Below are 57671 nucleotides of genomic sequence, written 5' to 3'. Positions count from 1 at the left end.
GGATGGCGCTGTCCGGGCTGGTGATCCGGCGGCAACAGCAGCTGGCCATGAATTTCGGTATCGCCGCTCATGAACGAAACGTCCTGCGTCGCGGAAAGGCGGCGACCGGCCACCCACGCATTTTGCGGGCTGAGCGTGCGCGGGCGCTGCTCCACGCTCATCAGGGCGGTGGGCGTGTTGCTGTCCCCATCCAGCACGGCGATGCGGCCATTTGGCGATGCTGCGAAGCCATACGCGAAGCGGCTGCCGCTGGTCAGATAGGTGATCCGGTCACTGGCAGGATCGATCCGGGCCAGCCAGGTATCGCGGTCCTGCTCCACCAGAGCCAGAATGGTCTTTCCGTCAGCCGACCAGCGCGGGAAATAAACCCAGCGGTCAATCCACGCCACGTTGCGCTCGGTCCCCGTCGCCAGATCGGCGGTGACGAGCTGGTAGGGGGTGTACCAGTTGAAGCTTTCATCCCCTGCCCGCGTCCACACCAGCTGGCTGGAATCGGGCGACCATTGCGGCCTGCCAAATTCGCCCGACATATCCGAATCGGCATCCTTGAAGGTGCTGATCCGGCGCGGCTCTCCGCCTTGCGGGGACATCACATAGATATCGGTGCAGTAATGGCGGTCCGCATCCTCGCAGCGCTTGGAAACAAAGGCGATCCACTGGCCATCGGGTGACCAGGCGGGAGAGGCGTTGTCATAATCGCCGCTGGTGATCTGCACGGCGTCTCCGCTGGCCAGGTCGACCCGGAACATCTGTGCGCGCCGATCATCCAGCCAGCCACGTCCGTCCTGCCGGATGATGAAACGGTCAATCACCACCGGCGGCGGAACATCGGGGTTCTGGCCCACGTGCACGCCCACTTCGGATACCACCACGGCACTGCGCCCATCGGGAGACAGCGTGTAGCTGTCCACGCCGCCCGGCAGGGTGGTTACCTTGCGTGCAGCCGCGCCTGCTTCACTGATCCACAGCTGGGTCGGCTCATCGTCCTTGCCGCTGCGCAGGAAAGCCAGCACGGTGCCATCGGCGTTATAGGTCGGCGCGCTTTCATCACGGTCCAGCGTGGCCTGCACCGCATGGGCATCCCCGCCCTGCCAGCTGACGGTCCACAGATCGCTCTGCGTGGTCTCGCCGTCACCCGGACTGGTGACGACATAGGTGATGTGGTTGCCATCGGGGGTGAACGCGGGCTCACTGACCCACTCGACCTGTAGCATGTCATCGGTGGTGAAGGCCTGCGACTGTGCCAGCAGCGGTGAAGCGGGAGCCACAACCAGCGCTGCAATCAAGATTCCGAAACGACCGACCTGCATGGCTGCTGTCCTTGCAATTGAAACTTTCGCCATTGCTGCGCCATTCCCGGGATAGTTTCAAGCGCTGCAGTAGCGAATGCGGCCATTCGCGATCTAAATGGTTTCTTGCCGAAACAAGCGGGCCTAGGATCGCAGGCCTGCCAGATAACCTGCCAGATAAAGGGTCGGCTGATGACGACAATCGCAAGTGCGCTGCTCCACCCAACCACCAATCTGCGGTCGGCTGCGCAGTCCGGCCCGCTGGTGTTTGCCCATGGCAAGGGCGTGCGCATCTTCGATCGCGAGGGCCGCGATTTTATCGAGGGGCTTTCGGGCCTGTGGTGCACCGCGCTGGGTCATGGTGACGAGGAGCTGGCAGAGGCCGCCGCCCGCCAGCTGCGCGACCTTTCCTATGCCACCCTGTTTGCCGGCAAGGCGCATGAGGGCGCGCTGGACCTGGCGGACAGGCTGGTGGCGATGGCACCGTTCGATGCCGCGCGCGTGTTCTTCGGCCAGTCGGGCAGCGATGCCAATGACACGCAGATCAAGCTGGTCCGCCATTACAACAATCTGATCGGGCGACCGGGCAAGAAGAAGATCATCGCGCTCGATCGCGGCTATCACGGCGTCACCATCGGCGCGGCCAGCCTGACCGGGCTTGCGGGCTTCCACCGCGAGTGGGACCTGCCGATCCCCGGCATTTTGCGCGCGCGCTGTCCCTATGCCTATCTGGAGGCGCACGCGGGCGAGGATGAAGATGCCTTCACCGCACGGCTGGTTGCCGAACTGGAGGCGATGATCGTTGCCGAAGGCCCCGAAACCATCGCCGCCATGATCGCCGAGCCTGTGCTGGGCGCAGGCGGAGTGGTAATCCCGCCGCGCGGCTATTTCGCGCAGGTGCGGCAGGTGCTGGACCGGCACGACATATTGCTGATCGCGGACGAGGTGATCACCGGGTTTGGCCGCACCGGAGAGGCCTTCGGCAGTCAGACGATGGGCCTCAGGCCCGATACGATGACCTTGGCGAAGGCGCTGTCCTCCGGATATGTGCCGATCAGCGCGGTGCTGTTGCCGCAGCAGATTTATCAGGCGTTCGAGGATGCCAGCGCCACGCTGGGCGTGTTCGCGCATGGCTATACCTATTCGGGCCATCCGCTGGCCACCGCCATCGCGCTCAAGACGCTCGACATCTACCGCGAACGTGACATTTTCGGGCAGGCGCAGCGCATGGCCCCGGTGTTCGCGCGGCACCTGCAGGCGCTGGCCGATCACCCGCTGATTGGCGAGGCGCGCTCTGTCGGCATGATCGGCGCGCTGCAGATCGTGCGCGACCGCAAAACCAGGGCGTTGTACGATCCGGCCGACGGCGTGGGGGCATGGTGTGCGGATACGGCCGGAATACGACACGGCGTGCTGTTCCGCGCCACTTTCGATACGCTGTGCTTCGCTCCGCCGCTGGTGATCAGTGAGGCGGAACTGGATGAAATGTTCGCCCGCGTGCGCGCCGCGCTGGATGACGCTCTGGAATGGCTGACGGCCCGGGGGCTCGCCCCGAATTGAATGCAGCATTGAAACGAAAGGAACGCGCCTTGTATCGCACCCTCACAGCATTGCTGATCACATCAGCGCTGGCCTGTTCGGCCCCGGCAATGGCGCAGGCCGATATGCCGCTGGCGCGTGACCTGCTGGAACGCCTGATCGAAACCAACACCGCACCCAGCGGCGGCAGCGACACGCGCGGCGCGGTGGCGCTGCTGGAGGCAGCCCTGCGCGATGGTGGCTTTGGCGATGATGAAATCACCGTGGTGGGCCTGACGGAAAAGCTGCCCAATCTGGTAGTGCGGCTGCGCTCGCCCGATCCGCAGGCCGGGGCCGTGCTGATGATGGCCCATCTGGATGTGGTGGAAGGTCTGGCGTCGGACTGGTCGGTCCCGCCCTATGAGGCGACCGAGCAGGATGGCTATATCTATGGCCGCGGTGCCACCGACAACAAGGCCGGTGCGGCGATACTGGTGGCCAATCTCATCGCCATGAAGCGCGAAGGCTTTGTGCCGGACCGTGACCTGATCGTGATGCTGACCGCCGATGAGGAGACGGACGGTTTCGCCGCCGATTTCCTCGCCACGCAAAGGCGCGACCTGATCGATGCCGATTTCGCGCTCAACACCGATGGCGGGCTGGTGATCGTGGGCGATGACCAGCAGCCGCGCGCATTCGTGATCCAGACGGCGGAGAAGGTGTACGTCACCTATGCGCTGAGCGCGTCCGATCCCGGCGGCCATTCTTCCGTGCCCAAGACCAACAGTCCGATCTCGCAGCTGGCGCGCGCGCTGGTGGCGCTGGAGGACCATCATTTCCCGATCAACCTGAATGAGACATCGCGCGGCTTCTTCGCCAACTGGAGCGTGGTTGCGCCCGATGAGGACCGCCCGCTGCTGGAAGCGCTGGCAGCGGCGCAAAACGGCACGGACGGGCCGGAAGGGATCGGTGACAACCCCTATTACAACTCGCTGGCGCGCACGACCTGCGTCGCCACCCAGCTATCGGGCGGTCATGCAGAGAACGCCCTGCCGCAGACCGCCCGCGCGGTGGTGAACTGCCGCGTGCTGCCGCAGGAATCGACCGACGATATCGAGGCTTCGATCCGCGCAATGGTGGCGCCGTTCGGGGTGAATGTGGAACTCATTTTTCCAGCCAACCCCAGCCCGCCATCGCCCTTGCGCGATGATGTGCTGGGACCTGTGACCGCAACGGCGCACCGATACTGGGGCGACGTGCCGATCATTCCCGAACTCAGCACCGGCGCGACCGATGGCGCTTTCGTGCGCAAGGTCGGCATTCCGGTCTACGGCGTGGGCGCCATTGCCGAGGACCCGGACGATATCCGCGCGCATGGCATGGATGAGCGGATCGGCATCGATGCCTTCGCCGATGCACTGGGCTTCTGGTACGATCTGACCAGGGATGTAGCCACCATAGACTGAGCAATTGCAGATCGGCGCCACGGCCCGATTGAAACACTGTTTTACGTCTGTTAAACAAGACGTCTGACAGCGAGAGGAAGTTCATGGCCGCAGCACCGCAATATGACGCAATCGTGATCGGTGGCGGCCACAACGGGCTGACCTGCGCCTTCTATCTCGCCCGCGCGGGCCACAAGGTCTGCGTGCTGGAGCGGCGGGAAATCGTCGGCGGCGCGGCGGTGACCGAGGAATTCCATCCCGGCTTTCGCAATTCGGTGGCCAGCTATTCGGTCAGCCTGCTCAGCCCCACGGTGATCGCGGACATGGATCTGGCGCGCCACGGTCTGGAAGTGAAGATCCGTTCCGAAGGCTATTTCGTGCCGCTGGGCGACGATGATTATTTCCTGATGGGCAAGGATGAGGACCGCAAGCTGGCAGAGATCGCCCGCTTCTCTGAAAAGGACGCGGCGGCCTTCCCTGAATACAACCGCAGGCTGGACCAGCTGATGCACCTGCTGCGCGAAACGCTGCATGTGACCCCGCCCAATGTCGGCGGCGGCCTGGGCGAGCTGCTGGGCGCGGCGGGCCTTGGCAACAAGCTGCGCAAGGTCGGGATCGAAGGCCAGCGCGACCTGCTCGACCTGTTCGGCAAGAGCGCGGGCGAAACCCTCGACAGCTGGTTTGAGACCGATGTCCTCAAGGGCGTGCTCGCCTTCGATGCGATGACCGGCAATTACGCCACCCCCTATACGCCCGGATCCGCCTACGTGCTGCTGCACCACGTGTTTGGGGAAGTGAACGGGGTGGAAGGCGCATGGGGCCATGCGATGGGCGGCATGGGTTCGATCACCCAGGCGATGGCCGCGGCCTGTATTGAGCAGGGCGTGGAAATCCGCACCGAATGTCCGGTGGCCAAGGTGCTGACAGACGGCAATCGCGCGGTTGGCGTGAAGCTGGAAAGCGGCGAAACCATCACCGCCCGCGCGATCACATCCAACCTCAATCCCAAGCTGCTGTTCGGCAAAATGGTGGAGGAAGAGGCGGTCCCGCCCGCCTTCGCCCGCCGCATGCGTGACTGGAAATGCGCCAGCGGCACCTTGCGCATGAATGTGGCGCTGAAGGAATTGCCGCAGTTCACCTGCCTGCCGTCAGACGGCATCGGCCGCCACCACAAGGCCAGCATCCTGATCACCCCGTCGCTGAAGTATATCGAGACAGCTTACGACGAGGCCCGCGCGCATGGCTGGGCCAGCCAGCCGGCCATTGAAATGCACATCCCCAGCTGCATCGATGACAGTCTGGCACCTGCGGGCCAGCATGTGGCCAGCCTGTTCTGCCAGCATTTCGCGCCCGAACTGCCCGATGGCAAAAGCTGGGACGATCACCGGGAACAGGCAGCAGACACGGTGATCGACACCATCACCCGCTATGCCCCGAATTTCCGCGACGCGATTGTCGGCAAGATGGTGCTGACGCCGATGGATCTGGAGAACAAGCTGGGCCTCACCGGCGGGGATATCTTCCACGGCCAGCTGCGGCTGGACCAGCTGTTCAGCGCCCGCCCGATGCTGGGCTATGCCGATTACCGGATGCCGCTGGACGGGCTGTATATATGCGGATCGGGCGCGCATCCCGGCGGCGGAGTGACCGGAATTCCCGGCTATAATGCGGCGCGTGAAATGCTGCGTGACCTGCGCAAGAACAGGTTGCCAAAGCGGCGGCATAAAGCCGCATGACACTGCGCTCCGCCTTGGCCCTGCTGATTGCGCCAGCCCTGCTGCTGCCCGCCGTTCCGGCGCAGGCGCAGCTGGACCTGGCGCGCGCCGGCATCACCAGGCTGGATAATGGGCTGACGGTCATCGTGCTGGAGGAAAACAGCCTGCCGGTCGTCTCCGTGCAGGTGCTCTACAAAAGCGGGTCGCGTGATGAGACTTCGGGCAAGACCGGCCTTGCCCACATGCTGGAACACCTCGCTTTCCGCGCCAGCGAGAACTTCCCCGATGGCTCGGCCACCGATACCGTCTATGATGCGGGCGGCGAATGGCACGGCTACACCTGGATCGACCAGACGACCTATTTCGCCACCGCGCCCGCTGAAAAGCTGGACCTGTTGCTGGCGATAGAGGCGGACCGCATGGCGCGCGTCACCATCGATCCTGCGGCGATGGAGGCCGAAGCCGGGGCCGTCATCACAGAGATGCGCGGCTATCAGAACGATCCATCCACCGTACTGTTCGATGCCGTGGTCGCCAGCGCCATCCAGGCACACCCCTATCGCAACAACACCATCGGCTATGAAAGCGATGTCGCCGCGCTGACTGCGCAGGATGCGGAGGATTATTACGCGCGCCACTATGCCCCGGAAAACGCAGTGCTGGCGATTGTCGGCAATGTCGATCCGCAGGCCGCACTGGCGCAGGCGCGCGCGTATTTTGATGAACTGGCGGCGCGCGAAGCGGCCCCGCGCGTAGTATCGGTGGAACCCCCGCAGGCCGGGCTGCGGCGCGTCAATCTGGCGGGGCCGGTGGAGCGGCAATATCTGCGCATCGCCTATCCCGCACCGGCGGCATCGAGCGCCGATTTCGCGCCCTTCCTGCTGATGCAGCAATTGCTGTCGGGCGGATCGGGCGTCAATTTCCGCCAGAATGACTGGGGCACCCCAGCTGCCGATGGTTCCGTGCTGGCAGGCGCCGTGGATGACATGGCGAGCTGGTTCATCCCCACCGCAGACCCTTACCTGTTCATGCTCTCGGCCTCGCTCGATACCGCTTCTGACCGATCAGAGCTGGAGCGCGAACTGGAAAGCCGGATCGCTGCTTTTCGCAGCGCCGCGCCCTCTGTTGCCGCGCTGGACGCGGCGCGGGCGGCGGTGCGCGCGCAACTCGCCTTCGATCTGGAGACGACCGAGGACGCCGCGCACCAGCTGGCTTTTTTCGAAGGGATTGGCGCGCTGGAGCAACTGCTCGCGCTCGATGATGCGCTGGCGCGGACCATGCCTAACGACATAAGGCGCGCGGCGCAGGCATATCTGGACCCCGCCCGCCGCACGATTGGCTGGTATGGACCGGGCAGCGCGCCGGGCGCTCTGGCCACAGCGTCTGGCAACCTTTCCCCGTCAGCCCAGCGCCCCGCTGTGCGCGATGTGGGCACCGCCGCCTCACCGGCCCAATTGCGGCACCTGCCGTCCGGTCTGCCGGTGATACTGCGCCCCGTTTCGCAATCTCCCTTGGCCAGCGTGATGCTGGTGCAGAGCGGCGCGCGGCTGGGGCTGGAGGGATCACCCGATGGCATCGGCGTGGCGCAGGCATCGGGCCTTGCCGCCGATCTGCCGCGTCTGGTGGCACAGGCCGCCGCCGCGCTGCGCGAAGCTTCTCCACCGAGTGCCGAGGAGCCGAGCAACGACCCCTCCACAAGGCTTGGCCAGATGCTGGCCGCACAGCGCGATGGAAGCAGCAGTTCAGCTGGCCCAACAGGCGGCATTGCCTTTGCCGTGGTCAGCGGAGCGGTCGATACAGACAGCGCCTATGCTGCGCTGGCTAGCGAACTGGGCACCGCAAGCCCCGCCGCTCTGCCAAGCCCAGCGCGTTTCAGGCCGGGCCGGAACGGAATGGGGATGGAAAAGGCACTGATCCCGTTGCCGCTGGCGCAATCCGCCATCGGTTACAGCGTGGCCGCCCCTGCACCGGCCAGCCGCGAAGGACTGGCTTGGCGGATGCTGCTGTATGTGCTGACGCATGATTATGGCGGCAGGCTGGGTGACGCGGCGATCAGCGAGCGCGGCCTCGTCTACTATATCGGCAGCGATTACATTGGCGACGCCGCGCAGGGCCGGATCGAGATCACCGCCGGTGTCGATCCGGGCAAGATCGATGCGTTTGAAGCGATGCTGCGCGATCATATCGCCCAGCTTTCGACCCAGCCGCCCGGCGCGGCGGAGATCGCCGCCGCCCGCGCACATATCCTTGGCCGGGAGGCGAGCGCGGCGATGGACAATCAGGAAATCGCCACATCGCTGGCCCGCCACTTCCTCACCAGCGGGGGCCTGTCGGACAATGCGGCCCTTTCCCGCCAACTCGCCGCAATCGGTAGTGAAGACCTCGCCCGCGCCGCACGCGGCTTTGCCAATGGAACAATATTGCGCGTCGATGTGACACCGGCGCCGGAAGGAGACGATTGATGACTGGCTCTGCAAGTCAAACGCAAGGCAGCCCGCGCCTGGTATCCGATCAGGCATCGTGGAGCCTGCCCGCATGGACCTATAATGACGAGAGCTTCCTGGCGCTGGAGCGGCAGCAGATCTTCATGCCTGCCTGGCATCTGGTGTGCCACGTCAGCGACATACCCAATCCGGGCGATTACCGCGCCTTTGCCATGATGGGCGAGCGCGCCATCGTGGTGCGCGGCAAGGACGGGCAGGTCCGCGCCTTCCACAATGTCTGCCGCCACCGCGCCGCGCGCCTGCTGGATGGCAGCGAAGGCAATTGCGGCGGGCGCATCACCTGCCCCTATCACGCGTGGAGCTTTGCGCTGGACGGCAAGTTGCTGGGCGTGCCGTTCATCGAGGAATACGAGAACTTCGCCAAGGGAGACTTCGGCCTGTTCCCCATCGAACAGGATATCAGCGGCGGCTTTGTCTATATCCGTTTCCAGCCGGGCGGGCCTTCGCTGGCCGAATATCTGGCTCCGATCACGCAGGAAATGGGCATTTACCGCTTTGACGAGATGCAGCCAATCGGCCCGATCCGCAGCCGCATCCGCAAGGTCAACTGGAAGAACGCCTGCGATAATTATGTCGATGCGCTGCATATCCGCGTGGCGCATCCGGGGCTGAGCAGCCTTGTGCGTGACAGCTACCGGCTGGAGGTGGATCAGGGCGTGGACAAGATCTTTGCCGATGTTGGCGCGGTCCATTCCCCCGGCCTCTCGGTTCAGGCCTACCGCGATCTGCTGCCCGATGTCGATCACCTGCCCGAAGATCGCAAGCGCATGTGGACATATTACCGCATGTTCCCCGCGCTGATGTTCGATGTCTATCCCGACCAGATCGATTTCATGCAGTTCATCCCCGTCGATGCCACCACCTGCATCCTGCGCGACGGGGCCTATGCCCTGCCCGATGACCGGCGCGAAATGCACCTGACGCGCTATCTCAACCAGCGCCTCAACCGCGATGTGAATACCGAGGACAAGGGGCTGATAGAGCGCGTGCAGGACGGCATGGGCTCGTCCAGCTTCTCCGTCGGGCCGCTGGGCAGGAACGAGATCTGCCTGCGCAGTTTCGCCAACCGGATGCGCGACACAATCCCGATATCGCGGGAGCCGCAGCGCCCCTCGCGTGAACGGCTGGAAGCAGCGCTGGAGGCCTAGCGCATCGCCTCATACACGGCGCGGGCGCGGGCGATATTGCCCAGCACCGTCTCGCGTTCAGCGGCATCGTTATAGTCCTCGCTCGTCCGCGCGTGCTGTTCGATCAGGTCGATCCAGGTGAGCATGTACTGGCGGTCTTCCTCGGACCGGGCGGGCTTTCCGTCGACGCTGACATAGACCGGGCTGGTGGTGCCATAGGGATAGAGGTCGAGCACTTCGGGTTGATCTTCGGAGCTCCACGCGCGCAGCAATATCCACCCGCTTTCAGAAATCGGGATAGTGCCCCTCGCCGCTGCAAATTTGCCATCCGCATCCAAAGTCAGCGTGGCCGCAACCTGACCATTGTGGATGATCTCCACATGATCCACCCTGGCCAGCGATATCATTGCCGCCGTCCATTCCAGTTCGCCACCTTCGGCAGGCAGAGAAATGTCACCGCCCGGTCCTTCGCCATTCAGATCAAAGACCAGCAGCGGCGCATTGGTGGCGATCGAGCGGCCCGCGCGCAGGCCGGCAATCCACGCATCGCGGCGCTCTACGGGGCTTGGGCCTTCCGCCAGTTCACCGGGCAGAACATATGTGCGGTTGAGGCCCACCGGGCCGCGCAGGGAGGCGTAATTGGCCATCGCATCGGTCCCGCCTGCGGCAGAAATGCGGAAGCCCAGATTGAGCAATCGGTACCAGATATCCGCCGATGTGTGGAAATCGGCAAAGCCCACGGTCTCGTAATAATCCATGTTGCCCAGCGCCGCATCCACGGGGACCTGGTGCGTGGAATAGGTGTTCGCCTCAGCGCCGGGATCGAACGGATGGACATAGCCAACGACCGCGCCCTGCTGGTGCGCCAGATCGGCGATGGTGGGATTGTCCGGGAACAGGCTGAACAATCCGGTGCCGGGATAGGACGAATAATCGGGCAGCAGGAAATGGCTGGTCAGCCCCAGCAGGCCCAGATGGCCCCAAACGCTGGTGTGGAATTCCTGCGCAGGCACCAGCAGCGTATCGGCGGTGGAGGCTGGGTCAGGCTGCGTCCCGGCATATTCGATATCGGGAATGCGCTGCTCCTTGTTGACCAGCGTGTTGAACACGATGTCGAGGTCTTCCGCTGCCGCCTGCGCCACCATGCGTTCGGGCGTCATGCGGTAGGACCCGCCATAGTTCATATGCACATGCACATCGGCGCTCTGCCATGCGTCAAAACCGGGCAGTGTGATCGGCTGCATCTGCACGGTCAGGCGCGTTGCGGGACCCGGGCGGATATCGACAGTGCGATGTTCGACTGCATGTTCCAGCCCGCGCCACACGGTTACTTCGGCTGGCCCCACGGGCAGGGTGATCCCGGCATGGCCGTTTGCGTGGAAATAGCGCTGTTCCTGCGCACGGTCGGCACGGTCGAAATTGTCATCCGCATGGATCATCGCGGTTTCGGGCGCATAGCTTCGGCCATCGCTGCCGGTGACCGATATGCGCGCGGCAACGGGCCTGCCGTCCTCATCGGTCAAGGTCAGCGCCAGCGTGCCCACATCGTGCAGGTAGACAGGGGCACTGATCGCCAGTTCGCGGCGCGCGCCGCCCGGCAGGTCCAGTATCTCGATACGCCCGTCGCCGCTTTCGTTGGAGACGAAGGCGATGTGGCGGCCATCGGGTGACCAGCGCGGCGAGAAGATATCGAAATCGCCATAGGTCAGCGGAATCGGCAGGCCGCCCGCCGCATTCACGATCCACAACTGGTGCCATTGCCGCCCGGCATAGGAAGACCAGATTATGCGGCTGCCGCCCGGACCCCAATCGGGCCGCGCGCGCCAGCTGGTTTCCTCCTCGCGCACAAGCTGCGGCTCTCCGCCTGCAACCGCGCGGCGCCACAGCGATCCTGTACCATATCCGGTCTCCGGATTGGTGACATAGATGATCTCGCTGCCATCGGGGGACCAGCTGGGGCTCAGCTCATGATCGAAGGTGGAATAATAATAGCGCGAAATCGCGCTCTCGCGTTCGGGAGAGAACTGCACCGGTTCAAATGCGCCGCCATCCATTGCCGCGGTGAAGATGCGGAAACGGCCGGTGGCAAAGGTGGAGACAAAGGCGATGCGGTCCCCGGAGGGCGACCAGCGCGCCTCCAGATTGACGCCGCCATTGCTGGTGAGCCGCCTTGCAGCGCCGCTGGCGACATCCAGCGTCCACAGCTCGATCGCGTCCTCATCATAGCGTGAAAAGATGATCGTGCTGCCGTCGGGCGACCAGTCCGGCTGATAGTCATAGCCCGGCCCCGCGGTCAGCTGGAACGCCTCACCGCTGGCGATGTCCTGCCGCCACAGGCTGCCCTGCATCGAATAGACCAGCGCGCTGCCATCGGGCGACCAGCTGAGCGAACTGGCTCCGCTGGTAAGCTGGGGAATATACATTTCGCGCCAGTAGTAATTATGCGGCACGTCCACCTGTCGCAGCACCGGTTCGCGGCCCGGTTGAGGTTCGCTTTGAGCCTGATCCTGGGCATTAACAGGAATGGCCAGCGCAAAGGCGAGGAGGATTGCGGCGGCGAACGAGCGGATCATTGGGCAAGCCTTCCGTGGCGGGCGAGTATCTGGCGCAACTGGTCATGGTCGAGCGCGGGAACGTGGTGCCCCTCGGCCCCGGTCATCGGCTGGCCCGCAACCATCGCGTTGACGATGGCTTCCTCCACCGCCTGTACCGTGGCGGTGAACAACGGGTCCATATTGCCATTGGCGATCATTTCGACCGGTGGCGGATTTTCCGAAGCGGCATCGGGATTGGCGGTGGAAAAGGCAATGAAGATATCGCCCGATCCATTGCCGCTGACCGCGCCCGTGCGTGCCAGCCCCAGCGATGCGCGGCGGGCCAGCCGCTGCAATTGCGTGGGCAGCAGCGGCGCGTCGGTGGCGACCACGATGATGATCGATCCGGTTTCCTCATTCCACACACGCGGCGTATCAAGCTCGCGCCCGATCGGCACACCGGCGATGGTCGCCTGATCGCGCAGTCCGTGATTGGCCTGCACCAATACGCCCACGGTAAAACCGCCCTCCTCAGCCGTCAGCACGCGAGAGGCGGTGCCGGTGCCGCATTTGAGCTCGTAGCAGATCATGCCCGTGCCGCCGCCGACATTGCCTTCCTCGACAGAGCCGCCATGCGCGCCTTCAATCGCTTCGAAGACATGTTCGGGCTTCACGTGGAAGCCGTTGATATCATTGAGATGGCCGTCCCATGTCTCGGCAACAACGGGCAGCGACCACCAGTAGCCGGTGGCATCGGCCCCGCCCTGCGCCACGCGCCACTGGATCACCGCATCGCGCACCACGCCCACGGAATGGGTGTTGGTGATCATCACCGGGCCTTCCAGAAAGCCGGATTCGTCGATCCATGCCGTCCCGGTCATCTCGCCATTGCCATTGAGGGAGAACCAGCCGGCAAAGGCGGGCCTGTGCATCGTGTCCGCCCCGCGCGGCAGCACGGCGGTTACACCGGTGCGCACATCGTCGTCCTCAACAATGGTGGCAAAGCCCACGGTCACCCCGGCCACATCGGTAATGGCGTTGAGCGGACCTGTTTCGCCATCGAAAGGCACGCCCAGATCGCGCGCGCGCGGTTCATGGGTGGGTGCGGTCTGGGCAAGAACGGGCGCGCTGCTCAGCGCGGTGAGGGCAATGGCGGCAGCGATCTTCAGCATGGTCATTCCTCTCAAACCTTGTCACGCAGGGCCTTCAGCCCCTCGCCCTCCAGCACGAATATCCGCTCGGCACTGGCTTCGGAAAAACCGGCCGCCTCATAGAAGCGGGCACCGGCCTCATTGGATGCGGCAACCGACAATCGCAGATATTGCGCGCCGCGCGCCGCGCGCGCCAGCAAGGCAAGCGCCACGCCGGCACCGCGGTGATCGGGCGCGACATAGAGATCCTGCACATAGATGCCGGGCAGGCCGCGCCAGCTTGAATATTCGGGGAAGCACAGCGCCATGCCCACGGCCTTGCCATCGCACATGGCAAGGTGCGCGGTGAACAGCGGGCGCGGTCCAAATCCATGCGCCAGAATGGCCGTTTCACCGCCCTTGATGGCACCGGGATAGCCGGTTTCTGCCGCCAGCGCTTCCAGCATCGCCTGGATCAGCCCGGCATCCTCGGCGCGGGCAAGGCGCAATGTTACCTGGTCTGTCATCGTCAGAACGCCACCTTGTCATGGCCCTTGAGCGCCAGCATTTCGCGGGTTTCCCCGGCTGTCGCCACTTCAAGGCCGAGCTCTTCCAGAATCCGTCGCATGGCCGCAACCTGCGCGGCATTGCTGGGGGCCAGTGCGCCGCCGGGAAGGCTGAGCGAATCCTCCAGCCCGACGCGCACATTGCCGCCCATCACCGCGCCCACCGTGGCCAGCGGCAATTGCTGCTTGCCCGCCGCCAGCACGGAGAAGCGATAATCATCGCCCAGCAGCCGGTCCGCGGTGTTCTTCAGGTGCACCAGATTGTCCACCGTGGCGCCGGCCCCGCCCAGCACGCCGAGCACGAATTGCAGATAGATCGGGCCTTTCACCAGCCCCTTGCGGTAATAGTATCCGAGTGTTTCGACGTGGCCCAGATCATAGCATTCGAACTCGAACCGGGCGCCGGTCGCCACGCCCATTTCGAGGATTTCCTCAATATCGGCAAAGCTGTTCTTGAAGATCGCATCGCGCGTCTTGAGCAGCAATTCAGGCTCCCAATTGTGCTGCCAGTCGGAATAGCGATCAGCCAGCGGGAAGGTGCCGAAGTTCATCGATCCCATGTTTAGCGAGCACATTTCAGGCTGCGCGGCGCGCGCCGGGGCCAGCCGCGTTTCCAGCGGCATCAGTGACGATCCGCCGGTGGAAATGTTGAGCACGGCATCGCAGCGACCGGCGATATCCTCCAGAAACGGGCGGAAATGCTCAGGATCGGCGCTGGGATAGCCGCTGTCCGGATCGCGCGCGTGCAGATGGATGATCGCCGCGCCCGCCTGCGCCGCCTCGACAGAGGCATCGGCGATCTGGCGCGCGGTGATGGGCAGATGCGGGCTCATCGTGGGCGTGTGGATCGATCCGGTCACGGCGCAGGTGACGATAACCTTACGCGCAGGACGGGCCTTGGAGATGCGATCAGTCTGTACGTTCATGATAACTCACCCGCATGGCCGAAAGGCCGACAAGAAAAACCAGCACCGTGCCCACCACCATCACCGCGCCCAGCGCGTTGACTTCCGGGCTGACGGAATCGCGCAGCATGGCGTAAATCTGCGTCGGCACAGTCTCCGTGCCGCCCGGCTTCCAGAACAAGGTGCCGGTGATGTTGTCGAAACTGATGGTGAAGGCGAACAGGGCGCCTGCCAGCAGCGCCGGAGTCAGCAGCGGCAATGTGGTGCGGAAAAAGGCCTGCACCGGGCTGGCGCCAAGGCTTTTGGCCGCATCCTCATAGGCCGGATCGAGCCCGGTCAGCCGCGCCTGAATCACCAGGATCACGAACGGCAGGGCAAAGATCACATGGCCCGCCAGCAGCAGCGGAAAGCTGCGCGGCACGCCCATCCATGACAGGAACAACAGCAGTGCCGCCGCCAGCACCACTTCGGGCACCAGCAGCGGGGCCAGCAGCACGCCCGCCACCCACGCCTTGCCGGGGAAATCATGGCGCACCATCGCCAGCGCGGCCAGCACGCCGATGGCGGTGGAGATCAGCGCCGTGGCCAGCCCCAGCACCAGCGAGGTGCGCACCGCGGCAAGAATTGCATCATTGGCCCACAGATCGGCGAACCATTGCAGCGTCACGCCCTCAATCGGGAAACCGCCGAACTGGTTGGTGGCAAAGGCCAGCAGGATCACCGCCGCCAGCGGCAGGAACAGAAAGGCATAGATCGCCCCGGTGGCCAGACCCAGAACCGTGCGCGAGGTCATGCTGCCGCCCTCCCGATCCGTTCCAGCCCCAGGAAGCGGGCGGCAATGGCGGTGACCATGCCCAGCGCGCCCAGCAGCAACAGCGCCAGCACCGCGCCGGTGCGCCAGTCGAGCTGGATGATCATCGCCTCATAGATAAGATTGGCGAACATCGCGTCCTTCGGGCCACCCAGGATGATCGGCGTGACATAACTGCCCGCCGCCAGCAGGAAACAGATCAGCGATCCGGCGGCAAGGCCGGGCACGGACAGAGGCAATGTGACGCGGCAGAATGCCTGCCAGCTGCTCGCCCCCAGCGATTTTGCGGCACCGGGCAGGCTCTCATCCAGCCCATCGAGCGCGACATAGATGTTGAGGATCATGAACGGCAGGATGAAATGGACCAGCCCGACGATCACCGAAACCTGATTATACAGCAGCGGCCACGGCGTATCGATCAGCCCCAGCCCCATCGCCGCCTCGTTGATCGCGCCGCTGGCACCCAGCACGTTGATCCAGCTCATCGTGCGGATGATATAGCTGATCCAGAACGGCAGCACGATCAGCAGCAGCAGCAGGGGCCGCCAGCGCGAGCGCGACGTGGCCAGGAAATAGGCTGGCGGATAGCCCAGCAGTGCGGCCACCAGCGTGGAAACGCCGGCAACCAGCAGGGTCTTGACCAGAAACCACCAGTAGAAGCCATCGCCCAGAACGGACTGCCACGCGCCCGTTCCGGCGGTGTTTTCGGAATTGCCGACGTTCAATATGCCCAGCGACAGCAGCACGGTGAACAGCAGCGGCACCAGCAGCAACAGGGTGATGGCGATGATGGCGGGCGCCAGCAGCCAGCGATGGGCCAACGCTCTTTTCGAATCTGCACCTTTCGAATCTGTACCCGGCATTTTCATATTGCCATATCCACCTGCTGCATGGCATTCTCTCTTCTGATAGGCTTCCCGTCAATCATAGCTTGAGGGAATGGTATGATGTCAGAAGACAAAGGCGAACTTGCCTGGCGGCTGGACTGGAATCTGGTGCGCACCTTCCTTGTCATCGTCCAGGAAGGCTCCATTACCGGCGCTGCCCAGCGGCTCGATCTCAAGCAGCCCACCGTCAGCAATGCGTTGCGCCGGCTGGAGGATACGCTGGGCCACCGGTTGATCGATCGCGGGCCGCGCAAGTTTGCCCCCACCACCCACGGCGAGGCATTGTTTGCACAGGCGCTCGACATCTTCGGATCGCTGGACCGGCTGCCGCTGATCCTTGGCGATATTGACGAGGAGGTTTCGGGCGAAGTGGTACTTTCCATGGCCAGCCACGTGGTCAGCCCGCTGGTGGATGCCACGCTGGCCGATTTCCAGCAGCATCATCCGCGCGCCCGGCTGGCGATCCGCGTGCGCCCGTCGCTCGACGTGATCGAAGATGTGCTGGGCAAGAAATGCTCGCTGGGCATCTGCCTTGTGCGTGAGCGTGATGCGGATCTGGAATACACCCATCTCTATACCGAGCATTTCGGCTTCTTCTGCGGTCCTGCCCATCCGCTGTTCGGCAAGAGCGACCTGACGCTGGCGGATATGCGTGAGGAGCGCAGCGTCTCCTTCGATACCGACCAGCTCAACGATGTGCTGCGCCCCGTCGCCATGCTCCGCGCGCGCGCCAGCTTTGCCGGTCAGCCGGTGGGCGTATCGAACAATCTGGAAGAGGTGCGCCGGATGGTGATTGCCGGAATGGGCATCGGCCCGCTGCCGATCCACGTGGTGACCCGCGACGTGGCAGACGGCCTGCTCTGGCGCCTGCCGCCCTATGATGATCCGCCCGCCGTGGATGTTTCCGTCGTGCGCCACCCTGCCAACCGGCTGAGCCGCGCCGAACAGGCTTTCTGGACCCTGCTGTCGAAGCGGATAGAGGAAACTCCGCGCGATCAGCGCACCTATGGGCTGGATGGCCGCAGCCTGGTGGCCAGCAGCGTGGCCAGCAGCGCATGAGCTTTGAAAATCACGCCTACCGCCTGTTTGCCACCTTGCGCGATGATCCGCGCGGCAGGCGAGATTTCCTGCGCGCAATGGCAAAGCTTGGCGCGGCGGCGGGTGTGGTTGGCGGCCCGCTGGGCATGGCCGCGCTCGCTCAAACGCAGGCCCAGACGCAAAGCCGGCCGCAAAACCGACCACAACGCCAGCCGGTGCGCCAGGTCCGCTTTGATGGCTGGGGCGGCGTGGTATCGCAGGCCTTCGAGGATTACGCCTTCGCCCCGTTCGAGCGGGAGACCGGTGTCGAGGTGGTGAGCGGAACCTTTGGCGGCAGCGATGAATTCCTTGCCCGGGTGATCGCCAACCGGCCCGGCGAATATAATGTCGCGCATCTTTCCGGCGTGTTCGATTACGCCCGCTTTCACGATCAGGGGCTGACCTCGGCGCTGGATGAAAGCAACATCCCCAATCTGGCGCTCACCATCCCGCAGCTCGCCGCGCCGCTGCGTGCTGTGACCGGCGGATCACTGTCCGCCATTCCCTATGATTACGGGACCACCGGGATCGCCTTCAATCCAAGGCGCGTGTCCGCCGAACATGTGGCGCGGGCGGGATCGCGCATATTGATCGATCCGCAATTTCGCCACCGCATCGGCGGTTGGGACGAATGGCGCACGCGCATCTGGTATGCCGCCGCCGCCGCTGGCCAGAACCCCAATGCCATCACCGATATGGACGCGGTCTGGGCGATGATCCGCCGCCACCGCGACCTGACGGTCAAATACTGGTCCTCCGGCGCGGAACTGATGAACCTGCTGGCGCAGGAGGAACTGTTCGTCACCGATGCCTGGTCCGGTCGCATTGCCGCGCTGCGCAATGCCGGCGTGGAGATGGGCTTTCACCAGCCTGCCGATGGCGTGGCCTGGCAGGAATGTATCTTCGTACTGAGAGGATCGCCGATGCGCGAATGCGAAAAACTGCTCAACTTCATGCTCGAACCCGAAGTGGCGATCATGGTGGCAGAGGCGCAATATTACCCGCCCTCGCTCGATCCGACCAAGGTCGACCTGCCCGCCTCGATCCGCTCGCTGCCCGGCTTCGTGGCCGATGGCGACCTGTCGGGATATCGCTTTTTCGATCCCGCCTACTGGAACGGGCATGAGCGCGACTGGGCGCCGATGTTCAGCCGGGTGCAAAAGGGATGGTAAAGGCAGTGGAACTTCGCGGCGTGGTCAAGCGCTATGGCCCCACGCTGGCGGCAGACCATGTTTCGCTGACTGCAAAGCAGGGCAGCTTCACCACATTACTGGGCCCCAGCGGCTGCGGCAAGACCACGCTGCTGCGCCTGATCGCCGGGCTGGAACAGCCGGATGAGGGCGAGATATTGATCGGCGGACGGTCGATGGCGGGCGTGCCGCTGCACAAGCGCAAGATCGGGCTGGTGTTCCAGAATTACGCGCTGTTCCCGCATCTTTCCGTGCACGAGAACATAGCCTTCGGCCTGCGCTATCACGGGATCGACAAGGGAGAAGAGCAGGACCGCGTGCTGGCCATGCTGGATCTGGTGCGCCTGCCCGGACGCGGCGATGCGCGCCCCGGCATGCTTTCTGGCGGACAGCGCCAGCGCGTGGCTCTGGCCCGGGCGCTGGTGATCGAACCGGACGTGCTGCTGCTGGACGAGCCATTGTCCGCGCTCGATGCCAATTTGCGTGACGAAATGCGCATTGAACTGCGCGCAATTCAGGAACGGCTGGGGGTGACCACCATCTTCGTCACCCACGATCAGGGTGAAGCGCTGGCCATGTCGGACGCGATTGCCGTGCTGCGCAGCGGGCGGCTGCAACAGGTCGGCAGCCCGGCAGAGATATACAACCGCCCCGCATCGCCCTTCGTCGGCAATTTCCTGGGCCAGTGCAACATCCTGCGCGGCACCGTTCAGCAAGCCAACGGAGACAAAGTGACCGCAGAGGTGGACAATATCGGCGCTGTTCATGCGGTGACGGGCGGTGATGCGCTCTCTCCCGGTATGCCGGTGGATCTGGTGGTGCGCGCGGAAAAGCTGCGCCTGTCCGTTGCTGGCAGCGAACCCGGCGATGCCAGCGGCGCAGCCTTCGCGGGCCGGATCGAAGCCGTCGACTATCAGGGGCAGGCCGTGCGCTATCTGGTCGATGCGGCTGGCCAATCGCTTTACGTGCAGACCTTTCTGGAGGGCGCACCACTGCCTGCCGGCACCGATGTCGCGCTGACATTTGCCGCCGATGACTGCCTTGCCTTTGCCGCCGTGGAGGAGCCCGCATGACCGCCGGTCTGGTGCCATCGCACCTGTTCTATCAATCGCGCCTGCGCCGCCCGACAATCGCCCGGGCCGAGGGCGTGTATATCTGGGATGTCGAGGGACGCCGCTATCTGGACGGGTCGAGCGGGGCGATGGTCTCCAACATCGGCCATTCCAACCCGCGCGTGCTCGAAGCCATGCGCGAACAGATGAACCGCGCGACCTTCGGCTATCGCCTGCATTTCGAGAATGAACCGGCAGAGCAGCTGGCCTCGGTCATCGCCGATCTGTGCCCCGGAGACCTCGACCGGGTGTTCTTCGTATCGGGGGGGTCGGAAGCGACCGAAACTGCGATCAAGCTGGCCCGCTCGCACAAGCTGGCGGTGGGCGAGACCACCCGCTGGAAAGTGATCTCGCGCGCACCGTCATACCACGGCTGCACTCTGGGCGCGCTGGCGGTCAGCTCCTACGATCCGCTGACAGAGCCGTTTGCGCCGATGATGCGCGAGATGCCCAAAGTCCCCGCGCCGCGCTGCTATCTGGACCGCGACGGCCTCGATCCCGAACAGGCCGGGCTGCGCTATGCCGAAATGCTGCGTGACAGGATTCTGGCGGAAGGCCCCGAAAGCGTGCTGGCCTTCATGATGGAACCTGTCGGAGGAGCCACCACCGGCGCATTGGTCGCGCCCGATTCCTATTATCGCCGCACGCGCGAAATCTGCGACGAATTTGGCATATTGCTGATCTATGATGAGGTGATGACAGGCGTGGGCCGCACCGGCCGCTTCCTGGCAGCCGAGCACTGGGACGCCATGCCCGACATTGTCGCGCTGGCGAAAGGTTTCGGGGCCGGTTATGCGCCTTTAGGTGCCGTTGTGGCCCCGCAGCGCATCATTGAACCGGTGCTGGATGCGGGCGGTTTTGCGCATGGATTCACCTATGCCGGCAACCCGCTCGCCTGCGCCGCCGGCCTGGCGGTAACGCGCGAAATCGTGGCGCATGACCTGATGGGCAATACCGCGCGTATCGGCGATCTGCTCAAAGCCGGGATGGAAGGGCTGATGGCGCGTTTCCCGTTCATCGGCGATGTCCGCGGCAAGGGCCTGTTGCTGGCCTTCGAACTGGTGGCAGACCGGCAGACAATGGCCCCCCTGCCCGCGCATCTGGATGCCTATGTGCGACTGGTCGATATCGCCTATGAGCGCGGCCTGATCATCTATTCCCGGCGCACGCGCGGCGGGCGAGAGGGGGATCACTTCATGGTCTGCCCGCCGATGATCAGCGATGAAAACCACGTCGATGAAATTCTGGGCAAGCTGACAGAAAGCCTGCAAGTGCTGGAGGCGCAATTGAACCTGAGCGTGGCGGCATGAGGACATTTCTTGCCCAACAGGCCCAGTCCGCGCATTTCCCGCGCACCTTCCTGGTCAACGGGGTGATGCAGGACAATCCCGAACACCCTGACCGGATCGCCCGCCTGCGCCAGGGGGCCGAGGCTGCCGGGTGCCGGATCGAGCAACCCGCGGACAGCGGAATGTCGGCCATTTCGGCGGTGCACACGCCCGAATATCTGCAGTTCCTGCGCCATGCCCACAAACGCTGGAGCTACATCGCGGGCGCTTCTGAATCGGTCACGCCCAATATCCATCCAAGCCGCCGCAATGGCACCTATCCGGCGTCCGTTGTGGCGCAGGCGGGCTGGCATATGTCTGATGCCTCCTGCCCGATTGGGGCCGAAACCTGGGACGCTGCATACTGGAGCGCGCAGGCCGCGATCGGTGCCGCCGATGCGGTGCTGGCAGGCGAGCGCCATAGCTATGCCCTGTGCAGGCCGCCCGGCCACCATGCGTCGGCAGAGCTGGCCGGTGGTTTCTGCTACCTGAGCAACAGCGCCATCGCCGCGCGCCGGTTGCAGCGGCAATATCCGCGCGTGGCGGTGCTGGATGTGGACCTGCACCACGGCAATGGCACGCAGGAGATATTCTACCGCGATGCCAGCGTGCTGACCGTCTCCATCCATGCCGATCCGGTGCGTTTCTATCCTTTCTTCTGGGGCAGCGCGTGTGAGCGCGGCGAGGGAGACGGACTGGGGTTCAATTACAACCTGCCGCTGCAACGCGGATCGGGCGATGCCGAGTTCCTGTCGGCGCTGGATCAGGCGCTGGACCGCACCGCCGCTTTCGCGCCCGATGCGCTGGTGATCGCGCTGGGTCTCGATGCCTTTGAAGGCGATCCGTTTGGCGGACTGGCCGTGACCACGCCGGGTTATGGCAAGATCGGCAATGCCATCGCCAAGCGCCTGCCAATGCCTGCGGTCATCGTGCAGGAGGGCGGCTATCTGTGTGACGCGCTGGGCGACAATCTTTCCGCTTTCCTAAGCGCCTTCACCGCCGGTCACGGAGGTTGAGGCATCGATCATCTGCCCGATCCGCGCGCGCATGGCCGCTTCCACCGCAACGCCTTCGCGCGCCTTGAGATCGAGCCGGACAAGTGTGGAGCGCATCGTCGCCACCGCAGACCCGTCCTGCGTTCGCACCATGCGATATTCGACATCGATGGATTTGGTACCCAGCCGCACCGGTGCGCCGGAAATAGAGAACATCGTGCCGGGCAGCATCTCCGCATGATATTCATAGACCTGCCGCACATCGGCCCAACCAAGGCCATCGGCCTGCGAAACAGGGCTCGTCCCGCTCAGGCGGAACAGCAGCTGATAGCTCGCATCGTCAAACGCAGCGGCATAGCGGCGGACGGTAAAATGACCCATGACATCGCAGTCCCAAGGCTGCACAATACCAAGATGCAGGGGGCCAGGATGCAGGGGTCCAGCGAGAAATTGGGGTTCAGATTGAGAATTCATGGAATTGATCCCGTCAGGTCGCAGGGCAAAGGCATGATTGGCCGCAATCGCCCGGATTGGCAACCGGAGGCGCGCAGGTGAGCGAAGACCTTCAGGCGCAGTTGCGCCACACCAGCAAGCTGCTCTCCACCAACCCGGCAGCGGCGGAAAGCCAGGCACAGGCGATACTGGCAAAGGCTCCCGAAAACCCGGACGCGGTGTTGTTGATGGCTGCCGCCGCCCGCCGTCAGGGCGATCCGGCGCGCGCCGCGCACTTGCTCAGCCCGCTGGCGCAGAGCGGAAAGGGCCGCGCCGACGTGCATCAGGAACTGGGTCTGGCGTGGGCATCGCTGGGACGCAGCGATGATGCGATCGAGCAGCTGGAAATGGCCGTCACGCGCAACCCCGGCCTGTCTGCCGCATGGCGCGCGCTGGGGGACCAGCATACCGCGCGCGGCGACAGCGGATCAGCCGATACCGCCTATGCGCAGGCGATCCGCGCATCCGTCAACGATCCGGAACTGATGCGCGCGGCCGATGCGCTGGTTTCCGGCGAGCTTGCCGTGGCCGAGCCGATCCTGCGTGACAGGCTGAAACGCGCGCCCACCGATATCGCCGCCATTCGCATGCTGGCAGAGCTGGCATCGCGGCTGGGCCGCTATGGCGATGCGGAAAAGCTGCTGTCGCGCGCGCTGGAGCTGGCACCTGGCTTCCGCCCGGCGCGGCACAATTATGCGCTGGTGCTGCACCGGCAGAACCGCGCGGCAGAAGCGCTGGAACAGATCGACATGCTGCTGGCGGATGATCCGCACAATGCCGGCCTTGCCAATCTCAAGGCCGCGGCGCTGGGCCGGATCGGCGAGTTCGAGGACGCCATTGCCCTGTATGACGATGTGCTGGATCGCCATCCGGACCAGCCCAAGGTGTGGATGAGCTATGGCCACGCGCTCAAGACCGTGGGCCGCCAGCAGGACAGTATTGACGCCTATCGCAAGAGCATCGCGCTACAGCCGGGCCTTGGCGAAGCATGGTGGAGCCTCGCCAATCTCAAGCGGGTGACTTTCGCAGATGCAGACCGGGCCACCATGCGCGGCGCTCTGTCAGACGATCTGGAGCCCGAAGACCTGTTCCACCTCCACTTCGCGCTGGGAAAGGCAGAGGAGGATGCTGGCAATTATCAGGCATCCTTCACCCATTATGCGCAGGGTAACCGCCTGCGCCGGGACATGGTGCGCTATGATTCAGCGGACATTGCCGATCACCTCGTCCGGTCCCGCGCGCTGTTCACACCGCAATTCTTCACAGACCGGGCAGACGCTGGTTGCAGCGCGCCAGACCCCATATTCATCCTTGGCATGCCGCGCGCCGGCTCCACCCTTATCGAACAGATCCTGTCCAGCCACTCGCAGGTGGAAGGGACGATGGAACTGCCCGACATCCCGCAGATGGCCGCGCAGATCGGCGGGCGCAAATTGCGTTCGCAGGAGACTGATTATCCAGAGGCGCTGGCCGATCTCTCGCCCGATCAGCTGACCGCAATGGGTGAGGAATTTCTGACCCGCACACGCGTGCAGAGAAAGACCGACGCACCGTTCTTCCTCGACAAGATGCCCAATAATTTCATGCATGTGGGGATGATCAAACTGATCCTGCCCAATGCCCGGATCATCGATGCGCGGCGCCATCCGCTGTCTTGCTGCTTCTCCAATTTCAAGCAGCATTTCGCCCGTGGTCAGGCGTTCACCTATGACCTGGCCGAGCTGGGCCATTACTACCGCACCTATACCGAGCTGATGGCGCATTTCGACGATGTGCGGCCCGGCGCCGTGCACCGTGTTTTCTATGAACAGGTGGTGGCCGACGTGGAGGGTGAAACGCGCGCGCTGCTGGATTACCTGAACCTGCCGTTTGAGGAATCCTGCCTGCGCTTTTACGAAAGCGACCGCGCCGTGCGCACTGCAAGTTCCGAACAGGTGCGCCAGCCGATCTTTTCCGACGGGCTGGCCCAGTGGAAGAATTTCGAACAATGGCTGGGCCCGCTCGAACAGGCGCTGGGTCCGGCCCTGACCGATTATCCGTGCAAATTGTAATTTTGCCGACTGTTGTCAGTTTGCCATAGCGGCCCGGCTTTAGACCGACCTTGGGAAGCCGTCCGACGAGCACCTCTTGACACATAGGTAAATTACAGTTCTTTTACACCTGTCAAAGTGGCTGGAACGCAAGCATTTCCGCCATTTATGGCACCATTTCTAGGGGGAATACCGCAGACGGATCTGAGCGCCCGATTGGTCACCGACAGCACTAGCTGCGCAGATCTGATCCGCTCGCAACATGAGGGTTTTACAATGGGTATGGAATCACGCGATCGTCGTTCGGGCCGGGCCTTGCGGGCCGTCACAGGCCTGCTTCTTGGTTCCAGCATATTGGCAAGCGGTGCGGCATTCGCCCAGGAAGCCGTGGATGACAGTGCCGCCCCGACCGCGTCCAGTTCCCAGAACAACACCATCCTCGTGACCTCGCAGCGGCGGGTCGAAGATCTTCAGGACGTTCCGATCAGCGTCCAGGTGCTCAATACGGAGCGGCTGGAGAACCTGCAGGTTGACGGGCTTGAGGACTATGTGAAGTTCCTGCCCAGCGTCTCGACGCAGAATTACGGTGGCCCGTTCTACCAGCTCGTCTACATGCGCGGCGTGGCCAGCGGCGGTGACGGCAACCACTCCGGCCCGCTGCCCAGCGTGGGCACCTATCTCGATGAACAGCCGATCACCACGGCGCAGGGCAACCTCAACGTCCATCTGTATGACGTCGCCCGCGTGGAGGCTCTGGCAGGCCCGCAGGGCACGCTGTTCGGCGCATCCAGCCAGGCCGGCACCATCCGCATCATCACCAACCAGCCCGATGCGAGCGGCTTCGACATGGGCTTTGATGTCGAAGGCAATTATGTCGATCACGGCGAATTCGGCGGCGCCCTCGAAGGCTTCGTGAACATGCCGATCAGCGATACCATCGCTGCTCGCCTGGTGGGCTGGTACGTCAAGGATGGCGGCTATATCGACAACATCCGCGGCGTGCGCACATTCCCCAGTTCGGGTGAAACTGACGACAATCTGGCGCTGGTCGAGGACGACTTCAACGACGTCGAGACCTATGGTGCCCGCCTCGCGCTGGGCATTGAGCTGGATGACAACTGGACCGTCACGCCGTCCATCATGGCGCAGAAGCAGAACACCTCCGGCACGTTCGCCTTCCTGCCCAGCCTCGGCGATCTGAACGTCCAGACCTATCGCGACAATTTCCAGGACGATGAGTGGGTGCAGGCGGCGATGACCGTCGAAGGCCGCATCGGCAATTTCGATCTGGTCTATTCGGGCGCCTATCTGGAACGCGGCATCGATGGCCTGGCCGATTATTCGGACTACGCCTATTTCTATGACGTGCTGTACGGCTATGGCTATTACTTCGTGGCCGATTGCCCGGCGCAGGATTTCAGCTGCCCGCTGGTCAATCCCTCGCAGTATTTCTCCAGCCGTGACCGCTTCAACAAGGTGAGCCAGGAACTGCGCCTGTCCTCACCGCAGGATGAGAGCGTGCGCTTCCAGGCAGGCCTGTTCTACCAGCGCCAGGAACACGACATCCAGCAGCGTTACCAGATCGACAATATCGCCAGCTTCATCGAAGTGCCCGGCTGGTCCGACACGATCTGGCTGACCAAGCAGACGCGTATTGACCGCGACTATGCCGCGTTTGGCGAAGTGGCCATTGATCTGACCGATCAGCTGACAGTGACCGGCGGCCTGCGCTATTTCGAATATAACAACACGCTGATCGGCTTCTTCGGATATTCCGAAAACTTCAGCGGATCGACCGGCGTTGCTGCGTGTCGTTCTCCGATCGACGATTCGCTTTCGCCCCCGTCAACCGATGGCGCGCCGTGTACCAACCTTGCGGTCACCGATGCCGACGGCAATGTGATCGTCAATCCCGATGGCACGGTCAGTCCGCGCCGGTCCAAGAACGACGGCCTGATCCATCGCCTGAACGTCACCTACAACTTCACCCCCGATGTGATGGCCTATGCCACATGGTCGCGCGGTTTCCGTCCTGGCGGCACCAACCGGCGTGGCGGTCTGTTCGGCTATCAGGCGGACTTCCTGACCAATTACGAGCTGGGCCTGAAGACCAGCTTTGCCGATGGACTTGTGCGCTGGAACGCGGCCATCTTCCAGCTGGACTGGGACAAGTTCCAGTTCGCCATCCTTGGTCCCAACGGGCTGACCGAAATCCGCAACGCCGCACAGGCGCGCATTCGCGGGTTTGAAACGGATGTCACGCTGCAGCCGGCAGACGGCCTGACACTGGCCGCCGGGATGACCTATCTCGATGCCAAGCTGACGGATAATTATTGCGGCTTCACCGATGCCAATGGCGATCCGGTGACGGTCTGCGCCAATCCGCCCGCACCGGCTGGCACGCGGCTTCCCGCATCGCCCAAGTTCAAGGGCAATGTCACCGCGCGCTACGAATGGTTCCTGAACCGCGACCTGCTGGCCCACGTGCAATTTGCCGGGGTTCTCCAGTCCGATATCCGTTCCAACCTGCTGCTTGAAGACAACCGTCTGGTTGGCACGCAGGATGGCTACGGCACGGTCGATCTCGCTGTCGGCGTGAAGAAGGATCTGGGCGGCTGGAATGCCGAATTCTACGTCACCAACGTGTTTGATGAGCGTGGCCAGGCCTATCTCTACGCGCAGTGCGGTTCTTCGGTCTGCGCCAATGATGTCCCGGGCATCGGCGGCAATGTCTATCAGGTTCCCAACCAGCCGAGGACGTTCGGCCTGCGGTTTGGATACAGCTATTAAGCCTGGTCAGGATGACCTGCAGCGGACCGGGCGGATAGCGTGAGCGCCGCCCGGATCGCGGCAGGGGACGAGCCTGCCAAAGGCGGCAAGCTGGGCCGCTGGATGACGATATCGCTGGTCATGGGCAACATGATCGGTTCCGGCATATTCCTGCTGCCCGCCACGCTGGCCCCGCTGGGCTGGAATTCGATTGTCGGCTGGCTGTTCACCATAGCGGGCGGCCTGTGCCTTGCCGCGACCTTCGCCTGGCTGGCGCGGCAGATGCCCGTTGAGGGCGGGCCTTACGCCTATACCAACGCCGCGTTCGGCCCCCTGCCCGCCTTCATGGTGACATGGAGCTACTGGATATCGTTGTGGATCGGCAATGCGGCCATTGCCGTGGCCGGTATCAGCTATCTGGGCGTGTTCGTGCCCGGCATGTCTGCCACCACCGGCGGCGATGCACTGGCGGCAGTGGTGCTGATCTGGGCGCTGACCTTCCTCAACCTGACAGGATCGCGATCGGCCGGGGGGTTCCAGCTGGTCACCACCGTCATCAAGGTGCTGCCGCTTCTGCTGGTGATTGTACTTGCCGCAGTTGCGATGGGCACGGGCGAGGCAGAGCTGCGGCCGATGGAGCCGGGCGGCATCCAGCCCGGCATCGTGACCGCCGCCGCCACGCTGACCCTGTGGGCCTTGCTCGGCCTGGAATCGGCGACCGTTCCGGCGGGCAAGATCCGCGATCCGGAGCGCACCATTCCCTTTGCCACGCTGGTCGGCACGGCGCTGACCGGACTGCTCTACCTGGTCACCTGTTCGGCCATCATCCTGCTGATGCCAGAGGATATCATCGCCAGTTCGGGAGCGCCCTTTGCCGATTTTGTCGAGCGTTTCTGGGCGCCCGGCCCCGCCCTGCTGATTGCCGGTTTCGCCGCCATCAGCTGCTTTGGCGCGCTCAATGGCTGGATCATGGTGCAGGCCGAACTGCCCTATGCGATGGCCCGCGCCGGCGCCTTTCCGCGCTGGTTTGCAAAGGAAAACGCGGCAGGGTCACCCGCCCGCGCGCTGGTGGTTTCCAGCGCCCTGATGACGGTGGTGGTCTTGCTCAATTACGATAGCTCGGCGGCGGAGATATTCGGCTTCCTGCTGCTGATTTCCACCGCCTGCAGCCTGTTCATGTACCTTGTGTGCATGGCCAGTGCACTGCGGCTTCGGTTTGGCGGCGGCATGGCTTCGCGCAGATATCTGCCGTGGGTGGCCGCGCTCGCCACGCTCTATTCCGCTTGGACCATCTATGGCGCAGGCGGAGAGGCCGTGGCGTGGGGCGTGGGGCTGCTGCTGGTGTCGCTGCCCGTCTATGCACTGATGCGCTGGCGCGCTGCATGACCGGCACCGCAACCGCTCAATCTCCACTATCACCGAAGCCATATTCGATGTAGCTTTGCCTCAAAGTCTGGGAGGGCTGAGAGGGATGCTGGAAACCACATCGAAAATTGCGATGGCCTGTGCGCTTTGCTTGGGCCTCACGGCGGTTCCGGCCAATGCTGCCGATGAGGATACACCGCGCAGGCCCAATATCCTGCTGATCATTTCCGATGATGTCGGCCTCGACGTCACACCCGGCATGGTGCCCGGACTGATGGAACAGCTGATCGCCCAATATGGCCCCGAAGGCCACGATCATCCCGATTACCAGGCCATCAATGGCCATCCCGCCTCCACGCCGGTGCTCGATCAGCTGGCCGATGACGGCATGGTCTTCACCGATGCCTGGGCGCAGCCCTTCTGCTCTCCCACGCGGGCATCCCTGCTGACCGGCCTGTTCGCCGGGCGTACCCATGTGCAGACCTATGCCGACGCGCTGAGCCAGAACCACGATTCCTTCGTCCGCACGCTGGCCGACAGGGGCGGATACAGCACGGCGGTATTCGGCAAGTGGCACATGGCGGGCCTGCCTGCTGAAGGCGGCGATTATCCCGGCATGAAGCCGAAGGAGGCCGGGTTCCAGCTGTTCCGCGGCAATATGCATGCCGCGCTCCCGTCGTTCTGGGATTATCCGCTGCATGTGCAGGATGCGGGCACGCCTGCGGGACAGTGGCGCACCGAAGAAGCGCCGGTCGCATCGCTGCCCGGCATCGCGCCCAGCACCTATGCCGCAGTGGCCAAGGGGTCGGACACGATCGACTGGATCAGGGCGCAGGAAGAAGCCGATCCGGACAGGCCGTGGTTCACCTGGCTGGCCTTCAACCTCTCCCATGCCACCGCGATCCAGCAGCCAAGCGCGATGATGGTGCCCAATGCCGATACGCTGGACGATGTCAGCCGGGCCGAGATGGAAGCATGCGGCGGCACGTTCGGCACCAATGAAGTGGGCAATTGTTCGGGCGAGGCCCTGATGCGCGCCATGACCAATTCGATGGACACGATCATCGGGCAGGTGCTGGCGGCGGTGGACGATATCGACCCCAATACCTACGTCATCTATATCGGCGACAATGGCACGCCGATGTACGGGCGGCCCAACCTCGATTTCATCGACAACATGTACATCACCCGCACCGGACGCGGCAAAGGCAGCGCGTTTGAAAGCGGCGCGCACGTGCCGATGGTCATTCGCGGACCCGGCATTGAGGCGGGCAGCCAGAACGGCGAGTTTGTCCACGTGGCCGATCTGTTCGCCACCATCCTCTCGCTTGCCGGTCTGGAAGTGCCGGAGACTGTTTCGAACAGCGCGGGCGATGCACAGATTGCGCTGGATTCGGTCTCGCTCGACCCCATTCTGCGCGGCGGAGCGGACAGGGTGCGCGATCCCGATCACGATTTCATCCTGACAGAATCGTCCAATCTGATGACTGGCGGAACCAAGGTGATCGGCGCGCGCAATGCCACTTTCAAGCTGGTGTGCACCGACAGCACCGAAGATTGCGACTTCTACAATCTGACCAGCGATCCGCTGGAGGAATATCCGCTCCCCGAACCCGGCAGCTGCGCCGCATCGGAGGACTGGACCACTGCCGATCCGTTCTGGCATTACTGCTTCTTGCTGGATGTGGTCGCCAAACGATCGATCCTGTGAAGCGCGGCGGCAGGTGAGGACATGAAGCGCATCGAAGGCGGCAGCTTTCGGATGGGATCGGACGATCACTATCCCGAGGAAGCGCCTGCGCGCATGGTTACTGTCGAGCCCTTCCTGATCGACCCGTCGCCAGTCACCAATGCCCGGTTCGCGCAGTTCGTGCAGGAAACAGGCTATGTGACATTGGCCGAGCGGCCCCCAGACGCGGCGAAATATCCCGGCGCAGACCCCGGCCTGCTGGTGCCGGGATCATCGGTGTTCGTGCCGCCGGTCAAATATCCGATCACGCCCGACCCGATGAACTGGTGGGCTTATGTTCCCGGCGCGTGCTGGCACCGCCCGCAAGGTCCCGGCAGCTCCACCGCAGGGCTGGAGGACCACCCGGTCGTACATATCGCCCACGAAGACGCGCAGGCTTATTGCGCGTGGGCGGACAAGCGCCTGCTGAGCGAGGCGGAATGGGAATTTGCCGCGCGCGGCGGGCAAGAAGGCCTGGCCTTTGCCTGGGGCGACGAGCTGGCGCCGGGCGGCGCCATGCTGGCCAATTACTGGCAAGGGCCCTTCCCCAAGACCAATATGTGTCTCGATGGCTATGATCGCACGTCCCCCATCGGGGCGTTCCCGGCCAATAGCTATGGCCTGTACGACATGATCGGCAACGCCTGGGAATGGACCAGCGACCCCTACCGGCTGGCCAGCGAGCCGGTGAAGAAATGCTGCGCGTCCGGCGGCAAGGGAGCTGGTTCCGGGGAGGATTTCCCGGTCATGGTGATCAAGGGCGGATCACATCTGTGCGCCGAGAATTACTGCCAGCGCTACCGCCCCGCCGCCCGCTATCCGCAGACGGTCGACACGTCGACCTCGCACATCGGCTTCAGATGCGGGAAAGACGCCGCCTGATCGCCCTGTTCATCGCTGGCTCAGCGGCTGCATGGCGTAGGGCAATTCGGAGGTGAAAGCCTCCACCCTGATCACCCGGCCTGCATCAAAATGATAGAGCTCCACCACCTGATAGGTGAGCGGATAGCCCTCGCCTCCAGCAGCCGGAAGATCCTCGAAGAAGCGATAGACGGCCAGGCCGCGCTCCTCATCCACGGCCAGCAATTGCCGGTCGCGCACTTCCTCGATCCGCGCCAGTACGGGCGAGCCGAACGGTGCGGCACATTCGCCCACATCCTGCCCGTTGACCGACCAGTGACATTCAGCGCCGAAAATATCGGGAGCAGCCCCGTTGGAGCCAAGCGCGTGCATGAACTGCGGCGCGGCGGCCAGCATGTCCGCGCGCGATGTGCGGCGGCTGGCGGGCAGTACGCCATAATCGCTGGCGGACACAGGCTCGGCATAGGGCGGGCCATACTGGCTGCGGCGGATCAGCGCGTCCACGCTGCCGATCGCATCGCCATCGGCAGCGACGGTAAAGGCCGCCCATCCCGGCTGGCCATGTTCCTCGATCCGGCCGATCCACACCGCCTTGCCGGTCTGCGCATCGGCAATCACCAGAGGGTCTGCATCGATGGCGGTGACGGTCGCCCAGATGCCCTCGCCCACGCGGATGCCCACGCTGTTTTCGGCATAGCCGACGCGCTCACCCCAGTTCAGGCCCTGCCAGTTGTTGCCGACCATGCCAGAGGCGACCAAGCGCGCATTGGCGGCAAGGCAGGCATCATCGCACAGATCGGGCTGCGGGGCATATTCAGGGAAGTCCGCATCATCGCCCCAGAAGGGGTTATGCATGAAATAGGGAACATAGGTGAACGTCGCTTCGATCCGCTGGATCTCGGCATCGCGAATGCGGAAGGCTTCAATCAGCGAAATCGAATTGGGCCATTTGAGCGCGGTCATCATCTCGCGCCCATTGGTCAGCAGATAGCGATCGAACTCATTGGCATGATCGAAGAAACCCGATCCGACCACCACGCCGCGCTGCACATCGACCAGCGGCAGTTCGCGCCTGATACGCTTGTTGATGCGGTACAGCCCCAGCTCGAACTGAGCGCGGCAGCCGCTGGCAATATTGGCAGCACTGGCCTGTGCGCCGGGGCGCGGGGCAGTGGTGGAAATGCCGTTTTCCAGCCGCGAGCAGTCCTCCGCAAAAGGCGCGAAGACCTGCCCGTCGTTCAGCTCCACCGTATCGAAATAGGCATCGGCAATGGCCAGCATGCGCTCGCGCGGGCGGCGTTCTTCCTCTGGCAGGATTTCGTAGAATTCGCTGAAATGCTCCATGTTCTCCCAGTCGCCAAAGGGAGCAGGCAGCGATGTGCGGCGGTGGACCACGCTCTCGATCTCATCGATCAGGCCGCCTTCCACATGGATGCGCACGGCGTAGAAAACGGGCGTGCCATTCTCCCGCACGGAGCCAAACCATGCGGCATGGCCGGTGGTCTCGTCCGCCACCGCCAGCCCATCTGCATCCACATCATCGGCGGTGCGCCAAAGGCCATGGCCGACCGGCAGGATCACATTGTTCTCTGTGAACATCACATCGCCGGCAAGCGGCAGGCCGCTGGCATCGCGCGCGCCCAGTGCCTGCATATGCTGGCGGACCATGGCGATCAGGCAGTCATACTGGCAGGAGGTGTCCGGAACCGCGCTTGCCTCTCCGGGAGCCTGCGCAAGGGCCGGTGCGGCAAACGAAACTGCGCCCGCCAGCGCGATGGCGGAAATCGTGGTTTTCAAGGCTCGCATCATGGGTGTCCTCCCGCCGCAGCGTCTGTGTAATCCTCATTGGCGCGGGCGATGAGGAAGGCATGGATGTCGGCGGCGTCTTCCTCGCTCAGAATGTCGGAGAAGCCCGCCATTCCGCGATCGATGAACAGGCCGTGCAGCACGATGTCGTTGAACTGCGCGCGGGTTTCCTGTGTCATCCAGCGCAGGTCCTTCACCCCGCCCACGGCATTCTCACCGTGGCAGCGCACGCATGTGTCACCGTAAAGCTGGCGGCCATGCGATACCTGCGCCTCATTGGCGGACAGGTATGGCGGACGCGGCAGGCTGGTTGGTGGCGGCGGAGGCGGCAGGGTTACGCCTGTCGCGCCCAGACGGAACACCAGCAGCTTTGCGGTCGATGTCTGGAATGGGCCAAGGTTATAGACGGGCGAGCCTCCCCAGCCGGCGTTGATGGCGATATATTGGACCCCGTCCACCATATAGGTGATGGGTCCGGCCACCGGAGCCTGGTCAATATCCATCTCCCACAACTTGGCGCCAGTGTCGGCGCGGTAGATGGCCAGCGTCTTGTCGATCGTGCCCTGCACCAGCAGATTGCCCGCCGTGGCCAGCACGCCGCCAGAGCCGGGGTGCGCATAGGGCACGCGCCACGCCTCGCTCTGCGTCACCGGGTCCCAGGCGAGCAGATAGCCCTTTTCCTTCTCATTCGCCTCGGCCTGAAGCGCGGCCCGCAGTTCGGGCATATTGCCGCGCGACTGGCCGCTGTTGGACCGGTGATGGACGAAGTTGAAGCCGCCATCCTCGGCGCGGGCATAGGTGGAGGGCTGCTCCTGCGCGCTGAGATAGACCAGCCCGGTGTCAGGGCTGAACGCCATCGGATGCCAGCTGTGCGCCGCCAGCCAGCTGGGACTCATCAGATGCGGCGTGGTGGTGTTATGTGCGCCGGGCTGAAGCACCGGACGGCCTGTTTCCAGATCGATGCGGCTGGCCCAGGTGTTTTCAGAGACATAGGTTTCCGCGCTGATCAGTTCCCCGCTGGCGCCGTCAATCACATAGAAAAAGCCGTTCTTGGGTGCCTGCATGATGACCTGGCGTTCACGCCCGCCGATCTCCAGATCGGTCAGGATCATCGGCTGGGTGCAGGTGTAATCCCACTCCTCCTCGGGCACCATCTGATAGTGCCACTTGTACTCGCCCGTATCGGCATCGACCGCGACGATGGAGCACAGGAACAGGTTGTCCCCCTCATCATTGCTGCGGAAATACCACATGTGCGGGCTGCCATTGCCGGTGCCGATATAGACCAGGTTCAGTTCAGGATCGTAGGCGAAGCTGTCCCACGCCGTGCCGCCGCCGCCATAGCGCCACCATTCGCCCGCCCATGTGGGCAAGGCGATGTCCATGGCGCTGTCCGACGCTTCACCGTCAGGGCCATCCGCCGGATTGCCGGGCACGGTGTAGAACTTCCACAATTGCTCGCCCGTCTCGGCATCATAGGCGACCACGAAGCCGCGCACGCCGTAATCCGCGCCGCCATTGCCGATCACCACCTTGCCATCATAGACGCGCGGCGCACCGGTGATGGAATAGGCGTTCAACTCGCCTTCGGTTTCGAATGTCTGGGCAGACCACACTTCTGATCCTGTGGCCGCATCCACAGCGATCAGCCGGCCATCGAGCGCGCCGATATAGAGCTTGCCGTTCCACGCCGCGATCCCGCGCGAGGAAGGCCCGCAGCATGCCAGCCGCGCCCATTCGGGGCCGACTTCGGGATCATAGGTCCACAATTTCTCACCCGTCGCCGCATTATAGGCGGTGACGATGTTGTAGATGCTCTCATTGTAAAGCACGCCATCGACCACCAGCGGGGTCGCCTGCACGCCGCGCATGGTCGCAAGGTCATCGAACCATGCCAGGCCCAGCTGGCTGACATTGCCATCGTTGATCTGGGTGAGTGGGCTGAACCGGTCCTCTGACCAGCCGCGCCCGTGGCTCATCCAGTCGCCGATATTGGCCGGGGCATTGATATTGCGCAGAGACTGGCCGTTCACCACGGTTGGCCCGTCGACGGCGGTTGACGCGCCCACCATGCCCGCGGTGCTGCCAACCGGCGCATCCGCCGCCACGCAGCCCAGCAAAGCCAGACAAGCCGCAAGCACCCCGATTCCAGGCACTGAGCGTTTAGACCACTGCATCCCGACTTCATCCCCCCGAATGTTCTTGCACCACCCTATCGCCCAGCGCGGCGGCAATGTGAAGGGGACATGTGCGCTCTTTCAAAGAGGTGCGGGACGTCTATGATCCGCAGGCAAATCACTGGGAGGGATGAATGAAGCGCTTTCTTGCGGGCACGATACTGGCATCAATTGCACTGGGCGGATGCGTTGGCGTGGCCAGTTCTTCATCGACAGAAACCCCGGCCAGGATTCTTATCGCCGGGACCGAGATTTACCCCGAAAGCCTCACCTCCGATGTGCGCGGCAACATCTATGTCGGCAGCAATGGCGGAACGATTTACCGCGCTGTGCCGGGCGCATCGCAGGCGGCGGCGTGGATCGTCCCTGACGCACACAACGGCCTGCAATCGCTGTTCGGCGTGCTGGCAGACGATGTGCATGATCTGCTCTGGACCTGCTCCAACCCGGCCTTTGGCGGCCCGCCAGACCCCAATGCCGCGCCCGCCGCGGTCAAGGCCTTCAGCCTGTCGTCGGGTGAACTGTTCGGCAGCTGGGACTTCCCGTCGGGCAAGCCCGCCACCTGCAATGACATCGCCATCGCCGCCGACGGAACCGCGTTCGCAACCGAGATCACCTCTGGCCGGCTGTTCAGACTGACGTGGGGCAGCGATGCGCTGGAGTTGTTCGCCGAGGGAGAAGACCTTGTCGGCGTGGACGGCATCGCCTTTGCCGATGACGGCACGATGTACATCAACAACGTGCGCCAGAATCTGGTCCAGCGGGTCAATCGCCGAGCTGATGGCAGCTATGCCGGGCTGACCACGCTGGAGCTGTCACAGCCGGTTGCCGGACCCGATGGCTTGCGCCCGATTGGCGGGCATCGCTTCCTCCAGGCTGAAGGCGGATCGGGCCGCATAGCCCTGATCGCAATCGACGGTGACCGGGCGCAGGTGACCACCATCACCGATCAGTTCGATTCGGTTGCGGCCGTCACATCGGTCGGCTCCACCGGCTATTCCGCCGAAGGAAAGATCAGCTATCGCTTCGATCCGGCCCTGCAGGGGCAAGACCCCGGCGAATTCTATATCGAAGGCTTTCCGCTTCCGCCGCTGGACTGATGCGGCGGCTCCCGGCGGTTGCTGCTGCACCGCCGGGAGCCGCGCGGAGCATCAGATCGGGTAGTGACCCGGCTCGGTCTCGAAGGTGACCCAGCGCAGTTCGGTGAAGGCGTCGATCCCGGCCTTGCCGCCGAACCGGCCATAGCCGGAGGCCTTCATCCCGCCGAACGGCATTTGCGGTTCGTCCGACACGGTCGAGGCGTTGACGTGGCAGATGCCCGCCTGGATCTGCCGGGCGACCTTCAGGCCGCGCGCGGTATCGCGGGTGAACACGGCGGAAGACAGGCCATATTCGGTGTCATTCGCCAGCTCGATCGCATGCGCCTCATCGCGGGCGCGGGCGATGCCCACAACCGGGCCAAAGCTCTCATCGCGGAACAGCTTCATGTCCGGCGTCACCTTGTCCACCAGGTGCGCGGGCATCAGCACGTTGTGCGTCGTCTCTCCGCCCGTCAGCAGCTGTGCGCCCTTGCCCAACGCATCCTCGATCAGCGCATAGCAGTGATCCACCGTCTTGCGATCGACCACAGCGCCAAGCGGCGTCTTGCCCTCGGCAGGATCGCCAACGGGCATGGTGTTCACCTTGGCGGTAAACTTCTGCGCAAACGCATCGGCCACGCTGTCCACCACGATAATGCGCTCGGTCGACATGCAGATCTGGCCCTGGTTCATGAACGCGCCAAAGGCCGCGGCCTTCACCGCCTCATCCAGATCGGCATCTTCCAGCACGATCATCGGCGCCTTGCCGCCCAGTTCCAGCAGGCAGGGCTTCAAGTGCTGAGCGGCGCGCATGGCGATGATCTTGCCCACGCCGGTGGAGCCGGTGAAGTTGATCCGCTTGACCTGCGGCGCATCGATCAGCGCGCCAACTACCTCCGCTGCATCCTCGGGCGCATTGGTGACGACGTTGACCACGCCATCGGGGAAGCCCGCTTCGGCAAAGGCCTCGATAATCAGCGCATGGGTGCGCGGGCAGTTCTCGCTCGCCTTCAGGATCACCGAATTGCCGCAGGCCAGCGGCACCGCAATCGCGCGCACGCCAAGGATGATCGGCGCGTTCCACGGGGCAATGCCAAGCATCACGCCCACCGGCTCACGCAGGGCCATGGCGATTGTGCCTTCATGATCGGACGGAATGACCTCGCCCGCAATCTGCGTGGTGATGGCAGCCGCTTCGCGCACCATTCCGGCGGCCAGGCCAAGGTTGAACATCGCCCAGCCGGCAGTTGCGCCGATCTCGCCCATCATGGCGGCGACGAAATCGTCCTTCTTGCCCATCAGCGCATCGGCCGCCTTCATCAGCACCGCGCGCCGCGCATTGGGACCCATCTTCGACCAGACAGCAAAGCCAGCCTGCGCGCGCTCGGCAATCGCAGGAATGTCAGATGCCTGCATCGCCTCCGCACTGGAGGCAACCGCGCCGGTCACCGGGTTCAATCGGGAAAATTGGGTCATGTGTTCGCGTTCCTCTCAATGCCGCGCAATTACTGGTGGCTATGCAGTTTGCACCGGCGAATGAAAAGCCTCGAACTGTCTGGATGGCAGCAAATACCGGCTGCTGCGCGTGCGACCCGGCCTAATCCGACAGCCACAGCGCATGGCTGTCGATCCGCAGTTTGGTGATCGCCCGGCCAGCCGCCGCCCGGGCTGCGCCCTCGGCGCGGAAGGCATCGTGGACCATGCGTTCGCCCAGCAAAAGTTCGGCAAGGTCGATCTCGCCAAGTTCATGACCGCGCCGCAACCTGACCAGTGCCGAGACCTGCGAATCCAGCCCTGCGCGCGCCCGTTGCCAGGCATCGATGCGAAACTGCGCTTCGGTCAGGTCGGCATCGGCGGTTTCCTGCACATCGAAGCGGGCGAGCCGGGCCTCCGACAAGGCAGCGCTGGCTTCCGCCTGCGCCTGATCTGCCAGGGCGGCACGGTGGCCACCGCCAAGCGGAATGGAAAACACCACGCCCGCGCCGCGTTCTGCGCCGCTGCGTTCAGAGAACAGGCGCACGCCGATGGTCGGGTCCGCTATCCGGTCCAGCCGTGTACGCTCGGCATAGGCGGAGACGCTGCGGGCCTGCGCATCGGCGGCGGCGATTTCATGGCTGTTGGACAGCACCAGATCGTGCAGGTCCATCAGCATATCGGGGGCGATTTCCGGCTGCGGTATCTCCGGAGCGTCCACCGGCAGGGCCAGAGCGGGAAACTGCGCCGCCAGACGCACGCGCGCAAGCCGCGCTTCGCCCGCGGACTGATCCGCCAATATCCGCGCCGCGCCCAGCGCAGCTTCAGCCTGATCAAGCTCCAGCAGCGAGGCATCGCCCAGTTCCATCCGCCGTCTCACGCCGTTGCGGGCCGTTTCCAGATTGGTCACCGCGCGCGCATCCACGGTAGATTGCGCCGCCGCGCCCAGCCAGTCCCACCAATAGCCGGCCAGCATGAGGGCGGCCTGATGGCGCACATCTTCGGCCATGTTCTGCGCAGCATCGACCTGATGCGTCCCGATCTCACGATCCAGCCGCGCCTTGCCGGGCAGGCGAATGGCCCTGCTCAGCTGGGTATCGAATTCGTCAAACGAGCCTTCGCGGTCAATCCGGCGCTGGGTATAGCTGCCGGAAAACGTCAGCTCATGCGGGCCGATTGCGCGCGCATCGGCGCCTGCACGCGCTGCGGTCACGCGCTCATTCGCGGCGATGACGGAGGGATGATCGTCCAGCGCGCTGAGCACGGATGCCTCATCCGGCAGGCCCGGCTCTGCGTGGAGCGGGGCCGCGATCACCAGCGCCGGAAGAAGGAATACCAGCCGTTTCATCTCAGCCCTCCCCGCCTGCGGCATTGGGAACCTCGTCCAGCCTGTCGGCCGCACCCTCGCCAAAACGCTCGTACAGCATGGGCAGCAGGAACAAGGTCAGCATGGTCGCCGATACCAGTCCGCCCACCACCACGATGGCCAGCGGCTTCTGGATTTCCGAACCGGGGCCGGTGGCATAAAGCAGGGGCACAAGCCCGAACGCGGCGATGGCAGCGGTCATCAGCACCGGACGCAGCCGCCGTTCCGCACCGCGCCGCACGGCCTCTGCCAGCGAATGGCCTTCGGCGCGCAGCTGGCGGAAATAGCTGACCATCACCAGCCCGTTGAGCACGGCAATGCCGAACAATGCGATGAAGCCAACCGACGCCGGGACAGACAGATACTCCCCGGACAGCGCCAGCGCGATCATCCCGCCTACCATGGCAAAGGGAATGTTGAGCAGGATCAGGATCGACGCGCGCAGCGAATTGAGCGTGAAGAACAGGATGCCAAAGATCATCAGCACCGAGATCGGCAGGACGATGGCAAGCCGGGCGCTGGCACGCTGCTGGTTTTCGAACTGGCCGCCCCAGACAAGGCGGTATCCGGGCGGCAGGGGCACGTTCTGGGCGATATCCGCGCGCGCTTCCTCGACATAGCCGACCAGATCGCGGCCCGAGACGAAGGCCTGAACCATGGCGAAGCGCGAGCCGTTTTCATGCTCCAGCTTGACCGGACCCTCTGTCCTTTCGACGCTGGCAACATCGCTGGCGCGGACCAGCTGTCCGGTGGGGGAGCGGTACAGCTGGTCCGCGAAGGCCTGGGGCGAATCTGCGTTCGCTGTACCGGCCTTTATCACGATGGGCACGCGGCGATTTTCCTGCGCCACCACGCCCGCGCGCATGCCTTCGACCTGTGCGCGCATCATGTCCTGCAAATCGGTCACCGGCATGCCCAGGCGGCCTGCGGCAACGCGGTCAATGTCGATCTGGAGGTAATCGACCTCGTCATTGGCAACGGTCATCGCCTCGCTGGTACCTTCAATGGTTTCCAGCCGGGCCTGAATCTCACCCGACAGGCGCGAAAGCTCCGCCAGATCGGGGCCGAACAGTTTGAGCGCCAGATCGCCGCGCGCGCCGGTCAGCATTTCGGATGTGCGCATGTCGATAGGCTGGGTGAAGCTGGGTTCGATACCGGGGAAACGGTCCAGCACGGCGCGCAGCTGGTCCACCAGCCATTCCTTGTCCTGCACGCGCCATTCCTCGCGCGGGTGCAGTTGCAGGAAGGCATCGCTTTCGTTCAGGCCCATGGGATCGAGCCCGATCTCGTCCGATCCGACGCGGGCGATGATCGCTTCAACCTCGGGCACTTCTTCCATGATCGCCCGCTCGATCGCCAGATCGCCCGCCAGCGAATGTTCCAGCGAGACGGACGGCAGCTTGGCCAGCTGCATCACCACCGATCCTTCATCCATGATCGGCAGGAAGGTCTTGCCGGTAACGGAATAGGCAATGCCGGTGAGCACCAGCGAAATGCCCGCTATGCCGAACACCAGCTTCTTGCGGGCAAAGGAGCCATTGAGCATGCGCGAATAGACCGGCGAGATCTTGCGCATCAGCCACGGCTCATGCCCGCCGGTCTTCAGCTTCAGCAGGAAATAGGACAGCACCGGTATCAGCGTGAGCGACAGCACCAGCGCCGATGCCAGCGACAGCACGATGGTCAGCGCCACGGGTGAGAACAGTTTGCCTTCCAGCCCTTCCAGCGTCAGCAGCGGCAGGAACACGATGGCAATGATCGCAAGGCCCGAAACCACGGGTTTGGCGACTTCCGCGGTGGCGACAAAGATGTTGTGCAGCTTGCTGCTGGAGGCGTGGCGCGGGTCGGTAAGCCGCTCGACGACATTTTCCACCACCACCACGGCGCCATCCACCAGCATGCCGACGGCAATTGCCAGCCCGCCAAGGCTCATCAGATTGGCCGTGAGGCCGATGGAACGCATGAAGATGAATGTCAGCAGGGCAGCCATCGGCAAGGCCAGCGCCACAATCACCGAAGCGCGCAGATCGCCAAGGAACAGCAGCAGCAGGATGACCACCAGTATGGTCGCTTCAAGCAGCGCCTTTTCCACCGTGCCGACAGCGCGATTGATCAGGTTGGAACGGTCGTAGAAGACCTCCACGCTCATGCCCTCGGGCAGGCTTGCGGTCACTTCGGCCAGACGTTCCTCAATCCCGCTGACAACCATGGAGGCATCGGCGCCGCGCAGCCCGATCACCAGTCCCTCGACCGCCTCGCCCGTGCCGTTGCGCGTGACCGCGCCATAGCGGGTGAGACTGCCGGTACGGATATCGGCCACATCGCCAAGCCGGATCACCGCCCCGCCATCGGCGCGCACCACGGTGCTGGCAAGATCGTCCAGCGTCTGGATTGCACCGGTTGCGCGCACGATCAGCGCCTCTTCCCCGGTAACCAGCCGTCCGGCACCATCGTTGCGATTGCCTGCCTCAATGGCGGCCGCAATATCGGCGGTGCTGAGGCCGGCGGCGGCGAGTGCCAGATTGTCAGGCGCGACTTCGAAGGTTTCGACAAAGCCGCCCAGCGCATTGACGTCCGCCACACCGGGCACGGTGCGCAGTGCCGGGCGGATGATCCAGTCCAGCACGCGGCGCTTTTCGGACAGGCTCTGGGGGCCTTCCAGCGTGAACATGTACATGTCCGACAGCGGCGTGGAGATCGGCGCCATGCCGCCATCCACCGTATCGGGCAGGTCGCCCATGGCCGCGTTCAGCCGCTCTGCCACCTGGCTGCGGGCCCAGTAGATGTCGGTCCCGTCCTCAAAATCGATGGTGATGTCGGCAATGGCATATTTGGCCACTGAGCGGAGCACGGCCTGATCGGGAATGCCGAGCATTTCCATCTCGATCGGCGTGATCACCCGGCTTTCAACCTCTTCGGGGGTCATCCCCGGCGCGCGCAGGATGATCTTCACCTGGGTGGAGCTGATGTCAGGGAAGGCGTCGATCGGCAGGTTGGCAAAGGACCACCCGCCAATACCCGCCAGCAGGACAGCCAGGCCAAGCACGGCAAAGCGTAGCTTGAGCGCTTGTTCGATCAGATGACGCAACATGACCGCTATTCCGCCGCAGCGGCTTTGAGTTCGGTAATGCCGCTGGTGGCGACAGTCTCACCCGGCTCAAGCCCGGCAGAGATGATCGCTTCCCCGCCAACGGCGGAGACCAGCGTGACCGGGCGCGGCACAAAACCATCGCCTGTGCGCACGAAGACATGCTCCGTCCCGCCGATCCGCGTGACTGCCGATGATGGAATGGCAACGCCCTCGCCATCGCCCGAACCGGTGATCACCACCATCACATTGCCGCCCGGCACCAGTCCCGGCGCCGCGCCAATGCTGGCCTTGGCCATCACCGAGCGCGTGACCGGATCGATCGACGGCGCGACCGACAGGATTCTTCCGCCGACCTGCATCGTCTGCCCGTCACCGGCCGGCAATTGCAGCTCCACGCCCATTCCGGGCCGAACCTGACCGGCCAGCCGTTCGGGCAGTTGCAGGTCTATCTGATAGGAGCCGGACGCCTCGATCACGAACGGCGCCACCATGCCATCGACCGGACCGCCGGTTTCAACGCCGACATGCGCCACACGCCCCGAAATGGGCGAGCGCAGGGTCATCATCCCGTCAGGACCCACGCCGGAATAGGAATTGAGCCGCTGGGTTTCGACCACGGTCGTGCGCGCCTGCGCCAGACGGGCCGCAGCCTCGTCCGCGCGGGCCTGGGCAATGATGCCCTCGCTCGCCAGCTGCTCCAGCCGGGCGGATTGCGCTTCGGCCAGCGCTGCCTCGGACCGGGCGCGGGCCAGATCGGCGGAAATGCTGACCGGCTCTGCCGCCCTGACAATCGCCAGCGGCGCACCGCGCGCCACGGCCTGACCTTCGATCACGTATACGCGCACAGCAGCGCCGGGGAACGGCGATGTCACCGCCACCCGCGCTTCTGGCGGCAGGGTGATCTGGCCCGGAACCGTGCCCAGCGGCACATTCGTTGCCAGACGGGCCTTGGCCGTGGAGATCGCCTCCGACGGTGCAGGAGCTGCATCTGCCTGCTGGGCTGTGGTGGCGGACTGCTCATCCGCCTCACCGCCGGAGCAAGCTCCCAGCGATGCAAGCATCAGACAGCATGCGAGTGAAGGGAGAGTGGGCCTGGTCATGAAGGCGACCTTGCCGCGCCAAACTGACAACAACTTGTCAGATTGGCAGCTTTTTGTCAGTTTCAGTGCGCATAAGGCGTAAGGATAAGCATTCACAGGCGTAAGGCCGGAAAGGGAGAGAATGCGCCTGCTGCTGGTTGAAGACGATCCCGAGCTGGGCCGCAGGCTGGGGGAACGGCTGCGCGGTGCGGACTATGCGGTCGACCTGGCGCCAACAGCGGACCTGGCCGAAGACTGGCCCGATCTGGACAAGATGGCAGCCATCATCCTCGATCTGGGATTGCCCGATGGCGACGGGGTGGACCTGCTCAGGCACTGGCGCGCGGCGGGTGTTGCCTGCCCGATCCTGATCCTGACGGCGCGCGGCAGCTGGCAGGACAAGGTCGAGGGGCTGAACGCAGGCGCCGACGATTTCGTGGTCAAACCCGTTCGTTTCGAGGAATTGCAGGCACGGCTCAACGCCCTGTTCCGCCGCCACATGGGCAAGCGCGAAAGCACCATCTCCATTGGCGGCCTGACGCTCGATCCGCTGACCCATATGGTGGAGGACAATGGTGAGCCACTCTCGCTCAGCCGCCGGGAATTCTCCCTGCTCCACCTCTTCATGCGCCACGCCGGACAGATCTTGCCGCAATCCGACATCCTCGATCATCTGTATGAACTGGCGGACGAGCGGGAGCTCAACACCATCGAAGTCCTCATCGCCCGCCTGAGGCGCAAGATCGGGCGCGATCGGATCACCACACTGCGCGGCATGGGCTATCGCTTCGAGAAGAACGGGACCGCAGCATGAAGCTGAGCCAGTTGTCGTTCGGGAGCTTGCGGCTGCGCTTCCTGCTGGCGATCCTGCTGTGGGTCAGCCTGGGCATATTCGGTATCTGGTTCACCGCCACGCAGGTATTTTCCCGCCATATCGAACAGAGCTATCATGAGGAACTGGAAGTCCATGTTCGCGAGCTGGGTCGGCTGGTACAGATCGGCGCCGACGGCATGCCCGAACTGTCACGCCCGCTGTCCGATCCGCGTTATGAAGTGCCGCTGTCCGGCTTTTACTGGCAGGTGAGCATCCCGCACCAGACCATGCTGCGATCCGAATCCATGACCCGTGGTCAGCTGGACCAGAGAGTGGCCCATTCGCCCAACATCATGCACCGCATTCTGGATGGGCCGACCGGGCCGGCGATCACCTATGGCATGATCGTTCCTGGTCCCGGCGGTGAGGAAATCCATGTGGTGATCGCCACCGACCAGAGCGAGCTGGACGACGCGATCAATTCCTTCACCGTGGAGCTGACCGTCTGGCTGGCCAGCCTTGGCGCATTGCTGCTGGCAACGGGCGTCGCCATCATCAGCTTTGGCCTTCGCCCGATGAGCCGCCTGGGCAAAGCGATCACGCGGCTGCGCGAGGGCAAATCCGCCAGTCTGGAAGGGCGCTATCCCACCGAAATTGCGCCGCTGGTGCAGGATCTGAACGAGTATATCCGGCAGAATTCGGAGATGGTCAGCCGCGCCCGCGTGCAGGCCGGCAATCTTGCCCATTCGCTGCGCACGCCGCTGGCGGTGCTGACCGATGAGGCCGAACAGCTCGCCCTGCGCGAGGAATGCGCCGCCTCGGCGCAGGTCCTGCTGACGCATACGGAGATGATGCAGCAGCAGATCGATTACCAGCTTGCCCGCGCGCGGCTGACCGTCGCCTCAAGGCTCCCCGCCACCCGTGCCAGACTGCCGCAATTGCTCGTTCCCATCCTCAACGCGATGACCCGGCTGCATCCTGGCAAGCGCTTTGACCTCGAGCCGCCGGATCAGGAGATTTCGCTGCCGGTCGATCCCGTCAATCTTTCGGAAGTTCTGTCCATCCTGCTCGACAATGCCGGCAAGTGGGCGCGCGACAAGATCGCCATCACCATCGCGCGCGCGCAGGACGGGACCGTGATCGTCACCATTCGCGATGATGGTCCTGGCATGAATGAGGGGGAGATCGCGCGCGCCTTCGATATTGGCTCTCGCTTCGATGCGCAGATGCCGGGGTCGGGTCTGGGGCTGGCGATGGCAAGCGAGTTTGCCCAAAGCATGAATGGCGAGATTGTGCTGGAAGCCGGATCACCGGGCCTGATCGCCCGCCTGCGCCTGAAGCCCGGTCCGGCAGGCGAGCTGCCGTAAGCTCAGGGAGCAGCTTGCCCTGCTCTCTTGCCCTGTTCTAGACCTTCCAGCTGACCGCGCGCCGTTCCCGGTCAACGCAGATGTCCAGCACATCGCCGCCTTCGCCCAGTGTAAAGATGAAGCCCGGGGAAGCGGGCGAATTCCAGTCCTGCGGGTGTAGTTCGCCGCCATCGACAGAGCGCCAGTGGCCATCTTCGGGAAACCGCCGGAACAGGGCGATCCGCTCCGCCCGCATGCGCGAAAGGCCCGCGGTGAATTCCTCCAGCTCCCGGTCACGCCCTTCCCAGTCAATCCAGCTGATCGCATTGTCCTGCGCATAGGCGTTGTTGTTGCCTTGCTGGCTGCGACCCATCTCGTCCCCGGCGGTCAGCATGATCGTGCCGGTCGATGCGAACAGCGTGCCCAGCAAGGCGCGCAGATCGCGGGCACGGTGCGCGCAAATGGCGGGATCGACGCTGGCGCCTTCCACGCCGTTGTTCCAGCTGAAATTCTCGCCATGACCGTCGCGGTTGCCCTCGCCATTGGCGAGGTTGTGGCGCTGCTCGAAGGCGACCGTATCGGCCAGCGTGAAGCCATCATGCGCGGCAAGGAAATTGACGCTGCGGCAGGTTTGGCCGGGAGGGGGCTGGCCGAAAATATCCGCCGATCCCGCCAGCCGGGTCGCCAGTTCGCCAATCGGCGCATCGCCGCGCCAGAACCGGCGCACGTCATCGCGGTAGCGGTCATTCCATTCCAGCCAGTCGGCGGGGAAATGCCCCAGTTGATATCCGCCGGGGCCAATGTCCCACGGCTCGGCAATCATGATCCGGTCCGCCAGCAGCGGGTCGGCGGCAATCTGCGCGAATATGGGCGCGTGCGGATCGAACCCCGGCCCGCGCGCCATGATCGGCGCGAGATCGAAGCGGAATCCATCCACGCCGCAGTGGCGCACAAAGTGGCGCAGCGTATCGATGGCCAGCTGGCGGACATGCGGCCGGGCGAAATCCAGCGTGTTGCCGCAGCCGGTATCGTTGATCAATTGTCCGTCGGGCCGCTTGGCATAGGCACTGTCGTCCAGCCCCCGCAGCGATATGACCCCGCCGAAAATATCGCTCTCGCCGGTATGGTTGAGCACCAGATCGAGGATGACACCTATGCCCGCTTCGTGCAGCTGCTCCACGGTCTGGCGCAGTTCTGCAATGCCGCCGGGGCACAGGCCCGGGTCCAGCGCCATCATGGCAACCGGATTATAACCCCATGCGTTGGACAGCCCGAGCGGCGGCAGGTGCCTCTCATCGATCCAGGCCGTGATCGGCATCAGTTCCACGGCGGTTACATGGAGCTTTTGCAGATGGGCAATCACCAGCGGATGGGCGAGCGCTGCCACCGTGCCGCGCAGTGCATCGGGAATGCCGGGATGCAGCTTGCTGAAGCCCCTGACGTTGACCTCGTAAATCAGGCCCCCGGCGGTGAAGCGCGGTGGCGTTTGGGCAACTTCAGGCAGCGGGCCGGTCACCACGGCGCGCGGCACGATGGCGCCGGTATCCGCGCCCAGTTGCGCCAGAGAGGGATGCTGGGTGAAGCGCCGGTCAAGCTCCAGCGCATAGGGATCGACCAGCATCTTGGCCGGATCGAACCAGTGCCCATGCCCGGGCGCCCACTCGCCATGTGCGCGGTAGCCATAGAGATCACCGGTGCAATCCCGCGCCATATTGGCAACCCACAGATCGCCCTCACGCGTCATGGGGATGAGCGTTTCGTCCTGCCCGGATGGCCCCGCAAGGCAAAGCGTGAGGCCGGTAGCCAGTGGGGAGCGAACGACGAATTGTGTGCCCGATGGGGTCAGCGTAACCCCCTCTTTCAGGCCCACTTGGCAGCCTCCACCAGCCGCCGATACAGGCCTGCATATTGCGCCGCGCTGGCGCTCCAGCCAAAATCGGCGCGCATGGCGCAGCGTTGCAGGCGGCGCCATGCAGGGGGATCGTCGAACAGGCGGATGGTGCGGCTGATGGCCAGCGCCAGCTCGTCATAGCTGGCTTGCGCAAACACCACACCGGTTGCGCTTTTCTCCGCCATGGCCGCAGGATTGGCATCAATCACCGTGTCAGCCAGCCCACCCGTGCGCGCCACCACGGGGATGCAGCCATAGGCCAGACCGTACAGCTGCGTCAGCCCGCAAGGCTCAAAGCGGGAAGGCACCAGAATGGCATCGCCGCCGCCCTGCATCAGATGCGAAAGCGGTTCGTCATAGGCGAATTTCAGCCCGACTTTTCCCGGATGGCGCTCTGCCGCTTCCTTCAGCCCCTGTTCCAGCTCCGGCTCACCCGATCCCAGCAACGCCAGGCGACCGCCCAGCCCGACAAGGTGATCGATCACCTCCAGCAGCACATCGATGCCCTTTTGCCAGGTCAGCCGGCTGACGACGATGAACAGCGGTCCATCGCCGGTTTCCAGACCAAACGCCTTCTCGACCGCGCTCTTGTTGGCCTTGCGCTTGCCCAGTTTCTGCGGACTGAAGTGCGCGGCCAGGTGCTGGTCAGTCTCAGGGTTCCATTCGGCCGTGTCGATGCCGTTCAATATGCCTTGAACCAGGTTTGTGCGCGCCCTGATCACGCCGTCCAGCCCCATGCCGAAGGCGGGCGTGTGAATTTCGCGGGCATAGGTGGGGCTGACGGTGGTGATGGCATCGGCGCAGACCATGCCACCTTTGAGCATGCCCACACCGCCGTGAAATTCCACCCCCTGCATCGTCCATGCGCTGTCCGGCAGGCCCAGGCGGGGGAATACCTCCGCCCCGAAATAGCCCTGGAAGGCCATGTTGTGGATGGTCAGCACGCTGGGGACCGGATGACCGCCAAAGCGCAGGTAGACAGGCGCCATCGCGGCCTGCCAGTCGTGCGCGTGGACAAGATCGAACTTGCCCTTCTTGCCGCCGACGCCCGCCAGCCGCGCCGCCGCATTGCCCAGCGCGGCAAAGCGCCGCCAGTTGTCATTCCAGTCCGCGCCCGAACCATCGCCGTAAGGACCGCCTTCGCGGGTGAAATAGGCTGGCGCGTCGAGCACCAGCAGCTTGCGCCCGTCATCCAGTCTGGCCGATACCACGCGCGCCGGCTCTCCCAGCAGGCTCTCGAACTCGGCAATCTTGCGGCCCTTGCGAATGGATTTCATCACCGCCGGGAAACCGGGCAGCAGAGTGGTCACTTCCACATCATGGCTGGCCAGGGCCGCAGGCAGGGCGCCGACCACATCGGCCAGCCCGCCGGTCTTGACCAGCGGCACGGCTTCGGACGCGACGGACAGGACTTTGAGCGTCAACCCAGCCTCGCGATCATGTCCTTGGTGATCAGGCATACGCCCTTGTCGCTGCGGCGGAAGCGCTTGGCATCCAGCACCGGATCCTCACCCACCACCAGCCCTTCAGGAATGCGCACGCCTGAATCGAGCACCACATTCTTGAGCTGCGCGTTCCGGCCGATGTTGCAATAGGGCAGGATCACCGCCCGTTCCACGCTGGAAAAACTGCCCATCTTGACGCCGGTGTACAACAGACTCTGCCGTGCCAGCGCGCCCGAGACGATGCAGTCCTGCGAGATCAGCGAGGAAATAGCCATGCCGCGCCGGCCTTCCTCATCATGCACGAACTTGGCCGGGGCGGCGACGATCTGATCGGTCCAGATTGGCCATTCCCTGTCATAGAGATTGAGCTTGGGCACCACGTCGGTGAGGTCGAGATTGGCCTCGAAATAGGCGTCCAGCGTGCCCACGTCGCGCCAGTATTCCTCAATCTCGTCCGCCGCGCGGATACAGGAGGTGGTGAAGCGATGCGCCACCGCCTTGCCGTGCTTGACGATGTGCGGGATGATGTCGCCGCCAAAGTCGCGGCCCGATCCCGGATCGGCGGCATCGCGGCGCAGTTCGTCGAACAGGAATTCGGTATCGAAGACATAGATGCCCATGCTTGCCAGCGCCATGTCCGGCTCCCCCGGAATGCCGGGAGGATCGGCGGGCTTTTCGACAAAGGCGGTGATGTTGTCCTGCTTGTCCACGTGCATCACGCCAAAGCCGGTCGCCTCCATGCGCGGCACCACCAGGCAGCCGACGGTGACGTTGGCACCGCTTTCCACATGCTGGCGCAGCATCATTTCGTAATCCATCTTGTAGACGTGATCGCCTGCCAGGATGACCATGTATTTGGGCGCGTGGGCGGCGATGATATCGATGTTCTGGAACACCGCATCGGCCGTGCCTTCATACCACTGGCTTTCGGACACACGCTGCGAGGCGGGCAGGATATCGAAACTCTCATTGCGCTCTGGCCGCATGAAGTTCCACGCACGCTGCATGTGGCGGATCAGCGAATGCGCCTTGTACTGGGTAGCCACGCCGATGCGGCGAATGCCCGAATTGATCGCATTGGAGAGCGCAAAGTCGATGATCCGCGAGACACCGCCAAAATAGACCGCAGGCTTGGCCCGGTTGTCGGTCAGTTCCACCAAACGGCTGCCACGGCCACCGGCCAGCACATAGGCCATGGCGTCACGCGCCAGAGGTTGCCCGGATAGATCTCGCATCGCACTTCCCCGTTCTGTTATTCTGTAAATTCCAGCATGATCGTAGCCAATGGCGGAAGTGTGACATGCGCCCCGCCATTCTGCGCGTTCACCTCTCCAAGATTGCCTTGTCCGCCGCCGCCATAGGCCAGCGCATCGCTGTTCAGCACTTCGCGCCAGCTGCCATCATGCGGCAACGGCAGGTGGTAGCCGGTGAGCAGCTGCGGCGTCATATTGCTGATGATGGCGATGGGCGGCTGGCCGGGACATTTCCGCAGCCAGGCGAACACCGAGTTCTCACTATCGTCGGAGATCAGCCATTCGAAGCCCTCACCCTCGCAATCGCGGGCGTGCAGGGCCGGCTTGCCGCGATACAGATGGTTGAGATCGCGCAGCAAAGCGCGCACGCCCGCATGCGTCGGCGCATCCAGCAGGTCCCAGTCGAGCGCGCGGTCCTCTGCCCATTCGCGCCGCTGGGCAAATTCCTGCCCCATGAACAGCAGCTTCTTGCCGGGATAGGCCCACATCATCGCGTAATAAGCGCGCAGATTGGCGAATTTCTGCCAGTCGTCACCGCTCATCTTGGTCAACAGCGAACCCTTGCCGTGGACCACCTCGTCATGGCTCAGCGGAAGGACGAAATTCTCCGAAAACGCATAGACCAGCCCGAAGGTGATTTCCGCATGATGGTGGCGGCGGTGGACCGGATCGCGCGCCATATATTGCAGCGTATCGTGCATGAAGCCCATGTTCCATTTGAAGCCGAATCCCAGATTTTCCCTGGGACCCTCTTCATAGGCCGGCTGCGAAACGCCGGGCCATGCGGTACTTTCCTCAGCCACGGTCAGGAAACCCGGGTGGCTGCCATAGACCGCGCGGTTCATGGCGCGCAGGAAATCAACCGCCTCCCAGTTCTCACGGCCACCTTCGGCATTAGGAATCCATTCCCCCGCCTCGCGCGAATAATCGCGGTAAAGCATCGATGCGACCGCATCCACGCGCAGCCCGTCGACATGATATTGCTCGGCCCAGAACAGCGCATTGTTGACGAGGAAGGATGACACTTCGCGCCGCCCAAAGTTGTAGATCGCGGTGTTCCAGTCCGGGTGGAAGCCCAGCTTCGGGTCCTCATGCTCATACAGCGCAGTGCCATCAAAATGCGCCAGCCCGTGTTCGTCGGTGGGGAAATGCGCCGGCACCCAGTCAATCAGCACGGAAATTCCCGCCCGGTGTGCGCCGTCGACAAAACGGGCAAATCCGTCCGGTGCGCCGAACCGTGCACTGGGCGCGAACAGTCCGGTGGTCTGATACCCCCAGCTGGGATCATAAGGGTGTTCGGAAACGGGCATGAATTCGATGTGGGTAAAGCCCATGTCCGCCACATAGGGGATCAGCGTTTCGGCCATCTCGTCCCAGGTCTGGAACCAGCCGTCGGCGTTTCTCTGCCATGATCCGGGGTGGACTTCGTAGATGGAAATCGCCTCGCGGCGCGGGTCGACACTGGCCCAGTGGGCCCGGTGCGCGGCGTCGCCCCAGTCGGGCTTTGCCGGGCGCGCGGTGAGCGATGCGGTCTTGGGCCGCAGTTCGGAGGCAAAGGCAAACGGATCTGCCTTGAGCGGCAACACCGTGCCATCGGGGCCGGTGATGCGGTATTTATAGGCGCTCCATTCGCCGATATCGGGAATGAAGGTTTCCCACACGCCGATATCCAGCCGCCGCCGCATCTGATGGCGCGCCGGGTCCCAATCGTTGAAATCGCCGACCACGCTGACATGGCGCGCATTGGGGGCCCAGACAGCGAAATGAACGCCTGCTGCACCTTCATGCTCGATCAGGTGGGAACCCATCTTGTCGAACAGGCGAAAATGCGCGCCCTGGGCAATCAGCAAATCGTCGAGCGGCCCCAGCACCGGCCCAAAGCTGTAGGGGTCGCTGACCCACCAATTGTGCCCGCCTGCCTTGCAGCGATATTTGACCGGCTGCGGCTTGCCCTTCAGCCTGCCTTCGAACAGCCCGCGATCATCAACCTTCGCCATCTTGCCCAGGAACCCGCCCCGCAACGAGAAGGCATTGGCCTCCTGCGCGCCGGGCAGCATGACCCGTGCAAAGGTTCCCTCAGGTCCGGAATGCGTTCCCAACAGCGAAAAGGGATCGGCATGAGTGCCAGAAAAGAGCGCCTCTATTGCCGATTCAGGTGGCTTCACATGACTCCCCAGATCTCTCGCGCATATTCCGAAATCGTCCGGTCGGAGGAGAACCAGCCGACATTGGCGATATTGTGTATCGCCTTCTTGCGCCAGCTTGCCTGATCGGTCCACAACTGATCGACAGCGCGCTGGCACCCGGCATAGGCATCGAAGTCAGCCGCCACCATGAACCAGTCATGGTCATACAGGCCATCCATCAGTTCACGATATCGCTCCGGCTCCCCGGGGGAGAAGACACCGTTGGAAATGGCATCGACCGCCTGCAACAATTCGCTGGAGTTCTCGATCACGTCGCGCGGATTGTAGCTGTCCAGCCTGCGTGCAGCCACTTCATCCGCAGTCAGGCCGAAGATGAAGATATTGTCGTCCCCGACCTTGTCCTTGATCTCGATATTGGCGCCGTCGAGCGTACCGATGGTGAGCGCACCGTTGAGCGCGAACTTCATGTTGCCCGTGCCCGATGCCTCCATCCCGGCGGTTGAAATCTGTTCGGACAGATCGGCAGCCGGGATGATCCGTTCGGCCAGCGTGACATTGTAGTTGGGAATGAAGACGACCTTCAGCAGCCCGCCGACAGAAGGATCGCTGTTGATCCTGCGGGCGATGTCATTGGCCAGCTTTATGATCAGCTTGGCATTGTGATATGTGGGCGCTGCCTTGCCGCCGAAGATCTTGACCCGCGGCACCCAGTCCTTTTCCGGGTGGCTGCGGATCTGGTCATACAAGGCCACCGTCTCGATCAGGTTGAGCAGCTGGCGCTTGTATTCATGGATGCGCTTGATCTGCACATCGAACAAAGCATCGGGATCGACACGGACCCCGGTCAAAGCCTTGATATGGTCTGCCAGCACCAGCTTGTTGCTGCGCTTGACCTCAGCAATCCGTTCACCCAGCTGGGCATCGCCTGCCAGAGCGTTGAGGTCCTGCAGCTTCTCCGTATCGTCAAGAAATGCATCACCGATGGCATCCTTGATCACACCCGTCAGGCCCGGATTGCACTGCATCAGCCAGCGCCGGGGGGTCACGCCATTGGTCTTGTTGTTGATCTTGCCAGGATAGAGCTTGTGCAGATCGCTGAAGACGGTTTCCTTCATCAATTCCGTGTGCAGCGCGGCCACGCCATTGACGCTGTGCGCCCCGGCAAAGGCCAGGTTGGCCATCCGCACGCGGCGTTCCCCGCCCTCGTCGATCAGTGAAATGGCGGAGATCGCCAGATCGTCCAGCCCCGCCTTGCGGGCATCGCGCAACACGCGTGAATTGATCGCATAGATGATCTGCATGTGGCGCGGCAGCAACCGTTCAAACAGGGGCAGCGGCCAGCTTTCCAGAGCCTCCGGCAAAAGCGTGTGATTGGTGTAGGCGACTGTCCTTGAAGTGACGTCCCACGCCTCGTCAAATTCGAGGCCGTAGTCATCCACCAGCAGCCGCATCAGTTCCGCAACGGCCACCGCGGGGTGGGTATCGTTAAGCTGGATCGCGGCCTTGTCCGGCAGTGTGCGGATGTTCTTTTCATACTGGATATGGCGGCGCACGATGTCCTGGATCGATGCGGAGGAGAAGAAATACTCCTGCCGCAGCCGCAATTCCTGCCCCGCCGGTGTCGAATCCGCAGGATAGAGCACGCGCACCAGACTGTCCGCCCTGGCATCGCTTTCCAGCGCGGCCACATGGTCTCCGGCGTTGAAAGCATCGAGCCTGATCGGATCGAGCGCATGGGCGGTCCACAGGCGCAGGGTGTTCACCCGCTTGCCGCGCCAGCCGACCACGGGCGTATCCACCGCGCTTGCCTCAATCACTTCATCGGGATGCCATTTGACCCCGCCATTGGCCTCCACCACTTCGCCGCCAAAGCCGATATGATAGGCGCTTTCGCGGCGGTCGAATTCCCAGGGGTTACCGTGGCTGAGCCATGTTTCGGGCAATTCCACCTGCCAGCCGTCGTCAATACGCTGGCGGAACATGCCGTTCACATAGCGAATGCCATAGCCGTATGCCGGGATATCCAGACTGGCGAGGCTTTCCATAAAGCATGCGGCCAGTCGCCCCAGCCCGCCATTGCCCAGCGCGGCATCGGGCTCCAGATCCTCCAGCACGGCCAGGTCCAGCCCGTGCTGTTTCAGCGCCTGTGCCATTTCATGCGTCAGGTCCAGATTGCTCAGCGCATCGCGCAGCAGCCGTCCGATAAGGAATTCCAGACTGAGGTAATAGACCCGCTTGCCGCCATCGGCATAGGTGCGGCGGGTCGATTCCATCCAGCTGTCGATGATCTTGTCACGCAGCGACAGAACCGTGGCGGTATACCAGTCATGCGGCTTGGCCGCGCGTTCGTCCTTGCCTACGCGGTGACGCAGCACATCGATGATGAGATCCTGAATTTCAGGGCTAAGCGATACGGGACTGGTGGACATTCGCCACGCTCCTAAAAATGCCCGGGGCGCGTGTCCCGTGCAGGTTGCAGTCCTCTCCGCTCTATTCCCGGCTTGTTGCTGAACTGATTATACAACCGGCCCGCGCCGCACCTGCCGGATGGTGCGACCATCATCTGGTAAGGCCGGATTCGCAAAACGACAAGCGCTGCTGACGCCGTTCAATACGCAAATTGTGCATTGCAGCAAAACACTGTTCACAGCGGAATTTCGTGATATTGATTGCTGCCCTGATCCAAAGGAGGCGCGAATGGCGTCACTGCGCGAAAAGTCGGCTCCTCCATGGTGGCGCGGAGCCTCGATCTACCAGATTTATCCACGCAGCTTTCAGGACAGCGATGGCGACGGCGTGGGCGATCTGCCCGGCATTGCCGGCAGGCTGGACCACATCGCCAGGCTGGGTGTGGATGCCATCTGGATTTCGCCCTTCTTCACCTCGCCAATGAAGGATTTCGGATATGATATTTCCGATTTCCGCGGTGTCGATCCGATCTTCGGCAGGATTGAGGATTTCGATGCGCTGGTGGCAAAGGCGCATGCGCTGGACCTGAAAGTGATCATCGATCAGGTCTATGCGCATAGTTCGGACCAGCATCGCTGGTTCGCCGAAAGCCGCAGTTCTCCCCAGAGCGACAAGGCTGACTGGTATGTGTGGGCCGATCCCAAACCCGACGGGACTCCGCCCAACAACTGGCAATCGGTGTTCGGCGGACCGGCCTGGACCTGGGATGCACGCCGCGGCCAGTATTACATGCACACATTCCTGAAGGAGCAGCCGCAGCTGAACCTGCACAATGTGGAGGTTCAGGATGCCCTGCTGGAAGTGGCGCGGTTCTGGCTTGAACGCGGGGTTGACGGGTTTCGCCTCGATGCGCTGAACCATGCGATGCATGACCCCTTGCTGCGCGACAATCCGCCAGTGCCGGAAGAACCCGGCGTACGGCGCAGCCGGCCGTTTGATTTCCAGATCAAGCTGCACAGTCAGTCGCAGCCAGAAATGGTCTATTTCGCCGAGCGGATTCGCGGACTGGCCAATGAATATGGCGCCATTTTCACCATGGCCGAAATCGGCGGGGACAAGGCGCTGGAAGAAATGAAGGCGTTCACCACCGGCGATCACCGGCTGAACAGCGCCTATGGCTTTGACTTCCTCTACTCCCCCGAACTCACCCCAAAGCGCGTGGCGGAAGCCATGGCGGGATGGCCCGGCGATCGCGGCGAAGGCTGGCCAAGCTGGGCGTTCGAAAACCACGATGCGCCGCGCGCTGTCTCGCGCTGGTGCAAGACGGAACAGCCGGAGGATTTCGCCCGCGTCAAGATGGCCCTGCTGCTTTGCCTGCGCGGCGACCCGATCATCTATCAGGGCGAGGAACTGGGGCTGGAGCAGGACGAGGTCCCCTTCGAACTGTTGCAGGACCCGGAGGCCATCGCCAACTGGCCGCTGACCCTTTCGCGCGATGGCGCGCGCACGCCTTTTCCGTGGACGGACGAGCCGGGCGGAGGATTCTCTGATGCCGTGCCCTGGCTGCCACTGGGCGACGCCAATCGCGCGCGCGCCGCCAGCGTGCAGGTGGGCGAGCCGCAATCGATGCTGGAAACCACCCGCCGGCTGCTGGCCATCAGGCGCGATACGCCGGAGCTGCGGCTGGGCAGTTTCGACCTTGTCCGGGCGACCAAGCACGTGCTGGTTTTCCACCGCGAACTGGCGGGGAGACGCGTTGTGTGCGGCTTTAACCTGGGTACAGCCGATGTTGATCTGACACTGCCCGGCGGCCCATTCTCCACCCTCGCCTCAATCAACGGCGGCACCTCCACCATGCTGCCGACGATGTCCGCCTATATCGCAAAGTCAGCTGGATATTCCTGAACCGGGCACGCCCGCCCCAGGGGGAACGAGTGCCGACAACCTAAAGGCAACGTAAAGGCATAGAGCGCACCGGGCCCGTTTGCATGCAGCCACCTCCAGCATGTTCGCTGGTCCATATCTGCGGTGGCGGGTCGCCTGCTCAGGACCATATATCGCGCGCCCGTGTCAGCGTTTTCGTCGACTTTCAGCAGCACCACCGTCTCGCCATCGGCGCAGGTGGCCTCCCGCTCCTGCGTTCAGTGCCCGGTCAAAGCTCTTTAGGCGAGATTGTCGAATTCGGCCTGGATCTGCTCGGTACCGAAGGCGAATTTCATCAGCCTGCCATGCGCATCCAACACGGTGATCCGGACCGCCCCTATACCTGCATGCCTCGCCCCTCTTCCGGGAGCATGCCGACGGGCGGATACAGGACCTGTTACAATCAATTACAAAAACCCTCGAAACACAGCTGATAGGGACCTTGGCAAACAGACCTATCTGTTGCAGGATCGCCTGAATAAAAAGAGCGGGACACATAGTCCCGACCGAGGGGATAATCGTCATGGCCAAGCAGTCTCGCCTGCTCCTTTTTTCGTCGCTTCTTCCTGTGTCACTTGCGCTGGGCGCAGGCTCCGGAGTTGCTGCCCAGGAGAACCACGCCCACGCCGCCATGGAAGAGCCAGCGGCTCCTTCAGCAGTCAGGTCCTTGCGCTGGTCCGATCCCGCCACCTGGCCGGACGGCAAGGTGCCGGGCGCAGGCGATGCCGTCACGATTGCCCGCGACATGGACGTTCTGCTCGACGTCAATCCGCCCGCGCTGCGCAGCCTGACGGTAAATGGCAAGCTCCGCTTCTCGGACGATCTCGACATCAGCCTTGAAACCGAGTGGATTTACGTACCCGGCGGCGAACTTGAGATTGGCACCGAAGCCAGGCCGCACACGCGCAATGCCACGATCACGCTGACCGACAATGTCCCCGGCGAAGACATCAACACCATGGGCGATCGCGGGATCATGCTCATGCGCGGGAC

39 protein-coding genes (2 of these 39 only partly in view) are annotated in these 57671 nt (G+C 63.6%); 20 read left to right on the top strand and 19 right to left on the bottom strand.

Translation table 11 applies throughout. The features are described 5' to 3' along the window. On the bottom strand, window positions 1-1268 hold the 5' portion of the coding sequence (locus tag ABDZ98_RS06620; RefSeq protein WP_160590066.1) for a prolyl oligopeptidase family serine peptidase. 694 nt of this gene lie to the left of the window's left edge; only the first 1268 of its 1962 coding nucleotides appear in the window; it begins with the start codon at window positions 1266-1268; its stop codon lies beyond the left edge, outside the window. Between the two features lie 213 nt (window positions 1269-1481). Here ABDZ98_RS06620 and ABDZ98_RS06615 point away from each other — a divergent pair, with 213 nt between their 5' ends. The 5 genes from ABDZ98_RS06615 (at window position 1482) to ABDZ98_RS06595 (ending at window position 9619) form a co-directional block, all read left to right on the top strand. Then, window positions 1482-2849: an aminotransferase gene (locus ABDZ98_RS06615; protein WP_160590068.1), complete on the top strand. Its 1368-nt coding sequence runs from the start codon at window positions 1482-1484 to the stop codon at window positions 2847-2849. Between the two features lie 29 nt (window positions 2850-2878). Beyond that, window positions 2879-4273, top strand: a complete 1395-nt coding sequence (locus ABDZ98_RS06610; RefSeq protein ID WP_160590069.1) for a M20/M25/M40 family metallo-hydrolase — start codon at window positions 2879-2881, stop codon at window positions 4271-4273. Window positions 4274-4356: 83 nt separating this feature from the next. Then, a complete protein-coding gene (locus tag ABDZ98_RS06605) occupies window positions 4357-5988 on the top strand; it encodes a phytoene desaturase family protein (RefSeq protein WP_160590071.1) in 1632 nt (543 codons plus the stop codon). Beyond that, window positions 5985-8429, top strand: coding sequence for a M16 family metallopeptidase (locus ABDZ98_RS06600; RefSeq protein WP_160590072.1), 2445 nt, complete (start codon window positions 5985-5987; stop codon window positions 8427-8429). The genes ABDZ98_RS06605 and ABDZ98_RS06600 overlap by 4 nt, the downstream gene beginning before the upstream one ends. After that, complete coding sequence (locus ABDZ98_RS06595; RefSeq protein WP_160590074.1) at window positions 8429-9619, top strand: aromatic ring-hydroxylating oxygenase subunit alpha; 1191 nt, start codon at window positions 8429-8431, stop codon at window positions 9617-9619. Before ABDZ98_RS06600 ends, ABDZ98_RS06595 begins: the two co-directional genes overlap by 1 nt. Here the strand turns inward: ABDZ98_RS06595 and ABDZ98_RS06590 are convergent. Genes ABDZ98_RS06590 through ABDZ98_RS06565 form a run of 6 tightly spaced genes read right to left on the bottom strand, consistent with a single transcriptional unit; the run spans window position 9616 to window position 16365 of the window. Then, window positions 9616-12171 carry a CehA/McbA family metallohydrolase gene (locus tag ABDZ98_RS06590; protein ID WP_160590076.1) on the bottom strand — a complete coding sequence of 852 codons (2556 nt, stop codon included), beginning with the start codon at window positions 12169-12171 and terminating at the stop codon, window positions 9616-9618. The genes ABDZ98_RS06595 and ABDZ98_RS06590 overlap by 4 nt on opposite strands. Next, a complete protein-coding gene (locus ABDZ98_RS06585; protein ID WP_160590077.1) occupies window positions 12168-13304 on the bottom strand; it encodes a DmpA family aminopeptidase in 1137 nt (378 codons plus the stop codon). The genes ABDZ98_RS06590 and ABDZ98_RS06585 overlap by 4 nt, the downstream gene beginning before the upstream one ends. 11 nt (window positions 13305-13315) lie before the next feature. Beyond that, complete coding sequence (locus ABDZ98_RS06580) at window positions 13316-13789, bottom strand: GNAT family N-acetyltransferase (protein ID WP_160590078.1); 474 nt, start codon at window positions 13787-13789, stop codon at window positions 13316-13318. Between the two features lie 2 nt (window positions 13790-13791). Next, the gene (gene kce, locus ABDZ98_RS06575) at window positions 13792-14754 is read right to left on the bottom strand and encodes a 3,5-dioxohexanoate:acetyl-CoA acetone transferase (protein WP_160590080.1); all 963 of its coding nucleotides are present in this window, start codon (window positions 14752-14754) and stop codon (window positions 13792-13794) included. After that, entirely contained in the window at window positions 14738-15526 is a 789-nt protein-coding gene (locus ABDZ98_RS06570) for an ABC transporter permease (protein ID WP_160590081.1), read from the bottom strand. Before ABDZ98_RS06570 ends, kce begins: the two co-directional genes overlap by 17 nt. Continuing rightward, the gene (locus ABDZ98_RS06565; RefSeq protein ID WP_202385936.1) at window positions 15523-16365 is read right to left on the bottom strand and encodes an ABC transporter permease; all 843 of its coding nucleotides are present in this window, start codon (window positions 16363-16365) and stop codon (window positions 15523-15525) included. The genes ABDZ98_RS06570 and ABDZ98_RS06565 overlap by 4 nt, the downstream gene beginning before the upstream one ends. Window positions 16366-16491: 126 nt before the next feature. Here ABDZ98_RS06565 and ABDZ98_RS06560 point away from each other — a divergent pair, with 126 nt between their 5' ends. Genes ABDZ98_RS06560 through ABDZ98_RS06540 form a run of 5 tightly spaced genes read left to right on the top strand, consistent with a single transcriptional unit; the run spans window position 16492 to window position 22154 of the window. Further along, a complete protein-coding gene (locus ABDZ98_RS06560; protein ID WP_202385937.1) occupies window positions 16492-17490 on the top strand; it encodes a LysR family transcriptional regulator in 999 nt (332 codons plus the stop codon). Then, complete coding sequence (locus tag ABDZ98_RS06555) at window positions 17487-18680, top strand: ABC transporter substrate-binding protein (protein WP_202385938.1); 1194 nt, start codon at window positions 17487-17489, stop codon at window positions 18678-18680. The genes ABDZ98_RS06560 and ABDZ98_RS06555 overlap by 4 nt, the downstream gene beginning before the upstream one ends. Next, the gene (locus ABDZ98_RS06550; protein WP_160590086.1) at window positions 18674-19771 is read left to right on the top strand and encodes an ABC transporter ATP-binding protein; all 1098 of its coding nucleotides are present in this window, start codon (window positions 18674-18676) and stop codon (window positions 19769-19771) included. The genes ABDZ98_RS06555 and ABDZ98_RS06550 overlap by 7 nt, the downstream gene beginning before the upstream one ends. After that, window positions 19768-21120, top strand: coding sequence for an aminotransferase family protein (locus tag ABDZ98_RS06545; protein ID WP_160590088.1), 1353 nt, complete (start codon window positions 19768-19770; stop codon window positions 21118-21120). Before ABDZ98_RS06550 ends, ABDZ98_RS06545 begins: the two co-directional genes overlap by 4 nt. Continuing rightward, window positions 21117-22154, top strand: a complete 1038-nt coding sequence (locus ABDZ98_RS06540) for a histone deacetylase family protein (protein WP_160590090.1) — start codon at window positions 21117-21119, stop codon at window positions 22152-22154. Before ABDZ98_RS06545 ends, ABDZ98_RS06540 begins: the two co-directional genes overlap by 4 nt. Here ABDZ98_RS06540 and ABDZ98_RS06535 read toward each other — a convergent pair. Further along, window positions 22122-22607, bottom strand: a complete 486-nt coding sequence (locus ABDZ98_RS06535) for an acyl-CoA thioesterase (RefSeq protein ID WP_272916779.1) — start codon at window positions 22605-22607, stop codon at window positions 22122-22124. The genes ABDZ98_RS06540 and ABDZ98_RS06535 overlap by 33 nt on opposite strands. A 77-nt stretch (window positions 22608-22684) precedes the next feature. Between ABDZ98_RS06535 and ABDZ98_RS06530 the strand changes: the two genes are divergently transcribed. The 5 genes from ABDZ98_RS06530 to ABDZ98_RS06510 all read left to right on the top strand — a co-directional run bounded on the left by ABDZ98_RS06530 (window position 22685) and on the right by ABDZ98_RS06510 (window position 31400). After that, window positions 22685-24676 carry a tetratricopeptide repeat-containing sulfotransferase family protein gene (locus tag ABDZ98_RS06530; protein ID WP_337190156.1) on the top strand — a complete coding sequence of 664 codons (1992 nt, stop codon included), beginning with the start codon at window positions 22685-22687 and terminating at the stop codon, window positions 24674-24676. Between the two features lie 255 nt (window positions 24677-24931). Further along, a complete protein-coding gene (locus ABDZ98_RS06525) occupies window positions 24932-27445 on the top strand; it encodes a TonB-dependent receptor (protein ID WP_202385939.1) in 2514 nt (837 codons plus the stop codon). A 39-nt stretch (window positions 27446-27484) separates the two neighbouring features. Continuing rightward, window positions 27485-28810, top strand: coding sequence for an APC family permease (locus ABDZ98_RS06520; RefSeq protein WP_337190157.1), 1326 nt, complete (start codon window positions 27485-27487; stop codon window positions 28808-28810). A gap of 130 nt (window positions 28811-28940) precedes the next feature. Continuing rightward, entirely contained in the window at window positions 28941-30500 is a 1560-nt protein-coding gene (locus ABDZ98_RS06515) for a sulfatase-like hydrolase/transferase (protein ID WP_160590094.1), read from the top strand. Between the two features lie 21 nt (window positions 30501-30521). After that, entirely contained in the window at window positions 30522-31400 is an 879-nt protein-coding gene (locus ABDZ98_RS06510) for a formylglycine-generating enzyme family protein (RefSeq protein ID WP_160590096.1), read from the top strand. Between the two features lie 9 nt (window positions 31401-31409). Here the strand turns inward: ABDZ98_RS06510 and ABDZ98_RS06505 are convergent, their stop codons facing one another. Both ABDZ98_RS06505 and ABDZ98_RS06500 read right to left on the bottom strand, forming a co-directional pair. Beyond that, window positions 31410-33188: a DUF8021 domain-containing protein gene (locus ABDZ98_RS06505; protein ID WP_160590098.1), complete on the bottom strand. Its 1779-nt coding sequence runs from the start codon at window positions 33186-33188 to the stop codon at window positions 31410-31412. After that, window positions 33185-35293 (bottom strand): PQQ-dependent dehydrogenase, methanol/ethanol family, encoded by a 2109-nt coding sequence (locus tag ABDZ98_RS06500; RefSeq protein ID WP_343806275.1) that lies wholly within the window; start codon window positions 35291-35293, stop codon window positions 33185-33187. Before ABDZ98_RS06500 ends, ABDZ98_RS06505 begins: the two co-directional genes overlap by 4 nt. 203 nt (window positions 35294-35496) lie before the next feature. Here ABDZ98_RS06500 and ABDZ98_RS06495 point away from each other — a divergent pair, with 203 nt between their 5' ends. Further along, the gene (locus tag ABDZ98_RS06495) at window positions 35497-36462 is read left to right on the top strand and encodes an SMP-30/gluconolactonase/LRE family protein (RefSeq protein ID WP_160590102.1); all 966 of its coding nucleotides are present in this window, start codon (window positions 35497-35499) and stop codon (window positions 36460-36462) included. A 51-nt stretch (window positions 36463-36513) separates the two neighbouring features. Here ABDZ98_RS06495 and ABDZ98_RS06490 read toward each other — a convergent pair whose 3' ends face one another. From ABDZ98_RS06490 to ABDZ98_RS06475, 4 genes are all read right to left on the bottom strand, one after another. Beyond that, a complete protein-coding gene (locus tag ABDZ98_RS06490; RefSeq protein ID WP_160590104.1) occupies window positions 36514-37917 on the bottom strand; it encodes an aldehyde dehydrogenase in 1404 nt (467 codons plus the stop codon). Between the two features lie 121 nt (window positions 37918-38038). Next, entirely contained in the window at window positions 38039-39262 is a 1224-nt protein-coding gene (locus ABDZ98_RS06485; RefSeq protein ID WP_160590106.1) for a TolC family protein, read from the bottom strand. Window position 39263: 1 nt separating this feature from the next. Beyond that, the gene (locus ABDZ98_RS06480; protein ID WP_160590108.1) at window positions 39264-42371 is read right to left on the bottom strand and encodes an efflux RND transporter permease subunit; all 3108 of its coding nucleotides are present in this window, start codon (window positions 42369-42371) and stop codon (window positions 39264-39266) included. Between the two features lie 5 nt (window positions 42372-42376). After that, on the bottom strand, window positions 42377-43432 hold the full coding sequence (locus tag ABDZ98_RS06475) for an efflux RND transporter periplasmic adaptor subunit (protein ID WP_160590110.1): 1056 nt from the start codon (window positions 43430-43432) through the stop codon (window positions 42377-42379). 160 nt (window positions 43433-43592) lie between these two features. Between ABDZ98_RS06475 and ABDZ98_RS06470 the strand changes: the two genes are divergently transcribed. Continuing rightward, complete coding sequence (locus tag ABDZ98_RS06470) at window positions 43593-44264, top strand: winged helix-turn-helix domain-containing protein (RefSeq protein WP_160590112.1); 672 nt, start codon at window positions 43593-43595, stop codon at window positions 44262-44264. Continuing rightward, entirely contained in the window at window positions 44261-45631 is a 1371-nt protein-coding gene (locus ABDZ98_RS06465; RefSeq protein WP_160590114.1) for a HAMP domain-containing sensor histidine kinase, read from the top strand. The genes ABDZ98_RS06470 and ABDZ98_RS06465 overlap by 4 nt, the downstream gene beginning before the upstream one ends. A gap of 37 nt (window positions 45632-45668) precedes the next feature. Here ABDZ98_RS06465 and glgX read toward each other — a convergent pair whose 3' ends face one another. From glgX to ABDZ98_RS06440, 5 genes are read right to left on the bottom strand one after another with little or no spacing between them, the layout of a single operon-like run. Beyond that, the gene (gene glgX, locus ABDZ98_RS06460; RefSeq protein WP_337190159.1) at window positions 45669-47480 is read right to left on the bottom strand and encodes a glycogen debranching protein GlgX; all 1812 of its coding nucleotides are present in this window, start codon (window positions 47478-47480) and stop codon (window positions 45669-45671) included. Beyond that, on the bottom strand, window positions 47471-48925 hold the full coding sequence (gene glgA, locus ABDZ98_RS06455) for a glycogen synthase GlgA (RefSeq protein WP_160590118.1): 1455 nt from the start codon (window positions 48923-48925) through the stop codon (window positions 47471-47473). The genes glgX and glgA overlap by 10 nt, the downstream gene beginning before the upstream one ends. Continuing rightward, the gene (glgC, locus tag ABDZ98_RS06450; protein WP_160590120.1) at window positions 48922-50181 is read right to left on the bottom strand and encodes a glucose-1-phosphate adenylyltransferase; all 1260 of its coding nucleotides are present in this window, start codon (window positions 50179-50181) and stop codon (window positions 48922-48924) included. Before glgC ends, glgA begins: the two co-directional genes overlap by 4 nt. A gap of 17 nt (window positions 50182-50198) precedes the next feature. Beyond that, window positions 50199-52364 carry a 1,4-alpha-glucan branching protein GlgB gene (gene glgB, locus ABDZ98_RS06445; protein ID WP_160590122.1) on the bottom strand — a complete coding sequence of 722 codons (2166 nt, stop codon included), beginning with the start codon at window positions 52362-52364 and terminating at the stop codon, window positions 50199-50201. After that, window positions 52361-54775 (bottom strand): glycogen/starch/alpha-glucan phosphorylase, encoded by a 2415-nt coding sequence (locus ABDZ98_RS06440; RefSeq protein ID WP_160590124.1) that lies wholly within the window; start codon window positions 54773-54775, stop codon window positions 52361-52363. The genes glgB and ABDZ98_RS06440 overlap by 4 nt, the downstream gene beginning before the upstream one ends. A 268-nt stretch (window positions 54776-55043) precedes the next feature. Between ABDZ98_RS06440 and ABDZ98_RS06435 the strand changes: the two genes are divergently transcribed. Together ABDZ98_RS06435 and ABDZ98_RS06430 are read left to right on the top strand one after the other, a co-directional pair. Continuing rightward, window positions 55044-56660 carry an alpha-amylase family glycosyl hydrolase gene (locus ABDZ98_RS06435; protein WP_160590126.1) on the top strand — a complete coding sequence of 539 codons (1617 nt, stop codon included), beginning with the start codon at window positions 55044-55046 and terminating at the stop codon, window positions 56658-56660. Window positions 56661-57345: 685 nt separating this feature from the next. After that, on the top strand, window positions 57346-57671 hold the 5' portion of the coding sequence (locus ABDZ98_RS06430) for a G8 domain-containing protein (protein WP_160590128.1). The gene runs 2131 nt beyond the window's last position; the window shows 326 of its 2457 coding nt (coding positions 1-326); the start codon lies at window positions 57346-57348; its stop codon lies beyond the right edge, outside the window.

Origin of the sequence: Alteraurantiacibacter aestuarii, from assembly GCF_039523595.1 — a bacterium.
In the GTDB taxonomy this organism is placed as follows: domain Bacteria; phylum Pseudomonadota; class Alphaproteobacteria; order Sphingomonadales; family Sphingomonadaceae; genus Alteraurantiacibacter; species Alteraurantiacibacter aestuarii.
Note: the sequence above shows the minus strand (reverse complement) of the source record. Positions and strands in the feature narration are given on the sequence as shown.

What these genes read in the sequence shown, in the direction of transcription:
- ABDZ98_RS06560 (WP_202385937.1), top strand. Translation starts at nt 16,492, where the DNA reads ATGTCAGAAGACAAAGGCGAACTTGCCTGGCGGCTGGACTGGAATCTG.
- glgC (WP_160590120.1), bottom strand. Translation starts at nt 50,181, where the DNA reads ATGCGAGATCTATCCGGGCAACCTCTGGCGCGTGACGCCATGGCCTAT.
- ABDZ98_RS06540 (WP_160590090.1), top strand. Translation starts at nt 21,117, where the DNA reads ATGAGGACATTTCTTGCCCAACAGGCCCAGTCCGCGCATTTCCCGCGC.
- ABDZ98_RS06595 (WP_160590074.1), top strand. Translation starts at nt 8,429, where the DNA reads ATGACTGGCTCTGCAAGTCAAACGCAAGGCAGCCCGCGCCTGGTATCC.
- ABDZ98_RS06485 (WP_160590106.1), bottom strand. Translation starts at nt 39,262, where the DNA reads ATGAAACGGCTGGTATTCCTTCTTCCGGCGCTGGTGATCGCGGCCCCG.
- kce (WP_160590080.1), bottom strand. Translation starts at nt 14,754, where the DNA reads ATGAACGTACAGACTGATCGCATCTCCAAGGCCCGTCCTGCGCGTAAG.
- ABDZ98_RS06535 (WP_272916779.1), bottom strand. Translation starts at nt 22,607, where the DNA reads ATGAATTCTCAATCTGAACCCCAATTTCTCGCTGGACCCCTGCATCCT.
- ABDZ98_RS06550 (WP_160590086.1), top strand. Translation starts at nt 18,674, where the DNA reads ATGGTAAAGGCAGTGGAACTTCGCGGCGTGGTCAAGCGCTATGGCCCC.
- ABDZ98_RS06580 (WP_160590078.1), bottom strand. Translation starts at nt 13,789, where the DNA reads ATGACAGACCAGGTAACATTGCGCCTTGCCCGCGCCGAGGATGCCGGG.
- ABDZ98_RS06470 (WP_160590112.1), top strand. Translation starts at nt 43,593, where the DNA reads ATGCGCCTGCTGCTGGTTGAAGACGATCCCGAGCTGGGCCGCAGGCTG.
- ABDZ98_RS06555 (WP_202385938.1), top strand. Translation starts at nt 17,487, where the DNA reads ATGAGCTTTGAAAATCACGCCTACCGCCTGTTTGCCACCTTGCGCGAT.
- ABDZ98_RS06495 (WP_160590102.1), top strand. Translation starts at nt 35,497, where the DNA reads ATGAAGCGCTTTCTTGCGGGCACGATACTGGCATCAATTGCACTGGGC.
- ABDZ98_RS06490 (WP_160590104.1), bottom strand. Translation starts at nt 37,917, where the DNA reads ATGACCCAATTTTCCCGATTGAACCCGGTGACCGGCGCGGTTGCCTCC.
- ABDZ98_RS06545 (WP_160590088.1), top strand. Translation starts at nt 19,768, where the DNA reads ATGACCGCCGGTCTGGTGCCATCGCACCTGTTCTATCAATCGCGCCTG.
- ABDZ98_RS06435 (WP_160590126.1), top strand. Translation starts at nt 55,044, where the DNA reads ATGGCGTCACTGCGCGAAAAGTCGGCTCCTCCATGGTGGCGCGGAGCC.
- ABDZ98_RS06615 (WP_160590068.1), top strand. Translation starts at nt 1,482, where the DNA reads ATGACGACAATCGCAAGTGCGCTGCTCCACCCAACCACCAATCTGCGG.
- ABDZ98_RS06525 (WP_202385939.1), top strand. Translation starts at nt 24,932, where the DNA reads ATGGGTATGGAATCACGCGATCGTCGTTCGGGCCGGGCCTTGCGGGCC.
- ABDZ98_RS06510 (WP_160590096.1), top strand. Translation starts at nt 30,522, where the DNA reads ATGAAGCGCATCGAAGGCGGCAGCTTTCGGATGGGATCGGACGATCAC.
- ABDZ98_RS06600 (WP_160590072.1), top strand. Translation starts at nt 5,985, where the DNA reads ATGACACTGCGCTCCGCCTTGGCCCTGCTGATTGCGCCAGCCCTGCTG.
- ABDZ98_RS06480 (WP_160590108.1), bottom strand. Translation starts at nt 42,371, where the DNA reads ATGTTGCGTCATCTGATCGAACAAGCGCTCAAGCTACGCTTTGCCGTG.
- ABDZ98_RS06570 (WP_160590081.1), bottom strand. Translation starts at nt 15,526, where the DNA reads ATGACCTCGCGCACGGTTCTGGGTCTGGCCACCGGGGCGATCTATGCC.
- ABDZ98_RS06475 (WP_160590110.1), bottom strand. Translation starts at nt 43,432, where the DNA reads ATGCTTGCATCGCTGGGAGCTTGCTCCGGCGGTGAGGCGGATGAGCAG.
- ABDZ98_RS06590 (WP_160590076.1), bottom strand. Translation starts at nt 12,171, where the DNA reads ATGATCCGCTCGTTCGCCGCCGCAATCCTCCTCGCCTTTGCGCTGGCC.
- ABDZ98_RS06505 (WP_160590098.1), bottom strand. Translation starts at nt 33,188, where the DNA reads ATGATGCGAGCCTTGAAAACCACGATTTCCGCCATCGCGCTGGCGGGC.
- ABDZ98_RS06440 (WP_160590124.1), bottom strand. Translation starts at nt 54,775, where the DNA reads ATGTCCACCAGTCCCGTATCGCTTAGCCCTGAAATTCAGGATCTCATC.
- ABDZ98_RS06605 (WP_160590071.1), top strand. Translation starts at nt 4,357, where the DNA reads ATGGCCGCAGCACCGCAATATGACGCAATCGTGATCGGTGGCGGCCAC.
- ABDZ98_RS06465 (WP_160590114.1), top strand. Translation starts at nt 44,261, where the DNA reads ATGAAGCTGAGCCAGTTGTCGTTCGGGAGCTTGCGGCTGCGCTTCCTG.
- ABDZ98_RS06585 (WP_160590077.1), bottom strand. Translation starts at nt 13,304, where the DNA reads ATGCTGAAGATCGCTGCCGCCATTGCCCTCACCGCGCTGAGCAGCGCG.